The organism is Methylobacterium komagatae (assembly GCF_042661665.1).
In the GTDB taxonomy this organism is placed as follows: domain Bacteria; phylum Pseudomonadota; class Alphaproteobacteria; order Rhizobiales; family Beijerinckiaceae; genus Methylobacterium; species Methylobacterium komagatae.
The window spans coordinates 4,035,001-4,089,747 of sequence record NZ_JBHSWN010000001.1 but is presented as its reverse complement, the minus strand read 5'-3'; the positions used below and the strand labels follow the sequence as shown (position 1 = coordinate 4,089,747).

At 68.8% G+C, this 54,747-nt stretch carries 50 protein-coding genes, 1 tRNA gene and 10 pseudogenes (1 of these 61 only partly in view); 30 read left to right on the top strand and 31 right to left on the bottom strand.

The genetic code is table 11. The features are described 5' to 3' along the window. The 7 genes and pseudogenes from ACFQE0_RS20340 to ACFQE0_RS20310 all read right to left on the bottom strand — a co-directional run. A pseudogene (locus ACFQE0_RS20340) lies at positions 1-1,727 on the bottom strand (efflux RND transporter permease subunit); it reaches 1,467 nt to the left of the window's first position. Further along, the gene (locus ACFQE0_RS20335) at positions 1,724-3,232 is read right to left on the bottom strand and encodes an efflux RND transporter periplasmic adaptor subunit (protein ID WP_116655828.1); all 1,509 of its coding nucleotides are present in this window, start codon (positions 3,230-3,232) and stop codon (positions 1,724-1,726) included. The pseudogene ACFQE0_RS20340 and the gene ACFQE0_RS20335 overlap by 4 nt, the downstream one beginning before the upstream one ends. Further along, positions 3,232-3,495 (bottom strand): FixH family protein, encoded by a 264-nt coding sequence (locus ACFQE0_RS20330; protein ID WP_378975600.1) that lies wholly within the window; start codon positions 3,493-3,495, stop codon positions 3,232-3,234. The genes ACFQE0_RS20335 and ACFQE0_RS20330 overlap by 1 nt, the downstream gene beginning before the upstream one ends. After that, positions 3,489-3,794 carry a hypothetical protein gene (locus ACFQE0_RS20325; RefSeq protein WP_378975761.1) on the bottom strand — a complete coding sequence of 102 codons (306 nt, stop codon included), beginning with the start codon at positions 3,792-3,794 and terminating at the stop codon, positions 3,489-3,491. The genes ACFQE0_RS20330 and ACFQE0_RS20325 overlap by 7 nt, the downstream gene beginning before the upstream one ends. 205 nt (positions 3,795-3,999) lie before the next feature. Further along, positions 4,000-4,155, bottom strand: a pseudogene (locus ACFQE0_RS20320) (FixH family protein); the annotation flags it as partial. A 104-nt stretch (positions 4,156-4,259) separates the two neighbouring features. After that, entirely contained in the window at positions 4,260-4,565 is a 306-nt protein-coding gene (locus ACFQE0_RS20315) for a hypothetical protein (protein WP_127991695.1), read from the bottom strand. A 1,347-nt stretch (positions 4,566-5,912) separates the two neighbouring features. After that, positions 5,913-6,401 carry a class I SAM-dependent methyltransferase gene (locus tag ACFQE0_RS20310; protein WP_378972865.1) on the bottom strand — a complete coding sequence of 163 codons (489 nt, stop codon included), beginning with the start codon at positions 6,399-6,401 and terminating at the stop codon, positions 5,913-5,915. 1,169 nt (positions 6,402-7,570) lie between these two features. Here ACFQE0_RS20310 and ACFQE0_RS20305 point away from each other — a divergent pair. After that, positions 7,571-8,128, top strand: a complete 558-nt coding sequence (locus tag ACFQE0_RS20305) for a sigma-70 family RNA polymerase sigma factor (RefSeq protein ID WP_116655823.1) — start codon at positions 7,571-7,573, stop codon at positions 8,126-8,128. Further along, on the top strand, positions 8,125-8,769 hold the full coding sequence (locus tag ACFQE0_RS20300; RefSeq protein ID WP_116655822.1) for an NrsF family protein: 645 nt from the start codon (positions 8,125-8,127) through the stop codon (positions 8,767-8,769). The genes ACFQE0_RS20305 and ACFQE0_RS20300 overlap by 4 nt, the downstream gene beginning before the upstream one ends. 91 nt (positions 8,770-8,860) lie before the next feature. Here the strand turns inward: ACFQE0_RS20300 and ACFQE0_RS20295 are convergent, their stop codons facing one another. Both ACFQE0_RS20295 and ACFQE0_RS20290 read right to left on the bottom strand, forming a co-directional pair. After that, a complete protein-coding gene (locus ACFQE0_RS20295) occupies positions 8,861-9,088 on the bottom strand; it encodes a GDCCVxC domain-containing (seleno)protein (RefSeq protein WP_078947037.1) in 228 nt (75 codons plus the stop codon). Between the two features lie 5 nt (positions 9,089-9,093). Next, entirely contained in the window at positions 9,094-9,528 is a 435-nt protein-coding gene (locus ACFQE0_RS20290) for a mercuric transporter MerT family protein (RefSeq protein WP_378972861.1), read from the bottom strand. A gap of 53 nt (positions 9,529-9,581) precedes the next feature. Here ACFQE0_RS20290 and ACFQE0_RS20285 point away from each other — a divergent pair, with 53 nt between their 5' ends. Next, complete coding sequence (locus ACFQE0_RS20285) at positions 9,582-9,989, top strand: MerR family transcriptional regulator (RefSeq protein WP_116655885.1); 408 nt, start codon at positions 9,582-9,584, stop codon at positions 9,987-9,989. A gap of 1,399 nt (positions 9,990-11,388) precedes the next feature. Here the strand turns inward: ACFQE0_RS20285 and ACFQE0_RS20280 are convergent. Beyond that, positions 11,389-11,942: pseudogene (locus ACFQE0_RS20280) on the bottom strand (HAD-IC family P-type ATPase); the annotation flags it as partial. Positions 11,943-12,149: 207 nt separating this feature from the next. On the opposite strand from ACFQE0_RS20280, the gene ACFQE0_RS20275 reads away from it, so the two are divergent. From ACFQE0_RS20275 to ACFQE0_RS20235, 9 genes and pseudogenes are all read left to right on the top strand, one after another. Continuing rightward, a complete protein-coding gene (locus tag ACFQE0_RS20275) occupies positions 12,150-12,602 on the top strand; it encodes a MerR family DNA-binding protein (RefSeq protein WP_053610152.1) in 453 nt (150 codons plus the stop codon). Continuing rightward, complete coding sequence (locus ACFQE0_RS20270) at positions 12,599-12,820, top strand: heavy-metal-associated domain-containing protein (RefSeq protein WP_053610151.1); 222 nt, start codon at positions 12,599-12,601, stop codon at positions 12,818-12,820. Before ACFQE0_RS20275 ends, ACFQE0_RS20270 begins: the two co-directional genes overlap by 4 nt. Positions 12,821-12,853: 33 nt before the next feature. Then, positions 12,854-15,292, top strand: a complete 2,439-nt coding sequence (locus tag ACFQE0_RS20265) for a heavy metal translocating P-type ATPase (protein ID WP_116655820.1) — start codon at positions 12,854-12,856, stop codon at positions 15,290-15,292. Between the two features lie 23 nt (positions 15,293-15,315). After that, a complete protein-coding gene (locus ACFQE0_RS20260; RefSeq protein WP_116655819.1) occupies positions 15,316-15,663 on the top strand; it encodes a heavy-metal-associated domain-containing protein in 348 nt (115 codons plus the stop codon). Continuing rightward, on the top strand, positions 15,660-16,340 hold the full coding sequence (locus ACFQE0_RS20255; protein WP_116655818.1) for a cytochrome c biogenesis CcdA family protein: 681 nt from the start codon (positions 15,660-15,662) through the stop codon (positions 16,338-16,340). Before ACFQE0_RS20260 ends, ACFQE0_RS20255 begins: the two co-directional genes overlap by 4 nt. Positions 16,341-16,358: 18 nt before the next feature. Then, positions 16,359-16,601 carry a heavy-metal-associated domain-containing protein gene (locus tag ACFQE0_RS20250; protein WP_116655817.1) on the top strand — a complete coding sequence of 81 codons (243 nt, stop codon included), beginning with the start codon at positions 16,359-16,361 and terminating at the stop codon, positions 16,599-16,601. Beyond that, a pseudogene (locus tag ACFQE0_RS20245) lies at positions 16,598-17,119 on the top strand (MFS transporter); the annotation flags it as partial. The gene ACFQE0_RS20250 and the pseudogene ACFQE0_RS20245, both read left to right, overlap by 4 nt. Beyond that, on the top strand, positions 17,023-17,808 hold the full coding sequence (locus ACFQE0_RS20240; protein WP_378972855.1) for an MFS transporter: 786 nt from the start codon (positions 17,023-17,025) through the stop codon (positions 17,806-17,808). The pseudogene ACFQE0_RS20245 and the gene ACFQE0_RS20240, both read left to right, overlap by 97 nt. Continuing rightward, complete coding sequence (locus ACFQE0_RS20235; protein WP_116655815.1) at positions 17,805-18,056, top strand: hypothetical protein; 252 nt, start codon at positions 17,805-17,807, stop codon at positions 18,054-18,056. The genes ACFQE0_RS20240 and ACFQE0_RS20235 overlap by 4 nt, the downstream gene beginning before the upstream one ends. A gap of 1,236 nt (positions 18,057-19,292) precedes the next feature. Here the strand turns inward: ACFQE0_RS20235 and ACFQE0_RS20230 are convergent. The 3 genes and pseudogenes from ACFQE0_RS20230 to ACFQE0_RS20220 all read right to left on the bottom strand — a co-directional run. Continuing rightward, positions 19,293-19,473: pseudogene (locus ACFQE0_RS20230) on the bottom strand (efflux RND transporter permease subunit); the annotation flags it as partial. 184 nt (positions 19,474-19,657) lie between these two features. Then, a complete protein-coding gene (locus tag ACFQE0_RS20225; protein WP_053610143.1) occupies positions 19,658-20,086 on the bottom strand; it encodes a MerR family transcriptional regulator in 429 nt (142 codons plus the stop codon). A 557-nt stretch (positions 20,087-20,643) separates the two neighbouring features. After that, positions 20,644-20,720 (bottom strand) — tRNA-Arg (locus tag ACFQE0_RS20220). Between the two features lie 293 nt (positions 20,721-21,013). On the opposite strand from ACFQE0_RS20220, the gene ACFQE0_RS20215 reads away from it, so the two are divergent. Next, a complete protein-coding gene (locus tag ACFQE0_RS20215) occupies positions 21,014-21,712 on the top strand; it encodes a glutathione S-transferase family protein (protein ID WP_378972852.1) in 699 nt (232 codons plus the stop codon). A 171-nt stretch (positions 21,713-21,883) separates the two neighbouring features. Then, entirely contained in the window at positions 21,884-22,465 is a 582-nt protein-coding gene (locus ACFQE0_RS20210; RefSeq protein ID WP_378972850.1) for an NUDIX domain-containing protein, read from the top strand. Positions 22,466-22,475: 10 nt separating this feature from the next. Here the strand turns inward: ACFQE0_RS20210 and ACFQE0_RS20205 are convergent, their stop codons facing one another. Then, positions 22,476-23,831, bottom strand: a complete 1,356-nt coding sequence (locus ACFQE0_RS20205; RefSeq protein WP_465264080.1) for an SLC13 family permease — start codon at positions 23,829-23,831, stop codon at positions 22,476-22,478. Positions 23,832-23,934: 103 nt separating this feature from the next. Continuing rightward, positions 23,935-24,240, bottom strand: a pseudogene (locus ACFQE0_RS27680) (SLC13 family permease); the annotation flags it as partial. Positions 24,241-24,257: 17 nt separating this feature from the next. Here ACFQE0_RS27680 and ACFQE0_RS20200 point away from each other — a divergent pair. Beyond that, positions 24,258-24,830, top strand: coding sequence for a hypothetical protein (locus ACFQE0_RS20200; RefSeq protein WP_378972848.1), 573 nt, complete (start codon positions 24,258-24,260; stop codon positions 24,828-24,830). Here the strand turns inward: ACFQE0_RS20200 and ACFQE0_RS20195 are convergent, their stop codons facing one another. The 4 genes and pseudogenes from ACFQE0_RS20195 to ACFQE0_RS27670 form a co-directional block, all read right to left on the bottom strand. Continuing rightward, a complete protein-coding gene (locus ACFQE0_RS20195; RefSeq protein ID WP_378972846.1) occupies positions 24,831-25,283 on the bottom strand; it encodes a CBS domain-containing protein in 453 nt (150 codons plus the stop codon). A 159-nt stretch (positions 25,284-25,442) separates the two neighbouring features. Beyond that, complete coding sequence (locus tag ACFQE0_RS27675; protein WP_465264079.1) at positions 25,443-25,571, bottom strand: hypothetical protein; 129 nt, start codon at positions 25,569-25,571, stop codon at positions 25,443-25,445. Further along, positions 25,569-26,108: pseudogene (locus ACFQE0_RS20190) on the bottom strand (alpha/beta fold hydrolase); the annotation flags it as partial. The pseudogene ACFQE0_RS20190 and the gene ACFQE0_RS27675, both read right to left, overlap by 3 nt. Then, positions 26,019-26,254: pseudogene (locus ACFQE0_RS27670) on the bottom strand (alpha/beta fold hydrolase); the annotation flags it as partial. The pseudogenes ACFQE0_RS27670 and ACFQE0_RS20190, both read right to left, overlap by 90 nt. A gap of 87 nt (positions 26,255-26,341) precedes the next feature. Here ACFQE0_RS27670 and ACFQE0_RS20185 point away from each other — a divergent pair. From ACFQE0_RS20185 to ACFQE0_RS20160, 6 genes are all read left to right on the top strand, one after another. Next, positions 26,342-26,974 (top strand): GntR family transcriptional regulator, encoded by a 633-nt coding sequence (locus ACFQE0_RS20185; RefSeq protein ID WP_378972843.1) that lies wholly within the window; start codon positions 26,342-26,344, stop codon positions 26,972-26,974. A 19-nt stretch (positions 26,975-26,993) separates the two neighbouring features. Next, entirely contained in the window at positions 26,994-28,514 is a 1,521-nt protein-coding gene (locus ACFQE0_RS20180; RefSeq protein WP_378975598.1) for an aldehyde dehydrogenase, read from the top strand. A gap of 84 nt (positions 28,515-28,598) precedes the next feature. Beyond that, positions 28,599-29,984, top strand: a complete 1,386-nt coding sequence (locus ACFQE0_RS20175) for an MFS transporter (RefSeq protein WP_378972840.1) — start codon at positions 28,599-28,601, stop codon at positions 29,982-29,984. A 248-nt stretch (positions 29,985-30,232) separates the two neighbouring features. After that, entirely contained in the window at positions 30,233-31,561 is a 1,329-nt protein-coding gene (locus ACFQE0_RS20170; RefSeq protein WP_378972838.1) for an adenylate/guanylate cyclase domain-containing protein, read from the top strand. Positions 31,562-31,593: 32 nt separating this feature from the next. Further along, complete coding sequence (locus ACFQE0_RS20165; protein WP_378972835.1) at positions 31,594-32,013, top strand: RNA polymerase sigma factor region1.1 domain-containing protein; 420 nt, start codon at positions 31,594-31,596, stop codon at positions 32,011-32,013. A 76-nt stretch (positions 32,014-32,089) separates the two neighbouring features. Next, complete coding sequence (locus tag ACFQE0_RS20160) at positions 32,090-32,821, top strand: DUF3750 domain-containing protein (RefSeq protein WP_378972833.1); 732 nt, start codon at positions 32,090-32,092, stop codon at positions 32,819-32,821. A gap of 7 nt (positions 32,822-32,828) precedes the next feature. Here the strand turns inward: ACFQE0_RS20160 and ACFQE0_RS20155 are convergent, their stop codons facing one another. Genes ACFQE0_RS20155 through ACFQE0_RS20145 form a run of 3 tightly spaced genes read right to left on the bottom strand, consistent with a single transcriptional unit; the run spans position 32,829 to position 33,582 of the window. After that, positions 32,829-33,143: a hypothetical protein gene (locus ACFQE0_RS20155; protein WP_378972830.1), complete on the bottom strand. Its 315-nt coding sequence runs from the start codon at positions 33,141-33,143 to the stop codon at positions 32,829-32,831. 29 nt (positions 33,144-33,172) lie between these two features. Further along, the gene (locus tag ACFQE0_RS20150) at positions 33,173-33,400 is read right to left on the bottom strand and encodes a hypothetical protein (RefSeq protein ID WP_378972828.1); all 228 of its coding nucleotides are present in this window, start codon (positions 33,398-33,400) and stop codon (positions 33,173-33,175) included. Beyond that, positions 33,400-33,582 (bottom strand): hypothetical protein, encoded by a 183-nt coding sequence (locus ACFQE0_RS20145; RefSeq protein WP_378972825.1) that lies wholly within the window; start codon positions 33,580-33,582, stop codon positions 33,400-33,402. The genes ACFQE0_RS20150 and ACFQE0_RS20145 overlap by 1 nt, the downstream gene beginning before the upstream one ends. Positions 33,583-33,910: 328 nt before the next feature. Here ACFQE0_RS20145 and ACFQE0_RS20140 point away from each other — a divergent pair, with 328 nt between their 5' ends. Both ACFQE0_RS20140 and ACFQE0_RS20135 read left to right on the top strand, forming a co-directional pair. After that, positions 33,911-34,390, top strand: a complete 480-nt coding sequence (locus tag ACFQE0_RS20140; RefSeq protein ID WP_378972822.1) for an acyltransferase family protein — start codon at positions 33,911-33,913, stop codon at positions 34,388-34,390. Continuing rightward, on the top strand, positions 34,363-35,493 hold the full coding sequence (locus ACFQE0_RS20135; protein ID WP_378972820.1) for an acyltransferase family protein: 1,131 nt from the start codon (positions 34,363-34,365) through the stop codon (positions 35,491-35,493). The genes ACFQE0_RS20140 and ACFQE0_RS20135 overlap by 28 nt, the downstream gene beginning before the upstream one ends. A gap of 12 nt (positions 35,494-35,505) precedes the next feature. On the opposite strand, the gene ACFQE0_RS20130 is transcribed toward ACFQE0_RS20135, so the two are convergent. Then, positions 35,506-35,796, bottom strand: coding sequence for a hypothetical protein (locus ACFQE0_RS20130; RefSeq protein WP_378972818.1), 291 nt, complete (start codon positions 35,794-35,796; stop codon positions 35,506-35,508). Between the two features lie 376 nt (positions 35,797-36,172). Continuing rightward, positions 36,173-36,877 (bottom strand): sugar transferase, encoded by a 705-nt coding sequence (locus tag ACFQE0_RS20125; RefSeq protein ID WP_378972816.1) that lies wholly within the window; start codon positions 36,875-36,877, stop codon positions 36,173-36,175. Between the two features lie 613 nt (positions 36,878-37,490). Between ACFQE0_RS20125 and ACFQE0_RS20120 the strand changes: the two genes are divergently transcribed. The 3 genes and pseudogenes from ACFQE0_RS20120 (at position 37,491) to gspD (ending at position 43,205) form a co-directional block, all read left to right on the top strand. After that, on the top strand, positions 37,491-39,236 hold the full coding sequence (locus tag ACFQE0_RS20120) for a type I secretion system permease/ATPase (RefSeq protein WP_378972813.1): 1,746 nt from the start codon (positions 37,491-37,493) through the stop codon (positions 39,234-39,236). After that, positions 39,236-40,590: pseudogene (locus ACFQE0_RS20115) on the top strand (HlyD family type I secretion periplasmic adaptor subunit). The gene ACFQE0_RS20120 and the pseudogene ACFQE0_RS20115 overlap by 1 nt, the downstream one beginning before the upstream one ends. A gap of 215 nt (positions 40,591-40,805) precedes the next feature. Next, on the top strand, positions 40,806-43,205 hold the full coding sequence (gene gspD / locus ACFQE0_RS20110; protein ID WP_378972811.1) for a type II secretion system secretin GspD: 2,400 nt from the start codon (positions 40,806-40,808) through the stop codon (positions 43,203-43,205). A gap of 57 nt (positions 43,206-43,262) precedes the next feature. Here gspD and ACFQE0_RS20105 read toward each other — a convergent pair whose 3' ends face one another. The 3 genes from ACFQE0_RS20105 to ACFQE0_RS20095 form a co-directional block, all read right to left on the bottom strand. Beyond that, entirely contained in the window at positions 43,263-43,598 is a 336-nt protein-coding gene (locus ACFQE0_RS20105) for a hypothetical protein (RefSeq protein WP_378972808.1), read from the bottom strand. Positions 43,599-43,767: 169 nt separating this feature from the next. Further along, positions 43,768-44,295, bottom strand: coding sequence for a hypothetical protein (locus tag ACFQE0_RS20100; RefSeq protein WP_378972805.1), 528 nt, complete (start codon positions 44,293-44,295; stop codon positions 43,768-43,770). Then, entirely contained in the window at positions 44,292-45,377 is a 1,086-nt protein-coding gene (locus ACFQE0_RS20095) for a hypothetical protein (RefSeq protein WP_378972803.1), read from the bottom strand. The genes ACFQE0_RS20100 and ACFQE0_RS20095 overlap by 4 nt, the downstream gene beginning before the upstream one ends. A 134-nt stretch (positions 45,378-45,511) precedes the next feature. Between ACFQE0_RS20095 and ACFQE0_RS20090 the strand changes: the two genes are divergently transcribed. The 3 genes and pseudogenes from ACFQE0_RS20090 to ACFQE0_RS20080 all read left to right on the top strand — a co-directional run bounded on the left by ACFQE0_RS20090 (position 45,512) and on the right by ACFQE0_RS20080 (position 50,360). After that, positions 45,512-47,242: a GspE/PulE family protein gene (locus tag ACFQE0_RS20090; RefSeq protein WP_378972801.1), complete on the top strand. Its 1,731-nt coding sequence runs from the start codon at positions 45,512-45,514 to the stop codon at positions 47,240-47,242. Then, positions 47,242-48,456, top strand: a complete 1,215-nt coding sequence (locus ACFQE0_RS20085; RefSeq protein ID WP_378972799.1) for a type II secretion system F family protein — start codon at positions 47,242-47,244, stop codon at positions 48,454-48,456. The genes ACFQE0_RS20090 and ACFQE0_RS20085 overlap by 1 nt, the downstream gene beginning before the upstream one ends. A gap of 214 nt (positions 48,457-48,670) precedes the next feature. Then, positions 48,671-50,360, top strand: a pseudogene (locus ACFQE0_RS20080) (methyl-accepting chemotaxis protein). Between the two features lie 211 nt (positions 50,361-50,571). Here the strand turns inward: ACFQE0_RS20080 and ACFQE0_RS20075 are convergent. Then, complete coding sequence (locus ACFQE0_RS20075) at positions 50,572-51,048, bottom strand: prepilin peptidase (protein WP_378972797.1); 477 nt, start codon at positions 51,046-51,048, stop codon at positions 50,572-50,574. An 18-nt stretch (positions 51,049-51,066) separates the two neighbouring features. Continuing rightward, positions 51,067-51,867 (bottom strand): hypothetical protein, encoded by an 801-nt coding sequence (locus tag ACFQE0_RS20070; RefSeq protein WP_378972794.1) that lies wholly within the window; start codon positions 51,865-51,867, stop codon positions 51,067-51,069. Positions 51,868-52,063: 196 nt separating this feature from the next. Here ACFQE0_RS20070 and gspG point away from each other — a divergent pair, with 196 nt between their 5' ends. Then, positions 52,064-52,516: a type II secretion system major pseudopilin GspG gene (gene gspG / locus ACFQE0_RS20065; RefSeq protein WP_378972792.1), complete on the top strand. Its 453-nt coding sequence runs from the start codon at positions 52,064-52,066 to the stop codon at positions 52,514-52,516. Between the two features lie 58 nt (positions 52,517-52,574). Here the strand turns inward: gspG and ACFQE0_RS20060 are convergent, their stop codons facing one another. Together ACFQE0_RS20060 and ACFQE0_RS20055 are read right to left on the bottom strand one after the other, a co-directional pair. Further along, positions 52,575-53,108 carry a hypothetical protein gene (locus ACFQE0_RS20060; protein WP_378972789.1) on the bottom strand — a complete coding sequence of 178 codons (534 nt, stop codon included), beginning with the start codon at positions 53,106-53,108 and terminating at the stop codon, positions 52,575-52,577. A gap of 82 nt (positions 53,109-53,190) precedes the next feature. Then, on the bottom strand, positions 53,191-54,303 hold the full coding sequence (locus ACFQE0_RS20055) for a replication protein RepA (protein ID WP_378975596.1): 1,113 nt from the start codon (positions 54,301-54,303) through the stop codon (positions 53,191-53,193). Between the last annotated feature and the right edge of the window lie 444 nt (positions 54,304-54,747).

Genomic DNA, 54,747 nt, shown 5'->3' with positions numbered 1-54,747 from the left:
CTCGCCGGCCTGGGTCACCGAGATGCCCGGCAGGGTCGTGGGCATGTACATCAGCGTGCCCTCGTTGAGGTCGGGCATGAACTCCGATCCAAGCTGGCGTGTCGGCCAGATCGTCAAGCCGAGCACCACCACGGCCAACACGATGGTCAGGACCTTCGCCCGCAGCACGCCCTTGATCACCGGGCGATAGACCCAGATCAGGAGGCGGTTGAGCGGATTGCGATGCTCGGGGACGATGCGTCCGCGCACGAACAGCGCCATCAAGGCGGGCACCAGCGTCACCGACAGCAGTGCCGCGGCTGCCATGGAGAAGGTCTTGGTGAAGGCGAGCGGCCCGAACAGCCGGCCCTCCTGGTTCTCCAGCGTGAAGATCGGCAGGAACGAGACCGTGATCACGAGCAAGCTGAAGAACAGCGACGGGCCGACCTCCGCTGCGGCCTCCACCAGGATCTCGACCCTGGGCTTACCCGGCGGCGCCCGCTCCAGGTGCTTGTGCGCATTCTCGATCATCACGATGGCGGCGTCGATCATGGCGCCGACCGCGATGGCGATGCCGCCGAGCGACATGATGTTGGCGCCAATGCCGAGCAGCCGCATGGCGCCGAGCGCCATCAGGATCCCGACCGGCAGCATCAGGATGGCGACCAGCGCGCTGCGCAGGTGCAGCAGGAACACCACGCAGACGAGCGCCACGATGACGCTCTCCTCGACCAGGGTGTGCTTCAAGGTATCGATGGCCGCGTCGATGAGCTGCGAGCGGTCGTAGACCGGCACGATCTCGGTGCCCGAGGGCAGGCTTTTCGCGACATCCGCGAGCTTCGCCTTCACACCCTCGATGACGTTGAGGGCATTCGCGCCGAAGCGCTGGAGGACGATGCCGCCCGCGACCTCGCCCTCGCCGTTCATCTCGGTGATGCCGCGCCGCTCGTCAGGCCCGAGTTCGACCCGGGCGACGTCGCGGATCCGCAAGGGGTGCCGGCGTCGGTCTTCAGGACGATGTTCTCGATGTCGGCGACGCTCTTCAGGTAGCCGCGGCCACGCACCATGAACTCGAACTCGGAGAGCTCGACGGTGCGGCCGCCGACGTCGGCGTTGCTCGACCGGATCGCCTCCCGCAGCTTGTCGAGCGAGATGCCCTGCGCGCGCAGCCGGTTCGGGTCGACGATGACGTTGTACTGCTTGACGAAGCCGCCGACGCTCGCGATCTCGGACACACCCTCGGCGCGCGAGGCCCCGAAGCGCACGACCCAGTCCTGGAGCGAGCGCAATTCGGCGAGTGTCCGCTGCTTGGCCACGATGGCGTACTGGTAGACCCAGCCGACGCCGGTCGCGTCGGGTCCAAGCGTCGGCGTCACGCCGGACGGCAACTTGCTTCCCGCCGCGTTGAGGTATTCGAGCACGCGCGAGCGGGCCCAGTAGGGGTCGGTGCCGTCCTCGAAGATGACGTAGACGAACGAGACGCCGAAGAACGAGAAACCGCGCACCACCTTCGACTTCGGCACCGTCAGCATCGCGGTGGTCAGCGGATAGGTGACTTGGTCCTCCACCACCTGTGGTGCCTGACCCGGGTACTCGGTGTAGACGATGGTCTGCACGTCCGAGAGATCGGGGATGGCGTCGAGCGGCAGGGTACGGACCGCGTAGAGGCCGGCCGCCACCGCAAACACGGTGCCAATCAGGACCAGGACGAGGTTGCGGGCCGACCAGCCGATGAGGCGGGCGATCATCGCGGCTTCTCCTCGCCCTGCGCCTGCGGAGCCGGCGGCGTTGGGGTCGCCATGCTCTGCAGGGCCGCCTTCAGATTGCTCTCGGCATCGATCAGGAAGTTGGCCGCGGTCACGACCTGCTCGCCCGCCTTCACGCCATCGCGGATCTCGGTGTAGCCCTCGCCGCGGGCGCCAACCTTGACCTCACGCGGCTCGAAGCGGCCCTCGCCCTTGTCGATGAGCACGACCTGGCGCGCGCCCGTGTCGATGATCGCGTCGTTCGGGACTGCGACGACGGGCTTCGTCGCGCCGGTCCCGATCTCGACGTCGGCGTACATGTCGGCCAGCAGCACACCATCCGGGTTCGGTAGCTCGATCCGCACGCGCGTGGTGCGGGTCTGCGTGTTCACCTGCGGATAGATCAGCGCGACCTTGCCGGCGAAGGTGCGTCCCGGAAGCGAGCGCACGTGCACGGCGACGGGCTGGCCGACCTTGACGCTGCCGAGGTCGTATTCGGGCACATCGGCCAAGACCCACATCACCGAGATGTCGCCGATCCGGAACAGGGTCTCTCCGGCCGCGGCCTTCATGCCCTCGATGGCCGTGCGTTGCAGGATCACCCCATCGCGGGGGGACGACCAGGTGATGGCCATCGGCACCTTCCGGGTGCGTTCCATCTCGGCGATGACTTCGGCCGGGACGTTCAGGTTCTGCAGGCGTCGACGCGAGCCGTCGAAACCGGGGTTGGCGATGAGCTGGGCGGCGGCCGCGTTGATCTCGGGGGAATAGACGTCGACCAGGGGTTGGCCCTTGCGGACCTGATCTCCGGTGGTGACGTTCTCGACGTGATCCACGTAAGCGTCCGAGCGGGTGGCCACGATGGTGACGCGCCGCTCGTCCAAGGTGACGGTGCCGGGCACCCGAACGGGTCGGCTGATGACGCGGCGCTCGACCGGCTCCGAGCGGACGCCGGTGCGCTGAACCTTGCCGGGTGAGATCCTGACGGTGTTGCCGTCCTCGGCCTCGCCCGCGTAGACGGGGATGTAGTCCATCCCCATCGAGTCCTTCTTCGGCGTCGCCGAGGTGTCCGGTAGCCCCATCGGGTTGCGGTAGTAGAGAAGCTTCTTGGCCCCGGTCTGCGCCATGCCGGCGTCGCCGCCGGCCGGCTCCGCCGGCTTCGGCTCGAAGCCGACATCCTCGTTGAAACGCACAGGCCGGTAGTCCCGCCCATCGGGAGCCTTGGCCGGCGCCAGCGTGTAGGCGGCCTTTCCATCGGGATCGCGGTAGTACAGGATCGGGGCATCCGGCGCCGGGCCCGCCCCGTCCCTGACGAGCAGGCCCGCGACCGGAGCCGGCAGCCAGGCCGGCAAGGGCCAGTTGACCTCGCCCGCCTTCAGGCCGACCAGCATCGCGCCGACCAGCGCGGCCGGCGCGAGCGTGAAGCCGGTGACCCGGGCCGCAACGCGCACGGGGCCATCACCGCGTCCCTGGGTTTCGGAGATTTGGAACGGCGTCCTCTGGTCCATCACGGTACCACCTTGAGCGCGAGCTGGTTCTGCACCGTGCCGGTCTCGCCCTGCACCTTGGCGGCCAGCGAGAGTTGCCAATCGCCCGCCATCGTGAGGTTGGTCTTGAACCGGTAGAGGCCGGGCTCTGTCGCCGGCTGCGGCTCAAGTTCCGTGGTCATGGTCGGCATGCCCGCGGGAGCCATATCGAGGCGGTGCGCGAAGACGACCGCGTCGGCGACCGGCTTGCCCGCCGGGGCATGCTTAAGGCGGACTGTCAGCACCGCTTCGCCCTGCTTGGCTTGGTGCTCGACGAGCTCGAAGGCGTAGTCCTTGAGCCCGCCGGCGCGGCGGCATCGCTCCCACCGTGCGGCAACCAGCCGGCAAGCGCCGCCGGAACGTGGCCGGAGACCGAGCTCGGGATCGTCCAGGTCCCGCGCCCGAGGCCGTAGCCGACGGCGGCCGCAGCCACGAGCATGAGCACGAACACGACGAGGCCCACGACCCACTTGGCTCGGCCACCGCCGGAGGGCGCGGTCTCGAACTCCTCGAAGTCGTGGAAGGGCGTGTGCTGATGCATCATTGCACTGCCTGTAAGACGAGCCTGCGTTGAACCGGATCCGGAAGACCGGGGATTTTGGCGGCGAGGGTGAGCGCCCAGGCACCCTCCATCGAGAGGTCGGTCTCGAAACGGTAGTAGCCGGGCAGCGTATCGGCCTGGAGCCCAGGGGAGCCGTCATCTGGCCCATCCCGTCAGGCGACATGTCGATCCGACTGATGAACAGCGTCGCGTCCGGAACCACCTTACCGGTGTGCTCGTCGACGAGCCGGACCAGGATGGTCGTGCCGTAACCCTGCTTCACCTCACGCTCGACGAGCTCGAAGGCATAATGGTCCGAAGCGGCGCGGCTTAAGGACGACGCGACGGCGACGCCAGCGCCCATGAGAAGCAGCACCAGCGCGAGAGTGCGCCATAATGGGAGGCGCCGCCACGTGGGGGCGGCCGCAGCAGGTGCTGCGGCCAGCGGTGGCGTGCGAGGTGGGGGGCTCAAAACTCAGGGCCACCGGCAGTGCCGCCGAGGTTTTGCTGAGCTGGCGGGCGCGCCGGGAACTGCGCGTTGCCGCGCGTGCTGCTGCGGAAGTCTCGTCCCTGCACGTCGCGCAAGCCGCGCGTGCGGTTCGGGCTGCCCGCGAGGCTCCCCGTCATCTCCGGATCACGCAGGGCGGGCTTGGGATATGAGGCGTGGAGGCGCGGACCGGTCCGCGTCTGCCAACTGGGCGCGGCCGATGCCGTGCCCACGAAGGCCAATGTTACGAGAGCAATGCCAACGAAAGGTTTCATGATCTTGTCCACCGTCCTCTGAGGGAGCGCCCTCGCTTCAGTGCCATTGCTCATGAGTTCGGAGTTCAAAATCTTTTCGTTACATCCGGATGTGCGGGATGCCCGGCGCCTTCCCGACATCGCCGGGATCGAACATCGGCACGCCGATGCGTGGCCTGCTCGGACTGTCCTCCGAACTCGACCGAGAGGTGCGTCCCCTCACGCCTCGCCAAGCCGTCGTAGGGCCGGACGATCAACGCCGGCCGCGGCGGCATCGGAATGGCCGGCCGGGCAACGAGTCTGTGAGGGCTCGTCGCCTGCGCTTACTTGAGCAGGCCGAGGACACGAAAACCCGGCCGCGGAAATTCGCACCGCTACCGGCGCCCTGTGCCGTGATGTTTTAGAACTTGGCGCCGGCGGGCCTCGGCTGACGGTGCGCAGGTCGACGCGGGGCGTTGTTGATCGAACCGGTCGTCAGGACACCCGGGGGCGGAGCGAGCGTCGATGGTGCAGCCGCTGTCCGATGACTCCTCCACGACGGGGGCAGCGACTCCCAATACGCAGCCGAGGCCTGACTTGGCAGGCCCGAGACTAGGAAAGCTCCGACGCCCAAAACGGCGAATGATCTTTTCATGGCGAGATCCCTTTTATGTTCTTGAAGCTTGAGGCTTCTTCTTGCAATTTCGGGATGGCCGTTCAAAACGTTACAAGGCTGGGCGAATGGTTGGTAAGTCGGGCATGCCCTCCATCGCTTCAGCCGGGGACGCTCTACGCCGTTTCACTGTCTCTCGCGGGCGATGCGCGCTCTTTCGCTTGACGTATGAAGATGCTTCGAAAATCAAATCTCGCGCGGTGCGTTCTGTCGGCGTCGACGCGTCAGCCCTGATCCCTGCGCCCCACTGAAGTGAAGAAATAGAAGCCGTCACGCTGCGCCGCGGTCCGGGCCGTAGCCGCGTCGAAACCAGGTATTCTGAAGCCTCTCTTCCCGAGGGTGCCGCGGAACAGCCAAGCGACGCCGCAGAGGAACGCGGGGATCACGCGACTTGTCGGGACAGCGCAGAACAGATCCCGAGCGAACCGGCTCTCAAAGATGATGTATGCCGGTTCGTCGGTCGCTCCTGACGCGCCAGCCTCTTCAGTCGTGTGCGCGCCGGTCGCCGCAGGGATGGCGCGGCAGACACGCGGGGAGCGGCGCCTGGTGTTCACGGGCCGCGGTCGCACGGGGCCGGACTGCACTGAGGCTGCCTTGCTCACGGACGAGCGGGCCGAGCCCGACCTTGGTAGAGGTAATTCAGCATCCGGGGGGCGTCGCCCACATAACCCGTCTGCATCGCGTCGATCACAAAGGCCGCTTCTTCGAGAAGGCGGTCGACCGGACGCTCAAGGTGACGAGCTGATACGTGTCCGCAGCGGGTCCAGACGGCGTTGCCAGCGCGCGACGTCCGCATCGGGCGCCAAGCCATGCTCGATGAACAACAGCTGCCCGTCGGGGCGCAGCACCCTGCGGATCTCGTCGAGGCCGGCTCGGGGATCGCGGAGGCTGCAAAGGGTCCAGGTCATGACCACGGTATCGATGCTGCCGCTTGCGAGCGGGATGCTTTCGGCAAAGGCACACGCCAACAGGATCGGGGCGGCACTCGCGCCCAGCCGCCCGCGCGCCTTGCCGAGCAACGCAGGCGACGGATCGATGCCGACCACCTGATCAACCTGGGCCGTGTAGAAAGGGGCGTTCAGGCCCGATCCGATGCCCACCTCCAGCACGGTGCCGTGCGCCAGCGGAACGAGCCGCGCGCGGCAAGCCGCAGCCTCTTGGTTCCGCAAGGCATAGTCGACGAGGAAGGGAAAGATGCGGCGCGCGTAGAAGCCCATGATTGCGGTCTTTCCGGTTCACTGAACGTTGCGGGAGAAGGCCTAACCCCGCCGCACGGCCGCGACCGCGCCCATGCTGCTCGCGTTCGGTGCCTTATGAGCCGGGTTTACCGCCGGCGGTGTCCGAAGGCCCTTCCCGGCCCACCGGCAAACCGCCGGTTCGGCCGGCTCGCTTCAAGCCGGCCGAGAGCGAATGCGGCGCATCCGCCACCGCCGCGCAGCCGGATACGGTCTCCGGGACGGAGCCGGACCTTTAAGGGAATTTCGAAGCCGGCAGCCGTTTCGTTACAAAGTTGGCGGGCGCCATGACGCTGGCTGAAGGCAACCCCGTCGCCGCACGCCGCGCATGTCTCGGAAAGATGGCATGCCAGGGGTGAGCACCGAGCGACTGCACGACCCCGTCAGCTCTGCGCATCCCGGCGATGCGCGTGAAACCATGGCGCCATGCGGCGATGCCGGCTTTCAAGGCGTTCGGCTGCCTGTTACGTTCGCTCCGATGTCCTGGCTGCGGTCCCGCTCTTCTTGCGCATTGGTTTTGATCCTCGCCCTCGTGGCGGGCTTCGCGCTGCATGGCGTGCAGGCCGCTCACATGAAGGCGTCCACACCCGTCGCGGCGATGCAGTCTTCGATGCCCGATGGCTGCGAGTGTTGCGAGGGCTGTGACGAGGGCGGGATAGCACGCTCGGCCTGCTCACTCCTGTGCGCCGGTTACGTCGCCGACGCCCCCCCGGCCTTCGAACCCCGTGTCATCGGGACATCGTTCGCGTACGCGCTCGTAGATATCGGGGGCGTGAGCCTCAAGGGACCGCCGGACCCCTTCCCACCCAAGGCTACCGTTCTGAGCTAGGCGCGCCGGTTTAGCCGGCGCGCTCGCAGTCGTGCTTGCGACGACAGCATGCGCGGCTTTGTGCCCGGAATCCCGTCGAGGGCCGGGTCCTCACGGCACTCAGGACGAGATCGATGTCATTCCACCGTGCTCCGGCCCATGGCCGGGGATCTTCGGCTCGTGGACGCGCGCGAAACCGCACCGTTCACGCTCCGGTGCCCGGCCGCAGGGCCGAGGCGTCATCCGACGTCGTGGGCCACTCCAAGGTCGGCGGCCTCCCGGCGCTTCGGCGAGGGTCTGTAACCGTTGGCGCATGCCTCCCGAACTTGGTTGGGAGTGCCCGATGATCGCCAGTGAAGGAGAGCTCAGGCGCCTGATGAAGGCCGGCCTGGACGGGAACGCGGCTGCGTATCGGGCGCTTCTCGACCGACTGAGCGGGCATCTGCGTGCCTATTACCGGGGAAAGCTCGCCCGCATCGGGCGAAGTCAATCGGAGGCGGAGGATCTCGTGCAGGACGCGCTGATGGCGATCCATACGCGTCGGCATACCTACGACGTGGACCAGCCGTTCACCCCCTGGGTGCAGGCCATCGCCCGCTATAAGTTGATCGACCACCTGCGCCATACGCGCCCCGCGATGGCTTCCGTCCCCATCGAGGACGCCGGCGACTTCGAGGCGCAGGACGACCATGTCGGCACGGAGAGCGCGTATGACCTGGACCGGCTCATGGCCAGGTTGCCCGAGAAGATGCGACGCGCGATCCGCTACGTGAAGCTCGACGGCCTGAGCGTCGCCGAGGCGGCCAGTCGATGCGGCATGTCGGAATCGGCCATTAAGGTCAGCGTCCACCGCGGCCTCAAGGCCATGGCGGCCGGCATCAGCCAAGGAAAGGGACGATGAGAACGAACGAACTGATCGAGATGCTCAGCACGAACATCGAGCCGACCGACCACGGCAGGCTCAGGCGCGGCCTCGGCCTCGCTGCGGCGCTCGCTGCCGGTGTGGCGCTCTGCTTGACGCTTCTGTTGCTCGGGGTGCGGCCGGATCTCGGCCATGCTGGCGTGCTCGGCTTCCTGCTCCTGAAGGTGGCCTTCGGTGCCGGCGTCGTCGTCCTGGCCGGGTGGCTGCTGATCAAGGTCGCGCGCCCGGGTGGCGAGGCTAGGATCCGAGCCTGGGTCGCCACGGCGCCGTTCCTCGGGATCATGCTGCTCGCAGGCGTCAGCCTTGCCTCGGCGCCCAGTTCGCATTGGGATAGGATGCTGGTCGGCCACATGTGGCTGGAATGTCTCGTATCGATCCCGGTCATCGGGGTGCTGCCCTTCGCCGTTCTGATCTGGGCCATGCGGAGGTTTGCCGCGCCGACGGACCTCTTCCGTACGGGTGCGCTCGTGGGACTGGTTGCCGGTGGTATCAGCGCAATGGGTTACGCCCTGCACTGCATGGACGACTCGGTCCCGTTCGTGGCGCTCTGGTACGGCGGCACTATCGCGTTGTGCACGCTCGCCGGTGCCCTGCTCGGGCCCCGTCTCCTGCGTTGGTGACCGGCCCGCCTTGCGGGCGCTGAAGTGGAGAAGCTGGCCCATAGCGCATCCCTCGCAGCATGGTGGCCGACCGTACCACCACACCGCGGGATTAAACTCTGGGGCAGCAACACGCAGACCGACCGCTCTCGCGGGCCTCCTGGATCGGCGGACAGGAAACGTCACCGAAGGAGCAGAACACGCAGCAGTCGCCCGCATTCGGTCGCAGGAGCGCGCCGCAGCCGGTGCACTCGTAGAAGAACTGACAGGCGTCGGTCGGCATCGTTTCAGTCGCCTGATGGCCGCAGTTCGGGCATGTGAGGGTGGACTGAAGCTGCATCAACCTTACCGCATGGCCCTGAGCACCATGGGCTCAAGGTAGGGTTCCCACACAATCGCCAGGGCAACCAGCGCCGATCCAAGCCCGAGAAGGGCAGCCGTCCGTCGTGATGATTGAGTGCTGGCGCATGGACCAGACAGGGCGCAGGCCGCTGCGCGGCGGCGGAAGAACATCGCCCAGCCCGCGAGGAGGGCCAGCGCGGCCCCTCCGAGCAGGAAGGGCCGGACGCTCGCCAACATCGCCAACCCGCCGAACACGGCCCCCGTTGCGCCGAGACCGGCGAGCGCCACGGGCAGGGCACAGCAGGATGATGCCGCCAGAGCCCCTAATCCGGCGACAGTGCCCAACCCGGCGAACCAGCCTCCCGTACGGACGGGCAGGCGCTCCCGTGGGCGTAGGGCAGGTCTGGCAGGGGCCGCTATGTCTGGTGTGTTGATCATGGTCGTGCCACTCTGCATCCCGTAGCCACTACGGGATCAAGAGGAAAATGGTCATGGGTCCGCGCGGCCTCTCCATCGGGCAACTCGCGGCGGCAGCCGGGGTCAATCTTGAGACGGTCCGCTACTACGAGCGTATCGGGCTCATGCCACCGCCTGCCCGCACTGGAGGCGGTCATCGGGCCTACGATCCGGTCCACATCCAGCGTTTGGCGTTCATCCGTCACGCTCGTACGTTGGGCTTCGGGATCGAGGATATCCGAACTTTGCTGACTTTGGCCGTGCCCGGACACCGATCCTGTGCCGAGGTTCGGAACATTGCCAGTGCGCACCTGTCCGAGGTCCGCACTAAACTCGCTCATCTCGCGCGGCTTGAGGCCATCCTGAGCGGCACAATCGACCAGTGCAGCGGCGCGCCGACGCCTGCTTGCCCGGTGCTCGACATGCTCGATGCTACGATGTGAGAGACTATCCCTTTTAAGGGTCCGCTATGGATCGAGCTTGGGTGAAAACGCGAAGGCGGTAGAGGGATCTCCCCTCGAATGCACGGGGCAGCTTCGGAATAGGCGCCTCCATGGCATCTATGCCTCTATTTATGTTGCCTGGATGGCTGCCACATAGAAAATTGTTCTACAAGTTCAGAGAGCTTCCGCGTTTTTGCACAGCCTCGGTCGGAAGCAGCCATTGGGACGGTCAAGCTGATTGAGTCCAGACCCTTGGACGGTCAGTCCTCGAATGCCCGACTGCCGTGCCAGTTCGCGCCCCCAGTGATAACCGTCCCGCGGGGCCGCTTCGAAGTAGAACTATTTGCAATAGTGATTTGACAGCCATTGTATTGGTTTTGGAGTGACGAGTAACTTAATGACCTATTTGAACATCCCATTCGCCTAGGACTAGCTTCGGGCAAAACCGAACAATCTGCGCATCGCCGGTGCAATTTTCTAGAATGTGCTAGCGTATTTCGCAGGAGCCACGCTGCTGGGATCGTCATGAGCGAGAGCAGTACCAGCCGCAGCTGAAAGCGCAACTTAGCTTGGACAACAAGGCGCTCCAGGCGCCGGTGCTGCGCGCCTTTCGGAGTGGGGTCCGTGATCGGCGGCACGGTCGCCGTGTGAGCCCGCCGAATCCGCAGATCTGCCCATCGCAGGCCGAACGGGACGATCAACCATCCGGTCCAGGCCGACACGACGACGAAGCGACCGTAGTGCCTGCCGGTGCAGGCCAGAATGCTTTTACGAAAAGGAGGTTGCCGTCAGCGCTCCGGACGGGGGTCTGCCCGCCGGCTTCCTTGCCGCGAAGCCACCGGTACCGCCTCTCCATGACCCGCGACACCCCGCGCCACAGCTTCACGCAACGGGCGGCGTCCCGCCCCCGCGCGGACATGCGACTGGCCGGACCGCTCCGTCGACCTGTTCCTCCAGGCAAGCGACTTCGTGGCTCATGGTGGGCCCCTGCGCGGTCCAGCGTCCGGCCCGCCGAGGGAAACGACGACCAAGGTCGGCGGCGGATCACGGTTCGCTGCGGGAGTGTAACGCGTCCGGCGCTTGTATCGGGGGCGACGACCCTATGCCGACGGACGTGTCACGCTTCCACACGCACAATCTATGGCGCCATCCGTTACAGGTTATCTCCGAAAACGACGATCTGTACGCCTCGGCAATCCTGCAGCCCTGAGACGCCAGCTGGAGCGCGCGCCTCTCGCGACGTGCCCTTCGCGTTCGGCCGGATCCCAATACGGTACCCCTCACCGGAGGTGTCCCCGCCGACATCCGGTCCATCAAGCAACGAGCGTGACCCGAACCGGTGGCCGCCGTGGCGCCACGGTCGCGAGGGAAGGCGATGCCCCCGATTTGGGGGGCGACATTATGCGCGAACCCGCAGCAGCCGTAACGCATTCGCGGTCACGAGGACCGTGGCGCCGGTATCGGCCAGGATCGCGGGCCACAGCCCGGTGACGCCCGCCACGGTCGTCACCAGGAACACCGCCTTCAGGCCGAGGGCGATGCCGATGTTCGCCCGGATGACGGCGAGTGTCCGACGTGAGAGCGCCACCATCCGCGCCACGTCGACGACGCGCCCATGCAGCACCGCGGCGTCGGCGGTCTCCAGGGCGACGTCGGTCCCGCCGCCCATCGCGATGCCGACGTCGGCCGCCGCGAGCGCGGGCGCGTCGTTGATGCCGTCGCCGACCTTCGCCACCACCGCGCCCGCCGCCTGGGCTCGCCGACGATGCGCTGCTTGTCCTCCGGCAGGAGTTCGGCCCGGGCCTCGATGCCGAGCGCCCGGGCCACGGCCTGGGCCGTGCGCGCATTGTCGCCGGTGAGCATAACCGCCCCGATCCCCGCGGCGGCCAGTGCGTCGATTCCGGCCTTCGCGTCGGGGCGCGGCTCGTCGCGCATGGCCAGCAGGCCGGCCAGGCTCGGGGCCAAGCGCCGCATACGGTCGGCCTCGCCGCTCCTGCATGGCGCCGCCTCCGTGAGGTGTCGGCGGCGGTGGCGCGGACCCGGCGGCGGCCGACGGTCCAACGCGGCGCGGCGCGTCACACGCGGCTTCGAAGGTGGCTTGACTCCGTACCATGGTACGGCCGCTAGGGTCGTTGCGAGCTGGTGATGTCGAGATCCGGGATGAGAGATCAAACCATAGGACAAGCGGCGCAGGACGCCGGCGTGGGCGTCGAGACCATCCGCTTCTACGAGCGCGAAGGCCTGATCGAGCAGCCCATCAAAGGAACCGGGTATCGGACCTACTCGCCCGAGCTGGTCGCCCGCATCCGCTTCATCCGGCAGGCCCAGAGGATCGGGTTTTCCCTGAAGGAGACGCAGGAACTCCTCGCCCTGCGCGCCAACCCGGCCGCCGATTGCGCCGAGGTGCGAGCCCAGGCCCAGCACAAGATCGCGGAGGTCGACGAGAAAATCTCCGAGCTCCTCCGCGTCCGCGCAGCCTTGGAGGCCGTGGTCGCTTCCTGCCCCGGACGCGGCGGACTTGAGGACTGCACCATCCTGGAAGCCCTGGAGGACGCGCCGCGCGGGCCAGGCACCTGTCGGTGCGACGAACCGAAGAAGGGGAAGCCACGATGAAGACCATTAACCTGAGGATCGAGGGTTTGCGGTGCGCTTCCTGCGCCGCCTCCGTCGGTTCGCTCCTGGATGCACAGGCCGGTGTGCGCGGTGTCGACGTCTCCTTCGAGGAAGCGCGCGCCCGCGTCCTCTACGACCCGCAAGTTACGAGCGGGGACCGCCTCGTCGCCGCCGTCGAGAGGCGCGGCTTCCATGTAGTCGCCCGCGACCCAGCCTGATCCCGTTCACCGACACCGCAAGGAGACAGGGCAGTGGCTTCGGCAACAGCGCTCGACGCGAACCTTCCCCTTTGGAGCGAGGAGCCGGCAAGCCGGCCCGACCGCGCCCGCATCCGCGCCCGGATCGGCGGCCTCCACTGCTCGCTCTGCACCGGAACCATCGAGAAGGCGCTGGGCAGCCAACCCGGCGTCGACAAGGTCGCCGTCAGCCTGACCCACGAGCAGGCGCTCGTGGAGTACGATCCCGCAATCGCCCGTCCGGCGGCTCTGCTCGGGATCCTGCGCGACATCGGCTACACGATCTCCGACCCGCGCAAGGTCCGGCCGTTCGAGGAAGAGGAGCGGGACCTCGTGCGGGAGAGCCGCCGCTTCGTCGTCGCGGTTGCCCTCAGCGTCGCTTCCATTCCCATCATCGCGGATCCCTCGCTCGGCTGGATCGGCTACCTGCCCGCCCTGGTCTGCCTCAGTCTCGGCGCCATGGTGTTCCTCGTCCTGAAAAAAACGAGCGTCTTGGCCGCTGTTGCCAGCACCGGTGGCCTGACCGTGTTGGCGCTGGGTCTCCTCTACCTGAACCTCCATGGCTACTTGGCGACGTCCGCCCCCTGGCTCGTCGCGGCGTTGGCCGTGGCCCTCGTCTTCGGGGTCGGACGGCACATCCTGCACATGGCCATCCAGGCCTTGCGCCGCGGCATCCTCAACCAGCACGCGTTGCTGGAGATCGGCGCCTTCGCGGGCATGGCCGGCGGCGTCATCGGGCTTGTACTGAACCGTCCGGGCTACCCGACCGCCCCGTTCTTCGCCGTCACGGTGATGGTCGTGACCTACCACATCTTCTCCGAGTGGCTGTCGCTCATCGTCAAGACGCGCAGCTCGCAGGCCGTGAAGCGCTTGCTCGACCTCCAGCCCGAAACCGCCCGCGTGGTCCGGGATGGGCAGGAGCAGGACCTTCCGCTCGAAGCGGTGGCGGTCGGCGACCTCGTCCGCATTCGCCCCGGGGAGCGCGTGCCCGTCGACGGGACGGTCGTATCCGGCCGCTCCGCCGTCGACCAAGCGCTGGTGACCGGTGAGCCCATCCCGGTCGAGCGCACGGAAGGCGACGTCGTCATCGGCGGCTCGATCAACGGCACCGGCAGCCTGCTCGTACGGGTGACGGCCGTCGGCGCCGGCAGCTTCCTGCAGAAGGTGATCCGCGAGGTTGAAGACGCCCGCGCCTTGAAGCCAGGCCTCCTCCATCTCGTCGACCGCGTGCTGCAGGTCTACACGCCCACGGTGCTTGTGGTGGCTGCGCTCGCGTTCACGGGTTGGCTCGCCGGATCCTGGCTTATCGGCGGTGAGGCCGACATCGCGCGGGCGGTGTTCGCGGGCTTAAGCGTCCTGGTCATGGGCTATCCCTGCGCCGTCGGCATCTCGGCCCCGCTCTCCATCGTGCGGGGCGCTGGGGAGGCGGCCGAGCATGGCATCCTTATGCGGACCGGCGAGGCCTTCCAGTGCTATCGCCTCGTCGACACCGTCGTGCTCGACAAGACCGGAACCCTGACCGAGGGGCGGCCCGTGGTCCGCGAGATCGAGGTCTATTCGGGGACCGAGGCCGCGCTTGTCGCCCTCGCCGCCGCAGCCGAGGCCTCCTCCGAGCACCCGCTGGCCCAAGCCGTGGTCAAAGCGGCCTTCGCGCGCGGTGCCGTGCCCCCGGAGGTGGTCGCGTTCGAGGCCATTCCGGGCAAAGGGGTCGTGGCCCGGATCGCGGATAGCGAGGTCGTGGTTGGCAGCCCGGCCTTCCTCGCCGGCCACGGCATCGATCTCGCGCCGGCTTCGGCGCGCATCCTGGCCCTGGAGGAGGCCGGGCGCACCGTCATCGTCTCAGGCCGTGACGGCCGTCTGCTGGGCCTGCTCGCCCTCGACGACCGGCTGCGGGCGGATGCCGTGCAGGCTGTCGCGGCCTTGCGCAGGGAGGGGCTGCGGACGGTCCTGCTCACCGGGGACAACGAGCGAACCGCACGCCGGATCGCCGGCGAGGCTGGCATCGACGAGGTCCATGCCGGTGTCCTCCCCGACGGCAAGGCCGAGATCGTGCGACGGCTTCAGGCCGCGGGCAAGGTCGCGATGGTCGGCGACGGCATCAACGATGCACCGGCCTTGATGCAGGCGGACGTCGGCATCGCGATGGGCGGGGGCACCGACATCGCCATCGAGGCCGCCGACATCATCATCCTGTCGAACCGCCTCGCCGCACTGCCGCTTGCGCGCCGGATCAGCCGCCGCAGCTACGCCAAGATGCTCCAGAACGTCTGGCTCGCCTTCGCCTTCAATGGCTTCGGCATCCCGCTCGCCGCGACCGGGCTGGTCAACCCGATCTGGGCCATGGTCGCCATGGCGGTCAGCGTCACCGCGATCTTCCTCAACTCGCTCTGGGCACAGCCCGGCCTCTTCCTGGGTGCGATCATGAACGTCGGCCATCCGCCCCGGACAGCGTAGCCCAACCTAACAGGAGTTTCCCCATGACAGACCCTCTACGCCAGGGTGCCGTCGCCGCGCTCGCCCTCGCCGCCACATTCGGTTCGGTCGGTCGATCATGGGCGGTGGAGGATCAGCCGGCCATGTCGCGCCGGGTCTCCGAGCTGAAGGTCGCGACGATTCCAATCGAGGGCATGGCTTGCCTATCCTGCGCCGCGTCGATCAAGCGAACCGTCAGGAAGGTCGACGGCGTCTCGGACGCGGAGATCGACTTCGTTCGGCGCTCGCTCCGCGTCACCTACGCGTCCGGGCGTGCCCTCCTTCTCAGTCGGGTGAAAACGGCCATCGACGTTCTTGGCTACAAGGCTGGCACTCCGGTTCTTGAGCGATGACCCTCGAAAGCGTGATCCAGCCGCTCGCGTCCGGCACAAGCGGCCCGGCCACCCTGTGGGTCACCTTCCTCGCGGGCATCCTGGCCAGTGCGGTCTGCCCCTGTACCCTGCCGGTGGGGCTCGGCATCGCCAGCGTCGCGGGCGCCTCTGAGGCGGGCTCTCGCCGAATGGGGCTTCACGTCGCGAGCGCGTTCTTTGCGGGAATCGTCCTGAGCCTCACCGTTCTCGGAGCCGTCGCTGGCCATCTCGGCGCCCTGGCGACCGAGGCCTTCGGCAGGGGCTGGGCGCTCGCCATGGCGATCCTTTCGCTTTGCGCGGCGGTGACGGCGTTCTGCTGGCCCCGCATGCGCCTCGGCAACCTCACCGCATGGCGCCGGCCCGGCCTCTTCGGGGCCTTCGTCTACGGGCTGATCTTCAGCATCGGCACCTCGGTGGCCCCGCTGCTGCTCCTGCTCACGGTCGCTGCATCGGACGGGGATCCGGGTCGGGGCATCCTGCTCGCCCTGCTGTTCGGTCTCGGCCGGGGTCTCCCGTTCCTTGCCGCAGGGATGGCGGCAGGGGCCGTCACGCGCCTGGCTCGCCTCGGCCTTTGGGGGCGGACCCTGCAAATCGTCAGCGGCGCGGCCCTCCTGCTGGTCAGCGCCTACTACGCCCAGGTCTACGCGGACCTGCTTTGAACCCGGAGAAACGGTGCAATGAGCGACACGCCGAAGGCCTCCCTGTCCGAGGTTACCTTCTCGGTGCCCGGCATGATCTGCGACGGGTGTGCCGAAAAGGTCCGCGACGCCGTCCTGGGTGTACCCGGCGTCCATCAAGCGAAGCCCAGCGCCTGGCACAGGCGCGTCACGGTGACGTTCGAGGCGTCCCGGATCGAACCCGGACAGATCGGGTCGGCCCTCGCCAGCGCCGGGTTCGAGACCGGTGCGGTTCGGCCATGACCCCGGTTTCGCTCGATGTCTCGGACGTGCATCGGGAGCGCCTGCTCCGGGCGGTTGCGGCCGCCACCTTCGTCATCTTCTTCCAGGCTTTCATGGTCGCCCCGATCCTTCCGCAACTGGGGGAGGCGTTCGGCGCCTCGCCGGAGCGGGTCGGACTGATCGTTCCCGCGTACTTGATCCCGTACGGCGTGGCGACGTTGGTCTACGGGCTCCTGGCGGACCGCCTCGGCATCTGGCGCGTGATGGCCGGATCGATGACCGGCTTCGCCGTGCTGACCGCTCTCACCGCCACGGCAGGGTCCGTGGAGCAACTCGCGCTCTGGCGTCTGCTGACTGGGCTCGGGTCCAGCGGAGTCGTGCCGCTCGGTCTCGTCCTCGTCGGCAGGCTCTTTCCGTACGAGCGACGCGGGCGCCCGCTGGGATGGCTTTTCGGGGCCATGGCCGGCGGCATGGCCTTCGGGTCCACCTCCGGGGCGCTGCTGGAACCATCCATCGGATGGCGGGGCCTCTTCCTGGCCGTGGCGGCGGCAGGTGCGGCGATCCTGTTCGTCCTCAGGCGGTCAAGGGGGTCGTTCCGGGCGCGACGGCGGCTGGGGCCAACCTGGGCACGCTGTTCCGCGGTTATCGGGACCTCTTGGTCTCTACCCGCGGTCGCCGCACGTATGCCTACGTCTTCCTCAATTCGGTATTCCACTCCGGCGTGTTCACCTGGCTGGGGCTGTATTTCGAGCGGCGCTACGGCCTTGGGCCCGTCGGCGTCGGCCTTGCACTCCTCGGCTACGGGATCCCCGGTTTCCTGCTCGGCCCGATCATCGGCCGGGTGGCGGACCAACGCGGTCGCGGGCGGCTTCTGCCGCTCGGCCTCTTCCTGGGCGCCGTCGCGGCGGCAGCCCTGATCCTCGACGTGCCCTTGCTGCTCGCGGTGGTGGCGGTGACGGTCCTGTCCCTCGGCTACGACATGACGCAACCGTTGTTCGCCGGCATCGTCACCGCGCTCGGCGGCCAGCGGCCGGGGCAGGCCATGGGCCTGAACGTTTGCCTACTGTTCACCGGGTTCGGCCTGGGAAGCCTACTGTTCGGGTCGACGCTTCGCTTAGAGTTCGGCCCCGTTCTGGCCGCGTTCGCGGCTGCGGAACTGGCGCTCGCCGTCGTCGCTTTACTTCTATTCCGATCCGAGGTTCCGCCGGCCGAGGGAGGCCGCCCATGAGTATGGGAGATGAGGCGCAAGCCATCGACGCCCTGATCCTCGCCGCCTTCCGGCAGGCGTGCCGTCAGGGGGAGCCGGGCGTGGCCGAGCACCTCCTCTGCGCCCTGGAAGCGCTCGCTGCCGGCGGCGAGGCCTCGACATCCGCCTCGGTCTCTCTGGACGAAGCATGCCTGTCCCTCAGGGACGAGATCGGCGGCGCGGCGCGCACCTATTCCGCAGGCGGACGTTGGCCGAGGCGGACGCGCTGAATCGCGACGGCTTTCCTCAATTCCATTCGGCGCGCGCTTCAGCGCTGGCGCCGCTTGCGCTCCAGGGCTTTTAGGGCATCCGACCGCATCGTTCCATTCTCCGCTCCCAGGGCCGAGCGGAGGTTTGCTGAGCCGGTGGACCCATCCCGTACGGGCGCGCTCGTGGGACTGGTTGCCGGCGGTCCGCGCACGAGACGCGCGCGAGACGGCGGCCCAGACCTTATCCTGGGAACCGCTTGAGGTTCGCATTGCGACAAGGCGTCAGACCACCGCCGGATGCCGCCAGGGTGGGGAACGGCGACACCCGATCCCATCCTTGAGTTTGGGTTGCACATCGGCGGCGGCCGGTGTCCGCTCGTCGCGACGGATCAGATCTCCGCATCTGCGTCTTACGGTCCGCGGTGACATGCGACAGGGGCGAAGCATTCTGGGCAGCCGGCGTCGGTTTTGCCGCCGGGGCGAGAGCGGGCCCGGGCGAACGCGTATCGGGTAGCGTGCTCCGTTACACGTTCCGGGGCGTCCGCCCATGCGGTCGGGCGGGGGGACGGACATTGCCGCGCCGAACATGGTCGATATCGAGCCTCGAACGCGAGGCAGGTAATTCGCGGCGGTAAATGTGCATTGTCAGTGTCGGGCAAGTCCGGGCGGGGGGACGTCCGGACGGCCGAGGGCCGATGGGTGCGTCGAGGTCGGGGAGGTCGAGGGCGGGACCGCATCCGTGTGAGTCGACGTCAGCGACCTGCACTCGGCCCTGGCCGAGGCAGAGATGCGGATCCGGGCAGCGGAGGCGAAGGTGGCCGGCTTGAGGGAGGCGCTCGCCAAGGCGGAGGCCTCGGCCGCCGCCGCGGAGAAGCGCTTGCGACGCCAGCAATTGTCGGTCGTGGTCGTCCGGGAACGCGCGGTCGGACGCCTCGGTAGCATGGCCACGCTGGTGCACGCGAGGTCTTCCGGAAAGACCCGGGTCGCGCGACGGGCCGAGGAGGGGCCCTTCCGGCAGATCGTGGCGATCAAGGAGGCGCTCGACAATCTCCTGGTCGTGCAGATGCTCTCCCCGGTACCACGTGCAGGGTCGCCAGAACGGCAGGACGATCTTCGAGGACGTGGTCAAGTCCACCCATGCCCTGACCAATTCGAAGGTTGCTGTCGTATATCCGGATTGGCTGGGATCCGAGAAGGCCGAATACGTGGCGTTGACCGAGCTGCTCAGCCACTTCCTGCTGACGACGTGCGGGGCGGTGCCCTCGGCACGAAACCGAGCGAGGCGACCAGTGCGGTCATCGCGACCGGACGCAGCCGGGTCAGAGCGCCTTCCGACATCGCTTCCTCCGCGGCCGGCCTTCGCCGATCAGTTGTTTCATGCTCGCACCAAGTCGTTGGGCACGGCCACGCCCGAGAGGGTGATGAACGCGACCGCCGCGCTTCGACGGCGCAGGGACGTCTACGCCGGGAGGGGGGCTCTCCGTCATCATACTGGTCCCGGCCCTGGTGGTCGCTCTCGACGTCAGGGTGGCCAGCTGGCTGCCCCTCCGCGATACGGAGGGCACGAGGCCCACTTAGACATGGCTGGCATGGGCATCACGGCAATGCCGGGGGCGGACGCATCAGGAACGGTGTCGGTCACTTAGACACTCCCCGTGATCGGCTAGCACCTCTATCACCCTGCACTCGCGGACTTGGCCGCCGGTGCACTGGTCGAGCATGGCCTGGACCTCCGCCCTCAACCCCGTCAGCCGCGCGATGCGGTCGTCGATGTCGGCGAGATGGCTCCGGGCGACGACGTCGGCTTCCGCGCAGGGCCTCTCGGGATGGGCCGCGAGATCGAGCAGCGTCCGGATTGCCTCAACCTCGAACCCAAGTTCTCGCGCATGCCGGATGAAGCGCAGACGTCGGACCGTGTCATCGTCGTAGGTCCGACGATTGGTCTGCGTCCGCTCGGGCGCCGGGAGCAAATCGATTGACTCGTAGAAACGGATGGTCGGGATCTTGACCCCCGTCCGCTCCGACAGCACGCCGATGGCGAATGACCGCATCGAATTCCCCCGTGATGCTCTAGCTACTAGAGACATTACGGTCGTGATCGCGGATTGGGAAGGGCGCAATCGGCCGTTTCGCCGGCCCCACACCTACAGAAACCCGGTCACGGCGGCTCAGCGAAGGCTCGCATCCGGTACGTGCATTCGCCTTATGTCAGCGCCGCGTCACACGTGTCCGTGATGCCCTGGGCAAAGCGGGGCATCGCCAGCCCGGTTCAGGTTGCCGTGGTGATCCTGGCATCGCCGAAGGCTCGGCGATGGTGGGCGTCGTAGGCTCGACGATTGGCCCACACCCACATCCGAAAAAACGCGGGGCAGGTTTCAGGACGCGCTCGCCGTACGCCTCGCTGGCGCAACCCGTCGACGACTATGAGTCATCAGGTCCGCTAATCGGACGAGAAGGCATCAAGTCGCTCAAGCGCCTCGCGGCTCTTCCAAGTTGGAAAAAAGAGGGAAAAGTCTTGCATCTCAAGATCCTACTTGTAGAATCTTTTCTGGCACTAAGTTGTGCCAGGATGACGCCAGTCGGAACTTATGTGGCGTCCAAGAAAGGCTGGCGCACCCGACACGATTCGAACGTGTGACCTTTGCCTTCGGAGGGCAACGCTCTATCCAGCTGAGCTACGGGTGCTGACCGTGTCTTTCACCTAGCCCAAGCGAGCGGGGAGCGCAACGGTGGCGTGGCGGCCTCATCGCGCCCGATGCCGAATTGCAAGAACTCCGAAGGCGAACGTCACACGTTCAATGCGCCGCGGATGTGCCGCGTGCCGCGAGGAGGAAGGGCTGTCGGCCCGCTGCGACCGACCTACGATCCGCGCCGCCCTGCGACCTTTCGTGAGGCCGCCTTGAAAGGTTGATCCGGCGAGCCAAACCCTGCTGCACGGCGTTCCCGCCTCATCGGATGCCAGCGAGAGGAGAGTCTTCTTGTCGACAAAAGCGCGAATCTATACGTCCCCGTCCGCCTTCCCGAACCCCCAGCGCCTGCGCCTCTTCCTGCACGAGAAGGGAATCGCCGATGCTTACGACGAGGTGATCTACGACATGGCGCCGGGCGGCGAGCAGCGCGGCTGGCGCCACCTCAAGATGAACCCGTGGGGCGAAACGCCGACGCTGGAACTGCCCGATGGATCCTACCTGTCGGAATCGGCCGCGATCGTGCGCTACCTCGACGCTCACCATGAGGGACGCAAGATCACCGGGGCGACGCCCCTGGAGCAAGGTCTCGATACGATGTGGGACGATCGCGTCTGGGTGCAGATCCTCTACCGGCTCACGACGCAGTTCCACGTTCTGCACCAGGGGCTCGGGCCGAAGCTCGAACTGACGAACAACCCGCAATGGGGCGAGCATTGCCGCAAGGAGGCGCTCTCGCACGCGGCGCTCGTCGATCGCCATCTGGCCGATGGCCGGGGCTGGCTGCTGGGCGGTGAGAACCCGACTTTCGCCGACATCACTCTCTGCACCGCCATCGCCTTCTCGAAGTTCGGGCCGGTGGCCACGCCGCTCGATGAGCGCTTCGAGCAACTCGACCGGTTCTGGCAGCGATGGACGGCGCGCACCAGCTTCCAGAAGGCCTATGCCGACGGAGGCGGGCTCGAGGAACTGGCTCATCTTCGCCGCTAGCGCCCTGCCGTGGGCGGAGGATTCAAGCACGGTGTGTGACGTGCGAGTCTGAGCGATGGCTCAGACGGGATGCGTACTCCTCGACGCGAGCGACGCGGAACGGTCGGCTGCGATGGCCAGCGACCGCTCCCGTCCACTCAAACACGCCCAGCGCACCCGCGGGAGGTTCCGATGAAGGCCGAAATCCTCAGCTTCCGCATCATTCACGACGGCTGGAGCCAATTCGGCTTGGCCAGGGTCCGGCTGGCCGATGGAACGGAAGCGGAGCGCGAGATCGAGGATCACGGCAACTCCGTCGGCGTGCTTCCCTACGATCCCGAGAGACGCGTGGCGACGCTCGTGCGCGAATTGCGGGTTCCGCCCCTCTACGTCTCGGGCGAACAATCCCAGCTGGAAGCTCCGGCCGGCCTCATCGATGACGGCTCTCCCGAGGAGAATGCGCGGCGCGAGGTTCTGGAAGAGACGGGTCTACGCCTGCACGACCTCGAATCGGTCGGCACGACCTATTCCTGCGCGGGGATCTCGACAGAGCAGATCCATCTGTTCCTGGCCCCCTATCGCACCGCCGACCGCGAGACCGGGGGCGGCGGCGCCGAGGGCGAGCACGAGAACATCAAGGTCGTGGAGATGTCCCTCGCCGACCTCGCCGGAATGGCCGCGACCGGGCAAATGCGGGACTTGAAGACCCTGGCCCTCGTCCTGGCCCTCCAGGTGCGCCACCCCCACCTCTTCACGGCCGAGGGCGATTCCTGAGAGGCCGCCCTCACACCGGACGAAGGGGCCAGACGAGGGCGATGAGGGGGATGCCCACCGCGATCACGATGAGCGAAAGCGGCAATCCGAGCCGGGCATAATCGCCGAAGCGGTATCCGCCGGGGCCCATGACCAGGGTGTTGCACTGGTGCCCGATGGGCGTGAGGAAGTCGCAGGCGGCACCCAAGGCCACCGCCATCAGGAACGGATCCGGGTTGAGCCCGAGCTTGGTCGCGAGCTTCGCGGCGATCGGGCCCATGACCAGGACGGTGGCGGCGTTGTTGAGGAACGGCGTCACCGCCATCGCCAGGATCAGGATCGCGCCCAAAGCCGTCACGGGCGACAGGCCCTGCACCAACGTCGTCAGGTGGCCGGCGATCAGGTCGGCGCCGCCGGTCGTGCTGACCGTCTCGGAGATCGGGATCAGGGCGCCGAGCAGCACGAGCACCGGCCATTCCACGGCCTGATACGCCTCGTGAGGCGTCATGCTCCGCAGGAGCAGAACGGCCACGACGGCGCCGAAGAAGGCCACCGCCACCGGCACGACATGGAGCGCGACGAGGGCCATCGCCGCGATCAGGATCGCGGCGGGCAGCCAGCTCCGGTCGTTGCGGCCCAGCGCGATTTCCCGCGCGGCGAGGGGCAGCACCTTGAGGGTGCCGAGGGCGGGGGCGAGGGCGGCGGCGCGCCCGCGCACCACGACCACGTCTCCGCCCCGGAACCGCACGGAGGAGAGCCGCTGCTCGATGCGTCGCCCACGCCGACTGACCGCGAGGATGGCGAGCCCTGCACTATGCTCGAGATCGAGCTGGGCGGCGGTGCGCCCGACGAGCTCGGATTCCGCCGTCACCACACCCTCCATGACCACGGATTCGGCGGTGGGTGCGGCTCCGGCCAGGGTCAGCCCGGTGCGGGCCACGAAGCGTTCCAGGGCATCGGGCTCGCCGTTGAGCAGGAGGACGTCGTCGGCCTTCAGGCGGAAATCCGGGCTCGCCGGATAGCGCCGGAAGCGCTCGCGCAGGATCGTGGCGACGCCGACCTCGCCGTCGCCTTGCGCCTCCAGGGCGGCCACCGTGCCGTCGATGGCCGGGTGGCCGGGCGGGAGGCGCGCCTCCGTCGTGTAGCGCTCCAGGGTGAACGCGGCCTCCATGGAGCGTGTGCCCCCGTCGCGCCGGGGCAGCAGACGCCAACCGAGGCACAGGAAGACGAACCCGGCCGCCGCCACGCAGAGCCCCACGGGGGCGTAATCGAACATGCCGAAGGGCTTGCCGGTCAGGTCGGCACGGACCTTCGAGACGATCACGTTCGGCGAGGTACCGACCAGCGTGACGATGCCGCCGATCAGCGAGGCGGAGGCCATCGGCATCAGCAGCGCGGAGGGCGGCGTGCCGCTGCGGCGGGAGAGCCTGCAGGGCGATGGGCATGAAGATGGCCAGCGCCCCGACATTCTTCGTGACCATCGACAGGAGCAGCACCCCGGCCACGAGGATCGGCACCTGCCGCCCGGGGCTGGTCAGGCGCGGCATCAGGGGGCGCATGAGCGTCTCGACCGCCCCCGAACGGGCGATGGCGGCGGACAGGACGAGGGCCGAGCCCACGATGATGACGATGTCGTCGGAGAATCCCGAGAACGCCTTGTCCGCCGGCACGAGGCCCAGCGCGATCCCGGCGGCGAGCGCGGTCAGCGCCACGACGTCGTAGGGCAGGCGGTCCCAGACGAAGGCGGCCACCGTCACGCCAATCAGGCTGAAGGCGAGCACTTGATCGACGGTCATTCAGGAACACCTGTTCGGTGCGCCGCCGAAGCGGCACAGGCTGGAAGGGATGGGCATTGGAGCGAGTCGCCGGACGACAGGACCAGCGGACAACCGCCGGTGAGCGCGAGGCGATCGATCGCCGCCACCGCGACATAGCCCCCGGCCGTCGTCAGATCCTGGACGCAGTCGGCCAGAAGGTCCTTCATGGCTTCCTGCAGAACCGGCACCAGACCCTGATGCCCCTGAGCGTCAACCTCGCCTCGCTGGCCGGGGTGGAGCGTGTGGCCGTCGCCCGCTTCGCCGCGGTGGCTGTGCTGGCCGGAGGCGCGGCGGGGGCGCCGCGCCCGGTGCGGGCGTGGCTCACCGCCAGCGGGGCCGACGAGGAGACCCTCGCCGCCTTCGAAGAGGCCCTGCGGACACCCCCGCCCCTCACCGTGGCCCTGGCCGGTCTGACGACACCCGAGATGGATCTGATCGCTTTCATCCTCTGTCTGGTCGCCGCGCGGGAGGCCGGACCGGCAGCCTCGGCCTTCGCGGACTACGTCGCCGCCGCCCGCGCCCTGCCCTCGACGCTGGTCCGGGCGGCGGAGCGGCGGTATCGGGTCTGATCAGCGCTCCGTTCCGTCGAGGCGGTCCTGCAAGGAGACCTGCAACTCGTCGTCGTTCACGAGCAGGTGGCGCGCGACATCGGCGAGGGTCAGCCAGCCTACGACCCTGTCGTTCCCGTCGAGGACCGGGAGGCGCCGCACATAGTTCGCCCCCATGACATCCAGGGCTGAGCGGAGCGTGTCGTCCGGCTTGCAGGACAGGACGGGGCGTGAGGCCACATCCTGCACCGAGACGGAGGTCGGATCGCGGCCGCGGGCGACGACGCGGTAGAGCAGATCCCGATCCGTCACGATGCCGACGCAGTGGTCGGCCGAGCCGACCGGCAGGGCCCCGACCTCGATCTCGCCCATCAGGACAGCGGCCTCCTGCACGCTCGCCTGAGGCTCGATGAACTCGACGTCATGGGCCATCACGTCGGCGACACGCAGATGTTCGGCGGAAAGGTTCGGCATCAAGCTCTCGGCGCGGCGCGGCAGCCGTGAGCTTTCGCGCATGGCCGTTGATCTAGGGCAACGTCCGCCGGGCCGGGGCCGCTTCCTGAGAAAATCCGCTTCGTGAGAGACCGTGCGCTCGTGAGGGGAACTCGGGTGCGGAGCGACCGCCGTCTCCGCTCACGCGTCCGTCGAGACCATGTCGTCGACCACCGCGGCGCTGTCCTCGTTCAGGAACGAGACGAGGGCCTCCAGAAACCGCTCCGGCTCCTGCAATTGCGGAACGTGCGCGCAGCCCGGCAGGATCATGAGGCGTGCGTCGGGCAACCCGGCCGCCAGTTCACGCGACATCGGCGGGGGCGTGGCCTCGTCCTGCTCGCCGACCAGCACCAGCACCGGCACCGCGACCCCCCGAGATCCGCCCGGAGATCGAGCCCCGCCAGGGCCTCGCAGGCGGCGCGGAACACGCTCGGGTCGGTGCGGAGGAAAGCGGCCAAGCGCTCTCGCATCAGCGCCGGGTTCGCCGCCTGGAAATCGGGCGCGAAGAGACGGCGCATCGCCGTCTCGCTCAAGGCGCCGAGCCCCTTCTCGCGCGAGACGGCGGCCATGGTCCGGAAGGCCTGACGCCCGGGCTCGGAGAAGCAGGCGCCGCAATCGGCCAGGATCAGACGGCGCACGAGGCCGGGATGCCGGATCGCCATCTGAAGGGCCACGAACCCGCCGAATCCATTGCCGAGCACACTCGGCCGCTCGCCGAGATCCCGCAAAGCCTCGGCCATGCGATCGGCCACCGCCTCCAGGCCGCCGGACACCGCCTCGGATCCGCCGAAGCCCGGCAGGTCCGGCACGATCACCCGGAACCGCTCCGCCAGCGGCCCGGCGATCCGGTCGAAGCTCGCCGCATCCGCAAGGAGCGAGTGGAACAGGACGAGCGGCTCCCCCGCCCCCGATTCCTGCGCCGCGATCCGTCCGCCAGCGAGCGTGATCCGCATCCGTGTCCTCCCCCGGGCAACTCGAAATTTCCGTTGACGTGATATTTCACGGATGCAATCTTGAGGCAACCTGATCGGGTCAGAACCGTGCTTCTCCGCGACAACATCTATCACGCCATCCGCTCCGAGATCCTGGCCTGCCGCATGCCGCCGGGGGCGGAAGTGCGAGAGCAGGAATTGGCCGAGCGCTATGCGGTGAGCCGCCAGCCCGTGAGGGAGGCGCTGTTGCGGCTGGAGCGCGAGCGGCTGGTGACGGTTCATGCCCGCCAGGGATATCAGGTGAATCCGATTTCGATTGCGGATGCCCGCGATCTGCTGGCCTTCCGCCTCGTGATCGAGCCGGCCTGCGCGGGCGATGCCGCCGAGTCCGGGACGGCGGAGGCGCTGGCCTCCCTCGACGCCTTCCGGGCGCTCGAAGAGGGCACCGACTTCATCGACTACAACCGCGCCTTCCACACCGCCCTGGCCCAGGCCTCCGGTAACCGCCGCATGGCCGCCACCGCGCGGGACCTGATCGAGCAGGCCGACCGCCTCGTGCGGGTCAGCCTCGCCGGCATCAAGGGCCGGGATCCGGACCAGCTCATCGCGGAGCACGTCGCGATCATCGAGGCCGTGCAGCGGCGCGATGGCCGCACGGCCCGGCGCCTCGTGCGCGAGCACGTCGCCCAGGCCCAGCGCCGCATCATCCCGGCGCTCGAGCGCAGCGCCGTCATCCGTTGAGGGAGATCACCCCATGAACATGATCACGAGACCGGATCTCGCCGTCGAGACGCGGGGCAACTTCGTCGACGGGCGCGAGATCGAGGCCGGGGACGGCCCGCTCATCGATGTGAAGAACCCCGCGACCGGCGCCGTCATCGCCCGCATCCCGAACTCGACGGAAGCGGATGTAGACCGCGCCATGCGCAGCGCCCGCGCCGCCTTCGAGTCGAAGGAATGGGGCGGCATGGACACCCGTGCGCGCGCCCGGCTGGTGAACCGCTTGGCGGACGCGTTCGAGGCCAATCTCGACACGCTCTACAAGCTGGAGACGCTGAACAACGGGCGTCCGATCAACGAGACCCGCGCCCAGCTCTCGCGCCTGCCGGACTTCTTCCGGTACAGTGCCGGTCTCGCCCTGGCGCGGCGGGATGCGGTGATCCCGGTGGAGGGGTCCTACCTCAACTACACGCGGCGCACGCCGATCGGCGTGGTGGCGAATTGCACGCCGTTCAACCACCCGCTGATGATCCTGTGCAAGTCGCTCGCGGTCGTGCTGGCCACCGGCTGCACCACGGTGGTGAAGCCCTCCGAATACACCCCGCTGACGACGCTGAAGCTCGCGCAGATCTTCACCGAGGCCGGCCTGCCGAAGGGCGTCTTCAACATTGTGCTCGGCCTCGGGCCGACGACGGGCAGGCACCTTGCCGAGCATCCCGACATCAACAAGCTGGTGCTGACCGGCGGCACCGAAGCGGGCCGCATCGCGGGCAGCGCGGCGGCCAAGGTTTTCGCGCATCAGACGATGGAGCTCGGCGGCAAGACCCCGGTGATGGTGTTCGACGATTTCGATCTGGAGCAGGCGGTGAACTACGCCGCCTTCGGCGCCTTTATCGGCGCGGGCCAGACCTGCGTCTGCGCGAGCCGCCATCTCGTCCAGGCCTCAATCTACGACGCCTTCGTGGAGAAGCTTGCCGCCAAGGCGAAGAGCATCCGCATCGGCGACCCCTTCGATCCGGCGACGCAGCTCGGGCCGGTGATCTCGGGCAAGCAGCGCGACCGGGTGCTCGCCTATGCCGGCTACGGCCGCGACGAGGGCGCCCGCGCGGTGGCGGGCGGCCAGGCGGCGCGGGTCCTAGGGGGCGAGGAGGGCTTCTTCGTGGAGCCCACCGTCTTCGCCGACGTGCGTTCCGACATGCGCATCTTCCAGGAGGAGGTGTTCGGCCCCTTCACCAGCGTCACGCCCTTCAAGGACGAGGCGGATGCTCTGCGGCTCGCCAACGATTCCCCCTTCGGCCTCGCCGCCGCGATCCGGACCCGCGATGTCGCCCGCGCCCACCGGGTCGCGGCCTCGGTGAAGGCGGGCATCGTGTGGGTGAACGACCACCACCGCCTCGACCCCGCCTCCCCCTGGGGCGGCGTCGATGACAGCGGGCTCGGCCGCGAATGCGGGCTCGAGAGCTTCGACGACCATTTCAACGTCAAGAGCGTCATGGTCGCGACCCACGACACCCCGTTCGACTGGTATCGCGACACGGCGGGCCAGCGCCGCCTGAACTGACCACCACGAAACCCGGACGGAGGGCGACAGACCCCGCGTCAGACGGGTGCCCTCCGCGCCGATCCCTTACGCGGAGGAAACGCCATGACCTCGATCGTCAATGCGGGAGGCCGGCTCGACCGGCTTCCGATCGGCCCATTCCATTACCGGATCATGTGGTTGATCGGTATCGGGATGTTCTTCGACGGGTTCGACATCTACATCGCGGCGACCGTGCTCGGCGCCACGCTGAAGAGTGGCTTCTCGACCCTGCCGGAGAACGCCCTCTTCGTCTCGGCGACCTTCCTCGGGATGATGGGCGGCTCGTTCCTCACGGGCTTCCTGGGCGACCGCTACGGGCGGCGATTCACCTATCAGGCGAACCTCCTCGTCTTCGGGCTCGCCGCCATCGCGGCGGCCTTCGCCCCCAACATGATGACGCTCATCGCGCTGCGCTTCATCATGGGCCTCGGTCTCGGCGCGGAGAACGTCGTCGGCTATTCCACCATGACCGAGTTCGTGCCCGCTCGCTCGCGGGGACGCTGGCTCGGGCTGATGGCGGTGTTCGTGGTCACCGGCCTGCCGGTCGCCTCGCTGATCGGCTATCTCGTGATCCCGGTCTTCGGCTGGCGAGCGATGTTCGTGCTCGGCGGATTGGGAGCGCTCGGCGTCTGGTATCTGCGCAAGAACCTGCCGGAATCGCCCCGTTGGCTGGAGGCTGTCGGGCGCACCGACGAAGCGGAGGCGCTGCTGAGGCAGATCGAGTCCGAGGCGGCCCGCGGCGGCGTGCTGCCGCCCCCTGCCCCGGTGTCGGCCCCGACGCCGAAGGTTGCCTTCGCCACGCTGTTCCAACCCCCGTTGCTGGCGCGGATGTTCGTCGGCTGCCTCTGCCTGATCGTCATCAACACGCTGCTCTACGGCTTCGTGACGTGGCTGCCGGTCTTCTTCATCAAGCAGGGCCTCAGCGTCGCGACCTCCTTCGGCTACTCGCTGCTGATGGGGCTCGGCGCCCCCGTCGGCAGCGCCATCGGCGCCCTCACCGCCGATCGCTGGGGCCGCAAGCCGACCATCGTCGGCGCCTCGGCGGCGGCGATCCTGTTCGGCATCGTCTATCCGCTCACCACCGACCCGTGGCTCCTGCCCCTCGTCGGGTTCGGCCTCACCGTGCCGATCTACGTCCTCGTGGCGCTGCTGTTCGGCATCTACATTCCCGAACTGTTCCCCACCGAGGTCCGCCTGCGGGCCTCCGGGATCTGCAATACCTTCGGGCGCGGCGCGACCATCGTCACGCCCTTCGTGGTCATCTCGCTGTTCCAGACCTACGGGATCGGCGGCGTCATGGCCCTGATGATCGGCCTGCTCGTCCTCCAGATCGTCACGGTGATCACGCTCGGCGTCGAGCCGCGTCAGCAGAGCCTGGAGGAGGTCGAGCCGCTCCTTTCCTCGGATCGGCCGGTCGAAGGCGCCGCCGCGCGGCGGGGTCTCGCTTAGGCACCCGCCGACCTTGCCGCGCTACGCGAGGCGAGTGCCGTTCACGACGGCGCTCGCCTCGCGCCTTCTCTCGGGCCGCCTCCGGGAACAAAGACCCCGGTCGTCCCTTGAGGCATCAGCCCCGCTTGTCGCGCCCCCGACCGGCGGCCGATGTCCCATGCGGGGAAGAGAGCGCCGATACGGTTCGTGGCGGTCGTCTTCGCCGTGCCGGAACACGGGTTCCGCCGTCACGATCGTCCCGCGCCGCCATGAGCACCCACGCCGCTCTCACCGTCATCGACCGTCTGCCGACGCGCTCCCGCACGGTGGACCGGATGGTCGTGGGCTGCGTCGTGATCCTCGCCATGCTCGGAATCGCAGTGGGAGCGTTCACCTATCAGCAGCGCGGCACGGAGGCCGTCCGGCATGCCATGGTGGTGGACGGGTTGCTCGGCCGTGTGTTGTCGGCGGTCCAGGATGCCGAGACCGGGCAGCGCGGCTACCTGCTCACCGGGGAGGACGTGTTCCTCACGCCGTTCCGCGAGGGCCGCGCCAAGGTCAACCGGGAGGTCGCCCGGCTGCACGAACTCCTGCGGGACGATGCCAGCCAGCGGGCCGAGCTCGATACGCTGATCCTGCTGATCCGCACCAAGCTCGATGAACTCGGCACTACGGTCGATCTGCGCCGCAACGGCGATCTCGACAGGAGCCAGAGCCTCGTCCGGGCCGGCCACGGCCGCCAGGTGATGGACGAGATCCGCACCGTCATCGGCAGGATGGAGGATCACGAAGCCGCCTTCATGGAGCAGCGGCAGGCGACGATCTCGCGCATCGCCCTGCTGATCTGGGGCCTGTTCGCGGGGGTGGTGGTCGCCCTGGTCCTCTTCGCCCTGTCGGCCACGCGCGAGGCCGCCCGCCGCCGCAGCCTGTCGCGCTTCCTGCCCCGGGAACTGGTCTCGCGGCTCGCCGACGACGACGGCAGCCTGAAGGCCGGACGCCGTCAGCAGGCGGTCATCGCCTTCATCGACATGCGCGGCTCGACGGCCATCGCCGAACGGCTCGATCCGCAGGAACTCTCCGCGTTCCTGTCCTCCTTCCGCAAGCGCGTGATGCGCCTGTCGCGCCTGCACGGCGGCGTGGTCGACAAGTTCATCGGCGACGGCGCGCTGGTGGTGTTCGGCCTGCCCGAACCGGCGCCAGACGACGCGGCGCGGGCGGTCGCCTTCGCCCGCGACCTCGTTGCGGTCATCGCCCGCTGGAACGACAAGGGCGAGCACGATGCCAGCGTGCGCATCGGCGTCGGCCTCCATTGCGGCGAGGTGTTCAGCGGCATCATCGGCGAGGAGGCCCGCTACGAATTCACGGTGCTGGGCGACACGGTCAACGTCGCCGCGCGCCTGGAGCAGGCGACCAAGGTCCACGGCGTCTCCGTCCTGGCTTCGGAGGCTGTCCGCCGGGCGGCGGGGGCGGAGGCCGCCGCGTGGCGGGAGGTCAGCCGGGAACCGCTTCGGGGCCGCCGGGAGGCAATGCCCTACTACACGCTGGACATTCCAGCGTCCGAAACGACCGCCGCCGATCCGGAGAAGGACGCGGCGTGAGGACGAGGCGGCGGACGGGACGGTAAGTTCTCATGACAGGCACGATCGACCGCGCGACCCTCGACCGGCTCATCGCCCTGGGGCGGGTGCGCGGCGAACTCACCGCGAGCGAATTGCAGGCGGCCCTTCCGGTGGATGCACTGGATGTCGATGCCCTCGTCCTCGTGATGCTCGAACTGGAGGAGGCGGGGATCAGCGTCGAGCCGGACGCCTTCGGCCCGCGCGCCGAAACCGGCCCCCTGCCCCGGCTGACCCTTCCACTGCCCGATCCCGGCGTCCCGCAGACGACCGCGACGGCCGCGAGCGAGGCCCGGTTGCGGGAGACGGCCCCTCCCGCCGCTCCGGCGCAAGCGAAAGCGGGCGAGGCGGAGGGAGACGACGTCACCCGCGTGGTCCTGTTGGCGGGCCTCGCGGTCGTGCTGATCCTGGGGCTCGTCCTCGTCTTCGTGTGAGGACGTCGCATGCCCCTGCACGGAAGCGGACCGAACCCATAGATCCGGGCTGTCACGTCGTCCGGATCGATCGCCCTTGTTTCGCACCGCCCTCCTCGTCTTCGTCGTCGTCTTCCTCGCACCGATCGCCGTCTCGGCCGCGCGCTATTACTGGTTCAACGAGATCGCGGATTGGCGTTCGGCCGACCGGTCGAGCGCGGGCCTGCTGCCGCCCGCCGCACGCAATCCCGAGGCGGTCGTCCGCGTGTTCTCCGCGCGCACGGTGAGTTGGCGCGGCATCGTCGCTACCCATAGCTGGATCGTCGTGAAGGGAGCGGGCGAGCGCGCCTATCAGCGCTTCGACTACACGGCCTGGGGCCAGCCGATCTGGGTCGACCGCTTCGTGCCGGACGGGCGCTGGTTCGGCAGCCTGCCGGAGGTGATCTTCGCCGCCGACGGTCCGGAGGCGGAACGGATGCTGCCACGGATACGCGAGACCATCGCCACCTATCGCTATGCCGAGATCGGCGATTACCGCCTCTGGCCGGGGCCGAACTCCAACACCTTCGTGGCGGCGGTGATGAGCGCCGTGCCGGAGATGGAGGCGAGCCTGCCCGCCACGGCGATCGGGAAGGATTTTCCCTATGACGGGCGCTGGATCGGGCTCACCCCGTCCCGCACCGGTCTCCGCCTGAACCTCGGCGGCTATCTCGGGCTCACCGTAGGCTGGGTCGAGGGGGTCGAGGTGAACCTCCTCGGCGCAGTAGCCGGATTCGACATCCGGCGCCCCGGCCTCAAGCTGCCGGGGATCGGACGCGTCGGGATCTGAGCGGGCCTCAGCCCTCCCGCTGCGTCTTGAGGCTGCTGTCCTCGCCGGACGCTCCCATCGACGGGCTCGCCAGCCCGCTCGTATTGGCCTCGTCCGGAGAGCCCGGATCGTCGATCCGGCGGTTGGCCACGTGGTCCTGGTACTGTTCGGTCTGGACGTTCTTGCTGTCCAGGCCACGCTGGTCGCTGTGCTGAGACTTGTCGCGATTACTCAGCACCATGTTCTCGGGCAGGATTCCGTCCGGCAACTCGGTCATCGCGCCGGTACCCGAGCCCTTGCCCTGCGCGCCCGATCCAAACGTGTGCTTGTTGGCTTTGGCCATGTGGCGGTCTCTCCAATGGAGCGGTGGGGTCAGTGGGACCGGTCCGTGCGGTCGGGCGCGCGGCCCTTGCCCCCGTGGGTGTGGTGACTGTCGCGCTCGCCTCCGCCGCCGGAGACGTGAGACTTCGAATCGTTCGTGGGGCTGCCGGGCGCGGGTCCGCTCCGCTCCTCGTGGGCAGGCTTCGATGCGTCCTGATGGCTGCTGCCGGGACCGCCATGGTGGCGGTCGGCGGCGGGATTCTTCTGAGAGGTGCTCATCACCGATCCTGCTGGTGGCCCTGATGGGTCGTGTTCACCTTCGAATTGCCCGCTTGGCCGACCTTGTCCGGGTTCTGGACCTGGGCTCCGCCCTGGCCTTGTGAAAGCGGCGCGGCGGTCGCGCTTCCGGGGCCCTTGTCGGATTGGTTCGCGGGCGGGACGGGGGGCGGCTTGGCCGTCATGGTGGTCTCCTCGGTGGCGTGTCAGGCCAACCGTGCAGAGCCGACGACGTTCCTGCCGATGAAATTCCGCTGCACTATTTGTCTGGCCTTATGCTTGGACTATGCCCAAGCTTATCTTCTGCTGATCCGCGATTGATTGTCGCAACACGACAATGACTTGTCTCTATCGTGGCGATGCACAAGAGACGACATGTCGGTGCTGAGAGGTTCAAGCTGAGCTGTTTCGGACGTCGACCGATCCCGACATAGACTGGCCACGTTTCTCGATCTTTCGAGAGGTCCGCGTTCGCCGGCACCACGGCGCGCTTCGACGCTCGAGATGTCAGCGATGCCGATCCGCCTGAGCCGGGACATCCCCAGAACCGTGCCCGAAGCCATCCCGGCTCCGGGGCAGGTGGGCATCGCCCGGGCGGCCGGAGAGCTCACGAACCTGCAACTCCTGCGGGCGCTCGCGGCGGGTCTCGTCCTCATCCACCACGTGGCGATCTATGGGCAGATCTTGCGGGGGGCGGACAGACCCTTCGCGGCCCTCGACCAGCTGATGGGCGTGTGGGGCGTGGCGATCTTCTTCGCCCTGTCCGGATTCCTGATGGCGCGGCTCGTCACCCGCGATCCGCCGATGGTGTTCCTGGCGCACCGGGTGAGCCGCATCTTTCCCACCTACTTCGCGGTGGTCGGCCTGTTCGCCGTCCTGTACGCGGCCCTGGGCCTGGAATTCGGCGGACTCTCGGTGCTGGCTTTGTCCCTGGCACCGGTGGGGCCCCGCGCTGGCCGCTCAACGTGGAATGGACCCTCGTCCTGGAGGTGACCTTCTATATCGGGTTGTTCCTGCTCGCCTCCCTCGGGCAGGCCCGGCGCCTCGTGCCGGTGGCCGCCGGGTGGCTCGTCCTGATGGCCGTGGCCTTCCCGCTGCTGCCGCCCGGCAGCCGCAACATGATGCCGCCACCCCTCTATCTGGTGCCGGTCACGGCCTCCTGCGTGCCCTTCGCCATGGGGCTGCTGCTGCCGCGGCTGATCGCGGCGGGCTGGATCCGGCCCGCGACGGCGCTTCTCGCCCTGCCCTTCGCGGGGGCCTGCTTCTTCGTCGATGCGCCCGCCGCGCGCTGGCTCGGCGGTATCGCGGCGGTGCTGCTCGTGGGTGCCGCCGTCACCGCCCCGGCCATCGGGCGCCGGAGCCCGGCGGCGCGGGGGCTGATCGCCCTGGGGGATTGGAGCTACGTCCTCTATCTCGCCCATCCGCCGGTCCTGATGCTCGCGAACTGGGCCTGCCCGCCGCATTGGTCGGGCCTCGCCTACGGCGCGGTCTGCATCGCGGGCGCGCTGACCGCCACCGCCCTCCTCGGCCCCCTCGACGTTGCCCTGTACCGCCGCCTGCGTGGGCGGATCGACGCCCTGAGCCCCGCAGCGGGCAAGCGCGCCACCATCGCCTTCCTCAGCCTCTTCGTGGGCTGCGCCCTCTGGGGCAGCGTAGAGACGGCACAGCACGATTGGGCCGAGAGCCGCGCGCGCCACGCGATCGCGAGCCTGCCCGCCGCCTCCTGGACCACGCGCGAGGCGGCCGAGGCCGCGCTGGCCGGGCGCGGTCTCGCCCTGCCCTCCTCCGTCAAGGCGCGGGTCGAGTCCATTGAGCCCCTGCCGGGGAACGAAAGGCTGGTGGGGGCCTATGCGTTCGATCCGGCGAAGCCGGGCCGGGCGATGCAACTCGCCCTGTTCTGCGGCGGGCGGCTCGAGAGTCTGGAGCGGCCGCGCCGCCTGCGCAGGGACCTCGCCGGCCAACCCGGCTTCGAAGGCGTGGGCAAGCGGCGGATCGGATACCGCGTGCGCATCCCCGCCGGCCCCTGCACGCCGGACAATCTCCTGGCCGCCGCCGTGGACGACAACGGACGGATGGCGGTGCTGCCGCTCCCGTGAGGGAGCCGCCGGTCACTCGTGGTTGATGTGGAGGCGGCGCGTGGGCCGGCGCGTATCCTTCGGCAGGCCACGGACATGAATCGCGAGCGCGGTACCGACGAGGCAGAGAAAATAGCCGACCTGCATGGCGAGGAAGGCCAGGCCGGGCATCCAGCCGTCGAGGACACCGCCGACGGCGTGCGCGACGAGAGTCAGGAGCAGGGCGAAGGCAAGGGCGGTCACCGCGAAACCGACGACCGACACGTAGAGGCCGCACACGACACCGAACACACCGAAGAGTGCCAGAACGCCCGTCGTCTCCATCGGTCCTCTCCGAGTCCCGGCCCGTCGTTCCCCGGCTTGTCTCGGCGTCCCAGGCTCGCCGCAACCCCTTCACGGGCTTGCCGCAAAACCTTGGCGCCTCACTTATTCCGGAGGCGCACCCTGCGCCCTGTCGGTGAACAATCCCTACGTGAGCGACTTATCTCCCAGAGGAAGGCAGAAAGAAATACATTTTTGCGAATTAGAAACGAAACCTGTCGTCAAGCCGCATCGGTTTGACGGGACAAGCTTCATTGTGCGTGACGGGTGGACCGCTTTTGCCGCTTTTCACCGGACGACGACGTGTGTCGTCTTGTTCATCTCGATCGAGATCGGTGGCGGCCAGGCGGGAGCCTGGGCGGGATGATCCCTGCCCCGTTCAGTACGAACCCTTGACCAGGAAGACCGCCGGCACGGTGCGCAGGATGATGACGATGTCGCCCGCGAAGCTACGCGATTCCACATACTGCCGGTCGAGACGGACACGCTCGGCATAGGTCGTGTCGGACCGCCCGCTAATCTGCCACGCACCGGTCAGGCCCGGACGTACGGCAAAGTAGGCGTCGGCGGCATCGCCGTACTTCTCGACCTCGGCCTCAACGATCGGGCGCGGCCCGACGAGGCTCATCTCGCCGCGGATCACGTTGATGAGCTGCGGAAGCTCGTCCAGGCTGGTCTTGCGCAGCAGATGCCCGATCGCGGTGATGCGCGGATCCTTCTTGAGCTTGCGGCTCTGCGCCCACTCGGCCTGGGCCGTGGGATTCTCGGACAGGTACCGCACGAGGATCTCGTCGCCGTTCATCCGCATGGAGCGGAACTTCAGGCATCCGAAGGTCTTGCCGTCGCGGCCGAGGCGGCGATGGCTGTAGAACGGTGAGCCCCGGTCCACGGCCCAGACCGCGAGGGCGACGAACGCGAAGAGCGGCAGAAGCAGGAACAGCATCGCCATCGCGACGCTCAGATCGAACAGGCGCTTCATCGCCCTGTCATGGATGCGCTGGTGACCGTACCGGCCCTCGGCCTGCAGGCCGGACGCGACCTTGCGGGAGCGCAGCGCAGGAAGGGGCAGGTTAGAAAGCAGCATTCTGCGTCCCTCAATGACACGGGGTGGCGCCGTTGATTTTTAACTGGATATTAAGTTTCGAATGCCAGATTGCGTTGCACAATTCAAGACGCGACTTGGGTGATTTTGCCTGCTTTTTTCGTCCTTCAGCATGGAACCCTTTTGGGGGTAAGTGAAACGAGGACTATATTCACCAAGCATTTGCGCCTTTTATAACTTAGCCATAAGCCTTCTGGAAACCTTTGTTGCACTGCAATGATCCAGCGTCCCGCCGCCCTTTCCGGGTGTTAGCGGGCGTTTCGGCGTCAGGGCCCCGGCCGGAAAAGATTCTGCCCTCGATCGCACCCGCTGCAGTTGAAAACTTTTGCGTGAGCCCTTCGGCCTCGCCGAGCCGATGCCTCCCAGGTGCTGGAATCCGCGTTAAACATTGTTAACGCTTGGCCCTCATGGTCCTGATTCGCACGCGGTGGGACAGCCTCGCCAGTGCGAACAAACCTTTGAACGCGAACGCCTTCCTCGCTGAAGCCACTGTGATTCGGCCCCGAGGGCGCGACACCTTGCTGGAACGGAGCCTCCTTCCTCGTCCCGGATGAGCGAGGGGGCCTAGCGATCACGGCGGCACCCCGAGCGGATCATGGCGGCGACGACAGGCACTTCCCCCACGCTCGCCTCGGCCCTCGAACGGTGCCGGCTCGCCTTCATCGGCGTGGCCTGCATGAGCGCCTTGGTGAACGTGCTCTATCTCACCGGCTCGTTCTTCATGCTGGAAGTCTACGACCGGGTGATCCCGAGCCGCTCGGTGCCGACGCTGGTCGGCCTCTGCGTGCTCGCCCTCATGCTCTACGCCATCCAAGGCGTGCTGGAAGCGATCCGCACCCGGGTGCTGGTGCGCGTCGGCATGGCGCTGGACGAGGCTTTGAGCGCGCGCGTCTTCGACGTGACGGTGCGCGCGCCCCTGAAGGGCGGGCTCGGGCAGGATGGGCTGGTGGCGGTGCGCGACCTCGATCAGGTGCGCGCTTTCCTCACCGGCGGCGGCCCCTCGGCCCTGTTCGATCTGCCGTGGATGCCGGTCTACCTCGCCATCTGCTTCCTGTTCCATCCGCTCATCGGCGTGGCGACCATCGTCGGGATGCTGGTGCTGGTGGCGGTGACGCTCCTCACCGACCGGGCGACCCGCAAGCCCACCGTCCAGTCGGCGGTGACGGCCCAGCAGCGCAGCGGCCTCGCGGAGGTCTCCCGCCGCAATGCCGAGGTGCTGGCGGCCCTGGGCATGCAAGGCCGCCTCGGCCTGCGCTGGGCGCACGTCAACCGGACCTACGGTCTCGCGCAGCAGCGTACGGCCGATGTCGTGGGCGGCTACGGCGCCCTGTCGAAGACGTTCCGCACCGCCCTGCAATCCGGCGTCCTGGCTCTCGGGGCGTGGCTGGTGATCCACAACGAGGCGACGGGCGGCATCATCATCGCCTCGTCCATCCTCGTCTCGCGCGCCCTCGCCCCCGCCGAACTCGCCATCGCCCACTGGAAGGGCTTCGCCGCTGCCCGCCTGAGCTGGCGCCGCCTGTCCGACCTGTTCGGCCGCCTGCCCGAGGCGCCCCGGCCGCATGCCCTGCCCGCCCCCAGCCGCAGCCTGACGGTGGAACGGCTCGCCGTCGTCCCGCCCGGCGGTCGCAAGCCTACGGTGCAGGACGCGACCTTCGCCCTCTCGGCCGGACAGGGGCTCGGCATGATCGGCCCGAGCGCTTCGGGGAAGTCCTCCCTTGCCCGCGCCCTGGTCGGCATCTGGCCGCCCGCGCATGGGCAAGTCCGCATCGACGGAGCGGCCCTCGACCAATGGTCGAGCGAGACCCTGGGACCGCATCTCGGCTATCTCCCGCAGGAGGTGGAGCTGTTCCCCGGCACGGTCGCGGAGAACATCGCCCGGTTCGAGGACGGGGCGGATCCCGCCAAGGCCATCGCGGCGGCGCGGGCGGCCTGTGTCCACGAACTGATCCTGCGCCTGCCCGAGGGCTACGACACGCGCATCGGCGAGAACGGCACGGGCCTCTCCGCCGGGCAACGCCAGCGCATCGGCCTCGCCCGCGCCCTGTACGGCGACCCCTTCCTCGTGATCCTCGACGAGCCGAATTCCAACCTCGATGCGGAGGGCGAGGCCGCCCTCACCGAGGCGATCCTCGGCGTGCGCCGCCGGGGCGGCATCTGCGTGGTGATCGCCCACCGGCCGAGCGCGCTCGCCGCCCTCGACCTGGTGCTCGTCCTGTCGGACGGGCGGGTCCAGGCCTTCGGCCCCAAGGAAGAGGTGCTGCGGCACGTCCTGCGTCCGTCGCAGGCGCCGACATCCGCCCCCGCACCCGCCGTCGCAACCCTGCGTGAGAGCGCGTGATGAGCCATTCCAGCCTGCCCGCCCTCGGCTCCTTCGACACGCCCCTCGCCCCGCCGCCCTCCCTCGCCCTGCCCTCGATCCGCCGCCATCTCCTGGCGGCGCTCGGCCTCGGCCTCGTGCTGGTGCCGGGCATCGGGGGCTGGGCCGCGCTCACCCATTTCTCGGCGGCCGTGATCGCCCCCGGCCAGCTCGTGGTCGAATCCGACGTGAAGAAGGTCCAGCACCCGACGGGCGGCGTGATCGGCGAGATCCTCGTGCGCGAGGGTAGCCGCGTCCATGCCGGGGACGTGCTGTTGCGCCTCGACGGGACGCAGATCCGCACCAACCTCGAGATCGTCCTGAGCGCCCTCGATGAATTGTCCGCCCGCCGCGCCCGCGACGAGGCCGAGCGCGACGGGACGGCCGCCATCGCCTTCCCCCGGACCTCGCGGACCGCGCCGGGACGAGCCGCGCCGTCGCGCACCTGATGGAGAGCGAGACCCGCCTGTTCCAATCGCGCGTCGCGGCCCGGGAAGGCCAGAAGGCACAGCTGACCGAGCGGATCGCGCAGCTGCGCCAGGAGATCCTGGGCCTCGGCCAGCAGACGGAGGCCAAGAACCGCGAGATCGCACTGATCCAGCAGGAACTGGTCGGCGTGCGCGACCTCTTCGCCAAGAACCTCGTGCCGCTCTCGCGGGTGACGGGTCTGGAGCGCGACGCGGCGCGGCTCGAGGGCGAGCGCGGCCAGCTCATCGCCGCCACCGCCTCCTCGCGCGGCAAGATCGCCGAGACCGAGTTGCAGATCATCCAGATCGACCGGGAGATGCGCACCGAGGTCGGCAAGGACCTCGCCGAAATCCGCGGCAAGTGGTCGGAATTCGTGGAGAAGCGCGTCGCGGCGCAGGACCAGCTGATGCGCATCGACATGCGCGCGCCCCAGGACGGCATCGTCCATCAATTGAGCGTCCACACGGTGGGCGGCCTCGTCACGCCCAACGAGCCCGCCATGCTGATCGTGCCTCAGGCCGATCGGCTCCTCGTGGAGGTGCGGGTCCAGCCGCAGGACATCGACAACGTCCGCACCGGCCAGACGGCGATGCTGCGCTTCTCGGCCTTCAACCTGCGCACCACGCCCGAGGTCGCGGGTGAGGTGATGCGCGTCTCCGCCGACGTGAGCCAGGACCCCAAGACCGGCCAGACCTTCTACACCGCCCGCATCCGCCTGGACCCGAGCGCGAAGGAAGCCCTGGGCGCCCTGCGCCTCGTCCCCGGCATGCCGGTGGAGGCCTACATGCAGATCGGCGACCGCTCGGTCCTCTCCTACCTGACGAAGCCCCTCACCGATCAGATCGCCAAGGCCTGGAAGGAGCGGTGAGGATCCTCACTGCTCCTATACCGCGTCCCCGACGTGTGAATCGAAGAACTCTTCCTGAAGTCGACACTCTTACTTTCAGCAAGAGTTGGTTCGTATTTCCCACCTCCCGATGACGCTGTTTGAACACGCATAGATTGCAATTAAATGGTTTATTAACCATAAATCTTTAGCCCTGTAGCCCTGAACGACACGCCGTCACGGGGACCACAGGTGGTATGAAGGGTCGCGCACAGATCTTCGGCGCGGCAATCCTGTGCGTGGCGGCCACCGCAGCACCGGCTGCCGAACCCCTCTCGGACCTCCCCGGCGGCACGGACCTGCGCGGCGGGTCCGGGGGTGTGATCGTCCGGGGGACGGACCGGCTCGTGGGCAGCGACACCGCCGTGCAGGAGCCCATCCCCGCCGGGACCGTGAACCTCAACCTCGTCGATGTCCCGCTGACGGTCGCGGCCAAGGCGGTGCTCACCGACACCCTCGGCTGGGGCTACACCCTCGACGCCGATCCGAACGGCACCCTCACCCTTCAGACCGGCGGCCCGGTGAACCGCGCCACCCTGCTCTCGATGTTCGAGGCGGCCCTGTCGAGCCGGGGCCTCGCCCTGCGGCGCCGGGGCCGGACGGCGCAGATCGTGGCGGCGGGGGGCAACACGCTCCAACCCGTGCGCGGCGCCGGGGCCGAGGCGGGGGCCGTCGTGGTGCCCCTGCGCTGGATCTCCGCCGCCGAGATGCAGGCGATCCTGGCCTCCGTCGCCCCGCGCGACGTGGTGCTGCGGGCCGACCGGGCGCGCAACGTGCTGATCCTGAACGGCGACGCGGGCCAGATCCGTATCCTGCGCCAGACGATCGAAGTGTTCGACGTCGACTGGATGCGCGGCATGTCGACGGCGATGCTGCCGGTGCGCAGCTCGAACCCGCGGGCCATCGCCCGCGACCTCACCCAGATCTTCGGCGGCGAGGCGGCGGGCACCGGCGACGTCATCCGCTTCGTCCCCAACGAGGCTCTGAGCGCGGTGCTCGTGGTGACGTCGCGGGCGGCCTATCTCGATCGCGCCCGCGTCTGGCTCTCCGAACTGGAGATGCTGGCCGCCGACCGCGAGCGGCAACTCTTCGTCTACCGGATCCAGAACCGCTCGGCGAAGGAACTCGCCGCCGTCCTGCAGGGCGTCGCCGCCGCCGAGACCGGCACGAGCGTGAACATCACCGCCGGGGGCGGGTCCGGCGCGGGCGGGCTCGGTGCAGGCGGGTTCGGCGCGGAGGGCTCGGGCATCGGCGCCGGGTTCGGCACCTCCGGTTTCGGGGGCGATCCCGGCACCGGAGCCGGCGGATTCGGGAACGGCCAGGGGACACTCGGAGGCGGCCCCGGCGGATACGGCGCGAGCGGCCAGCCGTCAGGACCGGGCAGCCTCGCCGCGACGGCGCCCCTCGGCGGGGCGGGCGGCTACCAGCCGGGCGCGCAGGGCGGGGGATTCGGAGGCGGCTACGGCGGCGCGGGGGGCGGCTATGGCGCCGATGCGGGCTACGGCGTGGCGGGAGGCTCGGCAGGGGGCATGGCAGGGGGCATGGCAGGAGGCATGGCCAGCGGGATGCCCCGCCGGGACATGATCGGCATCGTCGCCGACGAGACCAACAATAGCCTCGTCATCTCGGCCACCCGCAACCAGTACGACAAGATCCTGCGCATCCTCGGGCGCCTCGACGCGATGCCGACGCAGGTGCTGCTGGAAACCGTCATCGCCGAGGTGACGCTGAACGACCAGCTGCAGTTCGGGGTGCAATGGTTCCTGCAGAACCGGGGCGACCGGCTGAACCTCGCCACCAGCGCCACGGCGGGCCTCAGCAACTCGGCCCTGCCGGTGACGCCCACCGGCACGGCGGTCAGCGGCACCGCCGCCCTGATTAGCGCGGCGACGCGGGGCGTGCCGGGCTTCAACTATCTGATGAGCGCGACGAACTTCAACGTGGTGCTCAATGCCCTTCAGGGCATCACCACCGTGCATGTCCTGTCTTCGCCCAACATCACCGTGCTCGACAACCGCACGGCCAAATTGCAGATCGGCGATCAGGTGCCGATCGTGAAGCAGAGCGGGCAAAGCGCCCTCGCGGCGGGCGCGCCGATCCTCAACCAGATCGAATTGAAGGATACCGGCGTCATCCTCTCGGTGACGCCGCGGGTGAACAAGAACGGCCTCGTGGTGCTCGACATCAACCAAGAGGTGAGCGACGTGGTGCCGACCACCACCTCCACGATTAACTCCCCGACCATCCGCCAGCGCCGGGTGGCGACGAGCGTGGCAGTGCATGATGGGCACAGCCTCGCCCTGGGCGGCCTCGTGCAGGAGAAGTCGCAGCTCTCGAACGAGAGCTTCCCGATCCTGGGCGATCTGCCGATCATCGGCACCGCCTTCCGCAACCGCGCCGACCAGCGGGTTCGCACGGAACTGATCGTCTTCATCCGCCCGAAGGTGATCCGTGGCGTCGCCGAGGCCGACCGGATCGCGGATGACTTCCGGCAGCAATTCCGGGCGATGATGCCCGTCCGCCCGGTCCCCCCACCTCCGCCCATGGCCATGCCGATGCCCGGCACGGAGGGCGTGCTCCGCCGGATGATCGATTAGCAGATACGGGGTTTCGAAGGGGCGAGCCCTTTCGCGGGTGCAGGGCAGCGCCCTGCGCTACCGCCGCAACGCGACCGGCGCGTCCGCGAAGGGCGCCGGGCGAAGCGTCGCCGGAGCCCCGAGGAACTCGGCCTGATAGGACACCCCGCGCTGCGAGACCGTCACCCGCTCCGGCGCGATGGCGGCGATGCGCCAATCGCCCCGTCCCTCGCCCGTGGCGAGCCAAGTGCGATCACCGCTGCCGTCATCGATGAAGGTGCGGGCCTCGCCTCCGTCGAGGCGGATGCCGCGCACCACCAGCACGGGCGCGGCCGGATCGGGCCGCTGAATCAGGTCGCGACTGCCCTGGGCGGTCCAGGCCCGGCGCCCGGGGTCGAAAAGGGGCCGCTGCACGGCGGCGCCTTCGGCCGCCCCCCGGATACGGGAGTGGCGGGCAAGGCTCGCGTCACGGGCGCGAAATCCTCTCCCGGCAGGGCCTGCACGGCCACGACGGCGAGACCCGCCAGAAGGAAGACGCCGCGCGCCCCCCATCCACTTGCGGTTAGCATCCGTGTCAGGGAACTCACGGAGTCCTCCGGGGCGCGGGCGGCGGCAGGACGACCCCGCGCGCGGTCAGGACGAGGCGCATGATCGTCGGACGTCCGATCTCGGCATCGGCCGGGCGGTCGATGCCGAGATCGGCCTGTTCCAGAACGACGAGGGGCGTGCCGGTCTCCAGGGCCTGGACGAACCCGTGCAGACCCTCGGCGGTGCCGTGAAGGGAGCCGTGCAGGCGCGGCAGGTCCGGCCGGGACGGATCGGGATCAAGGCCCGTCGTGTCGATCACCACCGCCCTGTCCGCCGCGAGGGCGTCGAGGCGGGCGCGGAAGGCCGCGAGCAGGGACTCGCCGTCCGTCCCCGTGAGCGGCGGGACGGCATCGGGCCGGGCGGCCCGCGCCTGCGCCCGGTCCAGGCGGTCGCGGGCGATCGCGATGTCGGCCGAGGCGTCGAGGGAGGCGGAGACAGCCCCCGCCCCGAGGGCCAGGAGCGCCCCGAACCCCACGAGGCGGACGAGCAGGGGCCTCAGGGCCAGATCCGGCAACCGCATCACGGGCGGCCTCCCCGGCCGGGGCGCGGCAGATGCAGGACGAGGCGGCGCATCCCGCCGGGCTCGTCCAGCGCGGTCTGGAGGACGGGCGGCCCGAAGCCGGGCAGGCGGCCGAGGGCGGCCAGGGCCCCCGCCTCGTCCTTGACGATGAGGGTCATGAGCGCCCCCGTGGCGTCGAGATGGAGGGCCGCCGCGGACACGCCCTCCGGCAGGGCGGCGGACAGCGCGTCCCAGGTGGGGGCGAGCGGCGGGGCGCGGCCCGCCAGGATCGCCGCGAGACCGGCCTGGACCGGCGGCGCCATGCCGGTTCCGGCCGCATGGCGTGCCGCCGTGAAGGCTTGGTCGAGGGACGCGAGCGTCGCGTCCTGATGCGCGCGCCAGCCCCAGAAGGCCACGGCCAGCAGAAGCCCCGCGCCGAGCCACAGGGCGGCGTCGCCCGATCGCGCGCCGGTCAGGGCGGGCAGCACCCGGTGGCCGTGGCTCAGGAGATCGACCGGCATGGTCTGGTCCTCGGCGCGGCCCACCGCCACCGGCCCGGCGGGGAGCCCGGCCTGCGCCAGGGCGTCGAGCACCGGATCGAGGCGGGTCTTCTTGATCACCACGTGGCGCACCCGCAGGGTCCGCGCGGCCACGTCCTCGCCCTCCACGAACCAGTCGCTGTAGACGCCGCCCGCGCGGAAGGGCGTCGCCGCCTCCAGTTCTTCTGCCAGCAGGGCGCGCATGCGCGGCAGGGAGGCGCTCGGCAGGTCGAGGCTGCGGACGAAGCAGGCAGCGGGGTGGAGGAGCACTTTCACCCGCAGGCCGCCGCGCCCGCCCGCCACCGCGGCGAGGCGTTCCGCGAGGTCGCCCTCCCCGGTCCTGAAGCGGTAGGTGCGCGTCTCGTCCGCGCTCCGCTCGGTCAGCGTCACGGTCTCGTCGCCCGGTGCGCCGAGGCGCATCGTCAGGGCGGTCTGGATCCGATCGGCCCTCGGCTCGGTGAAGCCCGACAGGTGCACCGCCGAATCAAGAATCTGCCGCAGCCGCGCCGTCCGGGCTCCGGCCAGCCAGAGGCGGATAGCGGACGGAACGGCGGATATGACGTTCACGGTCAAACTCCGATTTCCCGCGTCAGCCTTCGTTAAGCCTCCGGTATTTCCAACCCTTTAAGGATGCCTCATCTGCATTCGCTCGCTTTGCGATGGTGTGCGGACGGAACAGAGCGACACGGGACCACCGGGTGATGCTGAACATCTGGGCTGCCAAGAGCCGCCCGCTCCGCTCCCAGCCCGACCGTCGCGGCGACAGGCGCGGTCCCCGCGACGACGCGCGGGACTTCATCGCCTTCCTCGCGGAACGAGAGGTGCTGGATGCGGCGGGACACGAGCGGGCGCTCGCCGCCCTCGACCTGCCGGGACGGCGCACGCTGCCCGTGCTGCTGGTGGAACTCGGCCTCGTCCACGAGGCGACGCTCGTCACCGCCCTCTCCGAGGCGACGGGCCTGCCGATCCTGGCGCCGGAGGAGATCCCGGCCTCCCCCGTCCTGCCGGACTCGATCGGCGCCGATTACTGCGCCCGCGCCCGTGCCCTGCCGGTGGCGGCGGATGCGGACAGCCTCACCGTGGCGGTGGTCGATCCATTCGACCCCGAGATCGCGCCGGCCCTGGAGCATCTGGCCGACCGGCGCGTGGTGCGCGTCCTCGTCGGGCCGGGGCATTTCGAGCGGACGCACCGGGCGGTCTACGGCGATGCCCCGCAGGACGACGACGGCGCGCCCGACGACGACCTCACCCGCCTGCAGGACGTGGCGAGCCAAGCGCCCATCGTGCGGCTCGCCGCCCGCCTCGTGCGCAAGGCGTTCGAACTCTCGGCCTCGGACATCCACCTGGAGGCCGAGGAGGCCGACATGCGGGTGCGATACCGCGTCGACGGCGTGCTGATCGAAGCCGAGCGGCTGGCGAAATCCGTGCAGCTCGCCCTGACCACGCGCATCAAGATCCAGGCCGGGCTGAACATCGCGGAGCGGCGCCTGCCGCAGGACGGCCGCATGAAGGCCCCCGACCGGGGCCAGGAGGTCGATATCCGCGTCTCGACCCTGCCGACCGCCCATGGCGAGAGCGTGGTCCTGCGCGTGCTCGACGGCTCCCGCCGGGTCGAGGATTTTTCCGGGCTCGGCTTCGATGCCCCCTCCATCGCCCGGATCGCGGCCATGACCGCGCGGCCGAACGGTCTCGTCCTCGTCACGGGCCCCACCGGATCGGGCAAGACCACCACCCTCTACGCGGCGCTGAAGCGCCTCAACGGCCCCCATCTCAAGGTCGTCACCGTCGAGGATCCGGTGGAGTACCGGATGGCGGGGGTGAACCAAGTGCAGGCCCATCCCGGCATCGGCCTCGACTTCGCCGCCGCGCTGCGCTCGATCCTGCGCCAGGACCCGGACGTGGTGATGGTCGGCGAGATCCGCGACGGCGAGACTGCGCGGATTGCCGTACAGGCCTCGCTGACCGGCCACCTCGTGGTCTCGACGCTCCACACCAACTCGGCCGCCGCCGCCGTGACGCGCCTGATGGACATGGGCGTCGAGCCCTACCTGATCGCCGCGACGCTCAACGGCGTCGTCGCCCAGCGCCTCGTGCGCCGCCTCTGCGACGACTGCGCCGAGACCGTGCCCGGCACGGAGCGGGACCGGATCGCCCTCGGGCTGCCCCCCGGCACGCCCTTCACCCTGCGGCGGCCCTGCGGTTGCCCCGCCTGCAACGGCACCGGCTACCGGGGCCGCATGGTCGCCTCCGAGGTGATGCTCCTCGACGGAGCCCTGCGCGGGATGATCGCCGACCGCGCCGGGGAGCGGGCCATCGCCGACCGCGCGCGCGCGGAGGGCATGGTCTCGCTCTCCGAGAGCGGGCGGGCCCTCGTCCTGTCCGGGCGGACGAGCCTCGACGAGGTCGGCCGCGTGCTCGAAGGTCTCGGCTGATGGGTCGCTTCGCCTACCGGGCCTATTCCGCCGACGGGCGCACGCGCTCGGGCCAGGTGGAAGCGCAGACCCGCCAGCGGGCGGTGGCGCAATTGCAGGGCGAAGGCCTGCGGGTCTTCGCCATCGAGCCCGCCGCCGCAGGGCCGGACGCCTTCTGGAAGCGCGATCTGTTCGGTCGCGACCGGGTGAACGACGCCGCCCGCGTCGCCTTCCTGCGGGAATTCGGGACGCTGCTCGGCGCAGGCCTCACCGTCGACCGGGCGCTGCGTCTCACCGAGCGTCAGGCCTCGAAGGCCCTGCAACCCGTTCTCGCCGACCTGCTCGAACGTGTGGTGGGCGGGGCCTCCCTGTCGCGAGCCATGGCGGCCCACCGGCAGGCCTTCCCGTCGGACATGGCCGATATCATCCGCGCGGGCGAGGCGACCGGCACGCTCACCGACGTGATCGCCTCGCTGACCGTCTCCGTGGAGCGGCGGGACGCGGTACGCCGCCACCTGACCTCCGCGATGATCTACCCGAGCCTTCTCATCCTGATGGCGATCGGCACCGTGGCGATGATCGTCGGTGTGCTGGTGCCTGCGCTCGCACCGATGTTCGAGGGGAGCGGCCAGGCCCCGCCCTTCGCGATCCGCGCCGCCGGGGCGTTCGGGGCCTTCGTCTCCGCCTGGTGGCCGATCCTGACGGGCGGGAGCGTGCTCGCCCTCGTGCTCCTTGCGCGGCTCTGGCCAAGGCCGGGCTTCGCGCGGGCGCGCTCTTCCCTCGCCCTGCGCCTGCCCCTGGTGCGCGAAGTAGTGGTCGGCATCGAGATGGGCCGGATCTGCCGGGTGCTCGCCACCCTGCTCCAGGCCCAGGTGCCGGTGCCGGATGCGGTCGCCGCCACGAAACCGCTTGCGGGAAACCGGCTGTTCCGCCTCGCCCTGGACGAGGCCGGGCAGCGGCTCGTGGAAGGCGGCAGCCTCGCCTCGGGCCTCGCGCGCCTTCGCCCCTACGCCCCCTCCACCATCAACCTCATCGCCAGCGGCGAGCAGGTGAACCGGCTGGGCAGCGTGCTGGGCCACGCCGCCGACATGCACGAAACCCAGACCCGCCAGCGCATCGACGGGATGCTCGCCCTGTTCACCCCCCTCGTCACCGTCGCCATCGGCGCGTTGATCGGGGGGCTGATCATCTCGGTGATGGGCGCGATCCTGAGCGTCGGGCAGCTGGCCCAATGAGGGAGCCCGGCCCACTCGGTTCGAAGCGGGCGGAGGACACAACCGGACTTGATGGAAAGAATCACCGCAACAGCCGGAAATGCAACGAAGACGTGTTGCATATAAAGTATTCAACCATATCACATTTTTCGAATACTATTAACTTTTTCCCGGCAGCTTAAGAACCGGCTGCCGCAAACACTCCCGGATTGTCGGCACCGTCCCGAGGCCGGTCGTGTCGCTCCAATCCCTCTCCATCCGCACCAAGCTGATCGCCGCCTTCGCGGTGCTGCTCCTGTTCCTCGGTGGCCTTACCGCGGTCGGCCTGTGGAGCGCCTTCAGGATCAACGGCCTGCTCATCGACGTCGAGACGAACTGGCTGCCGAGCATGCGGACCGCAGGCCAGGCCGATGCGCTCACGGGCCGCTACACGACGAGCCTCTTGCGGCACATCCTGACGGACGACCCCAAGATGATGGCCGGCATCGATGGCGATCTTGTCGACCGTGCGCGGAAGATCGACACGATCGCGAAAGCCTACGAGGGTCTGATCGAGCTCACCCGAGGAGCGGGCCCTCTACGACACGTTCTCCCGCGAGTGGCGGGTCTTCCTGGGAACCGTCGACGGCATCCTCGTCCTGTCCCGCAAGGGCGAGAAGGCGGAGGCCCTCCGGCTCTACGGGTCCACCAGCGTCACGCCGCGCCGGAACGCGTCGATCGCGCTCGATCAGATCATCCAGCTCAACCAGGACGGAGCCCGGCAGGCCGAGCTCCAGGGCCGCGAGGTCTACGAACGGACGCGCCTGACGCTGATCGGCGCCGGCCTGACCGCCGCCATCCTGGCGATCGCGCTGGCGGCCACGATCATCCTGGGCATCTCGCGGGGGATCGGCTCGGTGGTGAGCCCCATGCAGTCCCTGGCGGCCGGCGACCTCACCGTGACCATCCCGCATCAGGGCGCCGGGACGGAGATCGGGCAGATCGCGGATGCCGTGCAAGTGTTCAAGGACGGGTTGATCCGCATGCGGGCGCTGGAGGAGGAGACGGTGCAGGCGCGGCTCGCCGCCGAGGAGCAGCGCAAGCTCGGCATGCGCCAGATGGCGGACGGGTTCGAGGCTGCGGTCGGCGGCATCATCGGCATGGTCTCGTCGTCGGCGACCGAACTCCAGGCGACGGCACAGCAGATGACCGCGACCGCCGCCGGCACGGCCAGCCAGTCGACCACCGTGGCGGCCGCCGCCGAGGAGGCCTCGTCCAACGTCAACACCGTCGCGGCGGCGGCCGAGGAACTAGGCTCCTCGGTTCAGGAGATCGGTCGGCAGGTACAGGGTTCGGCGACCTTGGCCCAGGCGGCCGTCGGCGAGGCCGCCCAGACCGCCCAGCTCGTGCAGGTCCTGAAGACGACCTCGACCCGGATCGGCGAGATGGTCGGCCTGATCTCCGGCATCGCGGGCCAGACCAACCTCCTGGCCCTCAACGCGACCATCGAGGCGGCGCGCGCCGGGGCGGCCGGCAAGGGCTTCGCGGTGGTGGCGACCGAAGTGAAGGCCCTGGCCGAGCAGACGGCCCGCGCCACGCAGGAGATCGCCAGCCAGATCGGCGAGATCCAGGGCGTGACGGATCAGGCGGTCTCGGCCATCAGCGGCATCGCGCACCGCATCCGCGAGATCGACACCGTCGCCACCAGCATCGCAGCGGCCGTCGAGCAGCAGGGCGCCGCGACCCAGGAGATCGTGCGCAACGTCTCGCAGGCCGCGATCGGCACCTCGGAGGTGACCGGGACCATCGCGGGCGTGGCCCAGGCCTCGGAGGAAACCGGCGCGGCGGCCAGCCAAGTGCTCTCGGCGGCCTCCGAACTGTCGCGGCAATCGGAACATCTCGGCGCGGAAGTCGAGCGCTTCCTTGCGACCGTTCGCGCCGCCTGACCGGGCGACGCCGGTGGCGGGCCGGGGCGCTGACCCGGCCCACCGCCCCGAGAGGACGCGGGAGGTGCGATCGATCGCCGAACTCGTCCAGCCGCCGCCGGTCGCCTGGCTCTTCGATGCGTTCACTCCGTCCACGCGAACGCGCACGGGACCGCTGTTTCTCCATCCATTTTTTCCAGACCAGGCTGACGCCTCCGTCCGGATCGATGCCCTAGGCGGCGGCCCCCAAGGCCAGCGCCACGTGCAGCCCCAGGGCCAGGAACGGCCCGAAGGGCAGGCGCGTCGTGGCCCCGACCCGGCGGCCGGAGAGCGCGGCGAGGCCGATGGCCAGGAGCGCCGCGAGGCTGGCGACGAGGATCAGCAGCGGTACTTGCGGAAGGCCGGTCCAGGCCGTGGCAGCGCCGAGAAACTTCACATCCCCCAGACCGAGGCCGATCCGGCCGCGCAGACGGGCATGGAGCGCCCTGACTCCCCAGCCGAAGCCGAAGGCGAGGGCCGCCTCCGCGCAGCGCATCGAGACGTCGAGCGCATCGGGATCACGCCACGCTGTCAGCGCGAGACCGGTGGCCAGCAGGGCGAGGTTCAGCCCGTCCGGGATGATCCGCCGCCGCAGGTCGATGACGGCCATGGGCACGGTCAGCGGCAGCGGCGCCAGAACGAGCACGAGCGGGAAGAGGTCGCCGGTCATCGCATCCGCCACGGGGTCTCAGCTGGCGGCGGCACGGATCCGCACGAACTGGCTCGGCGGAATGCGGGGTTCGGCATCCAGGACGGCGGCGCCCTCGGCCTTGCCCCGGCGGAAGGCGCTCCATTCGCGCAGGTGCAGCCATAGGGTGTAGGCGCCGAAGGATGCGGCCGCGACCCCCAGGAGCCACAGGCCGATCAGCGTCGAATAGGCGACGGTGCCGTTCAACTCGCGCATCAGCCCGAGGGCGAAGGCGGTGTACCACGAGACCCCGGAGACCGCGCCGGAGACGAGGAAGATGCCCGTGCGCGCGCCGGAGATGCCGTCGAGCATCGGGCGCCCGACATCGCGCAGGACGCCGGGCAGGACCGCACTGTGGATGACGAGCCCGTTCAGGGTGAGCACCCCCACCACGGTGATCTTCGCCCAGAGCTTCGGGTTCTGGAACTTCTCGGGCGATTCCGCCGCATAGACCGCCAGGAAGCCGAGACCCGAGATCCAGAGCAGGACGAGACCCACGCTGCAGACCTTGCTGACGAACAGGAAGATCCGTGCGATCTCCGGTGGCAACCCGCCCCAGCGCATCCAGCGCAGGATCCAGAAATCGAGCATCGTCGCCCCGCCGAGGCCGAAGCACAGACCGACGAGATGCAGCCCCACCAGCAGGGTGAGCACCCGCACCGGTGGCAGCGACCCCGGCAGCGCGAGGGTCAGCGCCTCGGCCGGGGACTGTGCCGCGAAGGCGGGGGCGGCAGCCCCGAGGAGACCGAGGATCAGGCCCGCGCCGATCACAGGAAGGAGGCTCGTGCGGGCAGCGGGCATCGTCTCTGTCGGCCCCTTCGAGCCTCTCCCCACGGGACAGAACCGTTTCTGTCGCAGGATCGCGTTAACAAAGGCAAAAACCCTGCCTCCGTCCTAGGCCGAAAACCGTCGAACGGTCCAAAGTCCGCCAGCGAAATCTTTAGAACTACCCTTCATCCTGCCGGTCTGTAGTCAGTATCACTGTCGGAGCGGGGGAATGGACGAATACGCGATCGGGCGCCGCGACGATGCGGACGCGCGTGAGCCCGGGGAGGCGGGCTTCTCCCTGGTGGAACTGCTCGTCGTGCTGGCGATCATCGGTATGATCGCGACCATGGTGACGCCGCAGGTGCTCGGCTATCTCGGCCGCGCCAAGGGCGAGACCGCCCGCATCCAAGTGAAGAACATCGCCCAGGCGGTAGAGCTCTACTATCTCGATCTCGGCGGCTACCCGAGCCCCGATCAGGGTCTCCAGGCCCTGGTGCAGCCCACCGGCCCTGCTTGGCGCGGTCCCTATGTCCGCGACGCCCGCGGCCTCGTGGACCCCTGGGGCCACCCCTACCTCTACCGCTCACCCGGCCTCGGCGGCTCGCCCTACGAGGTCTACTCGCTCGGCAGCGACGGCAAGATTGGCGGCACCGGCGACAGCGCCGATGTCGCGAGCAACTGACGGGGTTCCACAGGGCTCCGCCCTGCACCCGCAAAAGGGCTTGCCCTTTCGAAACCCCCTATTCCTCTGCCAAGCCGTAGACGGCGTCGCCATGGCGGCGCAGGGGGCCGCCTTCACCCGAGCGTTTCCAGAGCCGCGTGTTGAGAGCCGCCACCGGGTCGCGCCCCGGAATGGCGAAGCCCCGCGCGATCAGCCCGTCATGAATGTCCCTGGCATGGAGCGGCTGCCCCGCCGCCGCCAGAATCGCGCAGGCCGCCTCGATCAGGGCGCGTCCGTAGCGGCGCGCGCCGGTCGGGTCCTCCGCGAAGGCCACCGGTTCCGGTGCACTCGGCCGCCTAGGGCGGGGCGGGGGGCTGGCGAAGGTCGGCACCGCCTCGGGTTCGGGCCAAGGGGTGGGCCAGGGGTCGGGCGCAGGCGCAAGGTGATCCGCCACCGGCAGGGGATCGGGCGTCGCGGGCCGGGGGGCCCCCGCCTTCAGCCGCCGCCCGAGTTCCAGATAGAGAACGAGATCCGCGATCTCCCGGTCGAGGGCTTCCCGCTGACGGCGCAACTGCGCCAGCCTCTCTTCCGCTTCATGTTCCGAAAGGCCCATTCCGTTCCTACCGCATCAATTCCTTCAATGGAATATGGGGCGATCCTGCACACTGCAACGGAATAATGTTTGTTCCGTATTCTTATTCCATATCTTCCGTGCGATGCCCGCCTGCTTTTCTCTTCATTCCCTTCCGTGGGGGAACGAGCAAGGCGGTCTCATCGGCGGGTGAGAGAACGAGGCCGTTCTCATCCAGGCTTGCCGGCAGCTTCGGGAACACCTCCTGCAGGTGGGCGAGGTCGGCCTTGAAACCCTGCCGGAAGCTGCGGATCGACGCGTTCTCCGCCCCGAATTGCTGGTGCAGGTTGTTCCAGGTGAGCCGCAGGGGGCGGGGAAGGGCGCGCAGGCGGTAGCCGAGCCAGAACAGGAGATCGAGCTTGCGGGCCGACCCGGAAAACGCCTTGGCCGCCCGCATGTCGACCGGCAGGGCGTGCCGGATCAGCGTCTCGTAGAATTCCTGATCGAACCGCACGGTGCGCGCGCCGTCCAAGGCCTCTTCCCCCTCGCCGGAGCGGGGGCGCCACAATTCCAGGCTCCGGAACGGCGGCACATTGAGGGTCGTGGCGCTGTCGCGCCCGTCCCACAGGCCGATCTGCATGGTGCAGGCGGCAAGCCGGTTCAGCTGCTCCTTGAACTGCCGGATCGTGCCGCGCTCGCCCCCGGTCACGGCGAAGCCCATCTCGCGCATAAATCCAGAGAGCGTATCGGCCACCTGCACCACGGCGCTGCGCTGGCGCACGGCCTCGGTGCAGAGATGCAGCAGCATCAACCGGGCCTTCGGCCCATAGGGCAGGCCCTGCGGCTCGAAGGCGCCCGTCGTCGGGTCCTTCAGGCGCCCGGCGATGAGATTGAGAGAGTTGCGCCCGTAGGTGCGGGAGAATTCCCGCATCGCTCCCGGATCGCGATAGGGCAGGCCGCACAGGGCGAGAACGGAATGGATGTGCTGGAGGTTCTCCGGCAGCGCGGGCTCGTTCTCGATGACGAGGCGCACGGCATCCCGCCGCCGCTGGTCCCGTGACAGCTCGGCCCGGCGCGCCTCCTCCTGCCCCCGCACCGCGCGGGCTTCGTTCCGCTCCCGTTGCCGGTGGTGCAGGTGGGCGACGATCTGCGCGAACAGGAAGCCGCCCCTGGCCGCTTCCAATTCGGCCAGGAGGTCGGGATCGCGGATCTCTGCGATCGTCTCCTCGATCCCCATCGAACCCCATGCCCACGCCAAGGCCGCCCGGACGGAACAGGCCATCCTGAGGGCATGGCACGATTCGCCCTCGCAGGGCGTGGCTCTGTCGGACTTGTCCCGGCAATCCACGGTGTCAGGCTCCACCGTCGGTGGGGCGAGGGGGGAGTGCGGGCGGTCGTTCCGAAGCGCACGCAGAGTTCGATACGCCCGTTTGTCCCCGGACTTCACACCCTTCCCTCGATTTCCGCGCTGAATCGCATACGCAACCACGCAGAATCCCATGCGTCACGGCGCAGGTCTCGCGCAGACTCCCATACGCACCCGCGCAGAGCCCGATACGCCTCCGCGCAGAGTCGGATACCGGAATTGGCCTCAACTCCCTGACAGAGATACAAAATCCCAACGGCATATAACTTACCGAACTGACTCTCTGATAAAATGATTTAGATAGTTTTCCTAATC

What these genes read in the sequence shown, in the direction of transcription:
- ACFQE0_RS20335 (WP_116655828.1), bottom strand. Translation starts at nt 3,232, where the DNA reads ATGGACCAGAGGACGCCGTTCCAAATCTCCGAAACCCAGGGACGCGGT.
- ACFQE0_RS20325 (WP_378975761.1), bottom strand. Translation starts at nt 3,794, where the DNA reads ATGATGCATCAGCACACGCCCTTCCACGACTTCGAGGAGTTCGAGACC.
- ACFQE0_RS20310 (WP_378972865.1), bottom strand. Translation starts at nt 6,401, where the DNA reads ATGGGCTTCTACGCGCGCCGCATCTTTCCCTTCCTCGTCGACTATGCC.
- ACFQE0_RS20305 (WP_116655823.1), top strand. Translation starts at nt 7,571, where the DNA reads ATGATCGCCAGTGAAGGAGAGCTCAGGCGCCTGATGAAGGCCGGCCTG.
- ACFQE0_RS20300 (WP_116655822.1), top strand. Translation starts at nt 8,125, where the DNA reads ATGAGAACGAACGAACTGATCGAGATGCTCAGCACGAACATCGAGCCG.
- ACFQE0_RS20295 (WP_078947037.1), bottom strand. Translation starts at nt 9,088, where the DNA reads ATGCAGCTTCAGTCCACCCTCACATGCCCGAACTGCGGCCATCAGGCG.
- ACFQE0_RS20290 (WP_378972861.1), bottom strand. Translation starts at nt 9,528, where the DNA reads ATGATCAACACACCAGACATAGCGGCCCCTGCCAGACCTGCCCTACGC.
- ACFQE0_RS20285 (WP_116655885.1), top strand. Translation starts at nt 9,582, where the DNA reads ATGGGTCCGCGCGGCCTCTCCATCGGGCAACTCGCGGCGGCAGCCGGG.
- ACFQE0_RS20275 (WP_053610152.1), top strand. Translation starts at nt 12,150, where the DNA reads ATGAGAGATCAAACCATAGGACAAGCGGCGCAGGACGCCGGCGTGGGC.
- ACFQE0_RS20270 (WP_053610151.1), top strand. Translation starts at nt 12,599, where the DNA reads ATGAAGACCATTAACCTGAGGATCGAGGGTTTGCGGTGCGCTTCCTGC.
- ACFQE0_RS20260 (WP_116655819.1), top strand. Translation starts at nt 15,316, where the DNA reads ATGACAGACCCTCTACGCCAGGGTGCCGTCGCCGCGCTCGCCCTCGCC.
- ACFQE0_RS20255 (WP_116655818.1), top strand. Translation starts at nt 15,660, where the DNA reads ATGACCCTCGAAAGCGTGATCCAGCCGCTCGCGTCCGGCACAAGCGGC.
- ACFQE0_RS20250 (WP_116655817.1), top strand. Translation starts at nt 16,359, where the DNA reads ATGAGCGACACGCCGAAGGCCTCCCTGTCCGAGGTTACCTTCTCGGTG.
- ACFQE0_RS20240 (WP_378972855.1), top strand. Translation starts at nt 17,023, where the DNA reads ATGGCTTTTCGGGGCCATGGCCGGCGGCATGGCCTTCGGGTCCACCTC.
- ACFQE0_RS20235 (WP_116655815.1), top strand. Translation starts at nt 17,805, where the DNA reads ATGAGTATGGGAGATGAGGCGCAAGCCATCGACGCCCTGATCCTCGCC.
- ACFQE0_RS20225 (WP_053610143.1), bottom strand. Translation starts at nt 20,086, where the DNA reads ATGCGGTCATTCGCCATCGGCGTGCTGTCGGAGCGGACGGGGGTCAAG.
- ACFQE0_RS20210 (WP_378972850.1), top strand. Translation starts at nt 21,884, where the DNA reads ATGAAGGCCGAAATCCTCAGCTTCCGCATCATTCACGACGGCTGGAGC.
- ACFQE0_RS20205 (WP_465264080.1), bottom strand. Translation starts at nt 23,831, where the DNA reads ATGCCGATGGCCTCCGCCTCGCTGATCGGCGGCATCGTCACGCTGGTC.
- ACFQE0_RS20195 (WP_378972846.1), bottom strand. Translation starts at nt 25,283, where the DNA reads ATGCCGAACCTTTCCGCCGAACATCTGCGTGTCGCCGACGTGATGGCC.
- ACFQE0_RS27675 (WP_465264079.1), bottom strand. Translation starts at nt 25,571, where the DNA reads ATGATCCTGCCGGGCTGCGCGCACGTTCCGCAATTGCAGGAGCCGGAG.
- ACFQE0_RS20180 (WP_378975598.1), top strand. Translation starts at nt 26,994, where the DNA reads ATGATCACGAGACCGGATCTCGCCGTCGAGACGCGGGGCAACTTCGTC.
- ACFQE0_RS20175 (WP_378972840.1), top strand. Translation starts at nt 28,599, where the DNA reads ATGACCTCGATCGTCAATGCGGGAGGCCGGCTCGACCGGCTTCCGATC.
- ACFQE0_RS20170 (WP_378972838.1), top strand. Translation starts at nt 30,233, where the DNA reads ATGAGCACCCACGCCGCTCTCACCGTCATCGACCGTCTGCCGACGCGC.
- ACFQE0_RS20165 (WP_378972835.1), top strand. Translation starts at nt 31,594, where the DNA reads ATGACAGGCACGATCGACCGCGCGACCCTCGACCGGCTCATCGCCCTG.
- ACFQE0_RS20155 (WP_378972830.1), bottom strand. Translation starts at nt 33,143, where the DNA reads ATGGCCAAAGCCAACAAGCACACGTTTGGATCGGGCGCGCAGGGCAAG.
- ACFQE0_RS20150 (WP_378972828.1), bottom strand. Translation starts at nt 33,400, where the DNA reads ATGAGCACCTCTCAGAAGAATCCCGCCGCCGACCGCCACCATGGCGGT.
- ACFQE0_RS20145 (WP_378972825.1), bottom strand. Translation starts at nt 33,582, where the DNA reads ATGACGGCCAAGCCGCCCCCCGTCCCGCCCGCGAACCAATCCGACAAG.
- ACFQE0_RS20140 (WP_378972822.1), top strand. Translation starts at nt 33,911, where the DNA reads ATGCCGATCCGCCTGAGCCGGGACATCCCCAGAACCGTGCCCGAAGCC.
- ACFQE0_RS20130 (WP_378972818.1), bottom strand. Translation starts at nt 35,796, where the DNA reads ATGGAGACGACGGGCGTTCTGGCACTCTTCGGTGTGTTCGGTGTCGTG.
- ACFQE0_RS20125 (WP_378972816.1), bottom strand. Translation starts at nt 36,877, where the DNA reads ATGCTGCTTTCTAACCTGCCCCTTCCTGCGCTGCGCTCCCGCAAGGTC.
- ACFQE0_RS20120 (WP_378972813.1), top strand. Translation starts at nt 37,491, where the DNA reads ATGGCGGCGACGACAGGCACTTCCCCCACGCTCGCCTCGGCCCTCGAA.
- gspD (WP_378972811.1), top strand. Translation starts at nt 40,806, where the DNA reads ATGAAGGGTCGCGCACAGATCTTCGGCGCGGCAATCCTGTGCGTGGCG.
- ACFQE0_RS20090 (WP_378972801.1), top strand. Translation starts at nt 45,512, where the DNA reads ATGCTGAACATCTGGGCTGCCAAGAGCCGCCCGCTCCGCTCCCAGCCC.
- ACFQE0_RS20085 (WP_378972799.1), top strand. Translation starts at nt 47,242, where the DNA reads ATGGGTCGCTTCGCCTACCGGGCCTATTCCGCCGACGGGCGCACGCGC.
- ACFQE0_RS20075 (WP_378972797.1), bottom strand. Translation starts at nt 51,048, where the DNA reads ATGACCGGCGACCTCTTCCCGCTCGTGCTCGTTCTGGCGCCGCTGCCG.
- ACFQE0_RS20070 (WP_378972794.1), bottom strand. Translation starts at nt 51,867, where the DNA reads ATGCCCGCTGCCCGCACGAGCCTCCTTCCTGTGATCGGCGCGGGCCTG.
- gspG (WP_378972792.1), top strand. Translation starts at nt 52,064, where the DNA reads ATGGACGAATACGCGATCGGGCGCCGCGACGATGCGGACGCGCGTGAG.
- ACFQE0_RS20060 (WP_378972789.1), bottom strand. Translation starts at nt 53,108, where the DNA reads ATGGGCCTTTCGGAACATGAAGCGGAAGAGAGGCTGGCGCAGTTGCGC.
- ACFQE0_RS20055 (WP_378975596.1), bottom strand. Translation starts at nt 54,303, where the DNA reads ATGGGGATCGAGGAGACGATCGCAGAGATCCGCGATCCCGACCTCCTG.